This is a genomic window from Streptomyces sp. DSM 120436 (assembly GCF_055778765.1).
On sequence record NZ_JBSKBS010000002.1, the window covers coordinates 390,779 to 447,063 of the forward strand.

Sequence of the window (56,285 nt, forward strand, 5' to 3'; positions counted from 1 at the left end):
CCCGCGTCCCCCACGACGCGGTGCGGGACGTGGGTGTAGGCCCAGGCCGACTCGGTGCCCTCCGGGGAGCGGGACGGGTCGGAGGTGGTCATCTGGCCGAACAGGGAGAACGGGCGGTCGGGGATCCGGCCGGTGGCGAGCTGGGCGGCGAAGCGGGTGAGTTCGTCGAGCCCGTCGGCGAGGTGGACGGTGCCGGCTCCGGCGGCGTCCTCGCACTGCCACGGGACGGGTCCGTCCAGCGCCCAGTCGACCTTGAAGGTGGCGAAGTCCCACTGGAAGCGCTCCAGGTCGGACAGCAGTTGCCGCGGCAGGTCCTCGGGGGCGACGAGTTCGCCGTAGAGGGAGGGCACGGCCACGTCGGCGAGGACGGCGCGCCGGGCGGGGACGGTCTCCCCGTCGGCGAGGCGCACCGCGACCGCGCGTCCGTCGCGCACGACGACCCGCCGCGCGTGCCGTCCGCACTGCACCACTCCCCCGCGCGCCTCCAGGCGCCGCACGAGGGCGTCGGTGAGCGCGCCCGCGCCGCCGGCCGGCACGGGGAAGCCGTAGGTCTGTCCGAGCATGGACATCAGCCAGCCGAAGCCGCCGCTGCCGGCGGCCTCGGGCGCGAGGTCGGCGTGGAGGGCGTTGCCCGCCAGCAGCAGTCCTCCGCCCTCGCCGCGGAACTCCTCCTCCGCCATGCGGCGCACCGGCAGCACCAGGGTGCGCGCCATGCGCAGCCCTCCGGTGCCGCGCAGCCGCGCGGCGAGCCGGAGGCCGGAGCGGACCGGCGGGAACGGCGTGAACAGGGCGTCCAGCAGGTCGGGGCGCAGGCGCTCCCAGATGGCGTGCAGCCGGCGCCAGGCGTCGCCGTCGCCGGGCGCGAAGGCGTCGAGGGAGTCCGCGGTGACGTCGACGCTGCGGTCCAGGACCGCGCAGCGGCCGTCGCTCAGCGGGTGGGCGACGACGTGCGGGGCGTGGCTCCAGCGCAGCCCGTGGTGCTCCAGGCCCAGTCCGGACACCACCGGGGAGGCGGCGGCGAGCGGGTAGAAGGAACTGAACAGGTCGCTGGCGAAGTCGGGGTGGACGCCGTGGTCGTGGCGCACGGCGCCGCCGGGCTCGGGCTGTTCCTCCAAGACCTTCACGCTCCAGCCGGCGTCGGCGAGCAGGTTCGCCGCGACCAGGCCGTTGGGCCCGGCGCCGATGACGACGGCGTCAGCCACGGGCGCCTCCCGTCCCGGGCTCCGACGGCACGATCTGGCCGAGTGGCCGGCGTTCCTCCGCCTCGGCGGCCTCCGTCTCGACGAGGTGCGCCAGCCGGGCGAGCATGGCCCGGTGGCGGAGCTGGATGAGCGCCTCGACGGCCACGTTGTGCACGAGGCCGCCCGCACCGCGCAGGGGGTGTTCGTCCACCTTGACGAGGCACTGGTCGCCCCAGGGCTGCACCTCGATGGCGATGCGCGCGGTGCCCAGCGGCCCGGCCTTGGCCTCCAGTTCCAGTACCTTGCCGGGGACGCAGCGCCGGACGACGGTCTCGTTGTGCAGCTTCAGCGGGCCGATGCGCACCTCGTAGCCGATCGCGGAACCGAGCTGCGGCCAGTGACCGCGCACCGGCTTCGACGAGGACGCGCCCACCACCCAGTCCGCGTAGCGGGTGCCGTCCTCCAGCACGGCCCACACGGACCGCGGGTCCGTGCGGATCAAGCGATGACGAAGCGCCACTGTTGCCTCCTGTGTCCCTGAGCGTCACCGGTCAGCTCTGAGTGCCCCGCCTGACCGGCGTCAACCAGGAGGACCGCCGGACGGGTCAGGCCGCGGGGCGGGTGGGGGCCAGCGCCCAGCGGATGACGGCGGTGACGGCGGTGCCGAGCGGGCGGACGCACAGGTCCTCGGCGGGCACGCGGGGCACCCGCAGCGCGCGGGACGCCCAGGGCGGCAGCAGGGACACGGCGTTCGCGGCGAGGACGCCGTACGGCAGCCGGGCGAGCAGCGGGACGGGCGGGTCGAGCAGCAGGAACCGCGCGGTGGCCAGGGCGTCCGGGGTGGCGTGCAGCTCGTCGCGGTAGGCGGCGAGCCGCTCGGCGAGCTGGGCGCGGTCCGCGGGCGGGTCGGGGACACCGAGGGCGGTGGCGATGCGCGCCATGTCGGCGACGTACGCGTCGCAGCCCGCGTCGTCCAGCGGGCGGACGCCGTAGCGCTGGTGGGCGCGCAGGAACATGTCGACCTCGGCGACGTGCACCCAGCACAGCAGGTGCGGGTCGGACGCCCGGTACTCCCGGCCGTCGGGCGCGGTGCCGTGGACCGTCCCGTGGACGGCGCGCACCCGGTCGACGGCCTGCTGGGCGCTGTCGGCGGTGCCGTACGTGGTGACGGCGAGGAAGGTGCTGGTGCGCTGGAGCCGCCCCCAGGGGTCGCCGCGGAAGCCGGAGTGGGCGGCGACGGCGGCCATGGCGAGCGGGTGGAGCGACTGGAGCAGCAGGGCGGACAGGCCGCCGATGAACATCGAGGCGTCGCCGTGCACCCGGCGGACCGGCCGCTCGGGGCCGAACCAGCGCGGGCCCGGGGTGCCGTGGATGCGGGCGCGGTTGTCGGGCCCGTCCGGTCCGGCCACCCGCGAGAAGATGGCGTGGCCGATGCGGTCGCGCAGTACCGAGGCGGGTTCGGCGATCCGTTTCATGCCCGTCGCGCCTCCTCCCGTCGGTGAGGGCCGGCCGGTGTCCTACGGTTACCTCTGCCCCGGTCGGCGCCTCCGTACCCGCGTGCGGGGCGGACCGGTCAGGGGACGTCGCCCCGCCACTCGTACACCCGGTCGCCGGCCGCGCGGGGCGCGTAGACCGCGCGGCCGCCGGGGCCGTAGCGGCCTATCTCGGTGGGCAGGCCCACGCCGTGCCGCCGCTCCGCCGGGCCGTGACCGGTGACGTCCAGCAGCAGGCCGTCCAGCGGGCCGCCGGACAGCTCCGCGTACACCCGTCCCTCGCGCGGACCCGGATCGTCGTGGTCCGCCCCGTACACCCTGCCGCGCATGAACTCCGTCTCGTCCATACCGGCAGGGTGGCATCCGGCACTGACAGCGGCCCGCTACGCCGGCTCCTCGCGGGGGACCGCCGCCCACGGCGCGGCCGCGCGTCCCTGGCTCCAGGCGAGCAGCCCGTCGCCGTCGACGCAGACGATGCCGCACTGCTCGGCGTACTCCAGGGCCGGCACGGTGAACTCGCCGGTGGTGACGACGACGGCGACGTCGGCCTCGTGGACCGTGAAGCAGGTGCCGCCGAAGCGCTGGAGGTCCTGCGAGCCGACCTTGTTGTCCTCGCCGTAGCGCTTGCACTGGACGACGAGGCGGCGGCCGTCGGGGGTCAGCCCGGTCACGTCGGCCCCCAGGTCGCCCGCGCCGCCCACCACCCGCACCCGCGTGCAGCCGTCCCGGGCGCACAGCTCCGCGGTGGCGGCCTCGAACTCGTCGGGCGTGAGCGCCTCGTGGTCGATCCCCTGGGCCACGGGCAGCGGTGAGGTGACCTCCTCGGGCGGGCCGGCCTGGGCGGGGACGGCGAGCGGGGCCGGCGCCGGGGCGTCCAGGGCGTCGAGGGCGGTGGAGGTGCCCCGGGCCAGCGCGTCCCCGGCGTGCCGGGCGATCCGCGCCGCCGACAGCCGTCGCCTGCGGCGGCCGCGGGCCAGCGCGACGGCGACGACCAGGCAGAGCAGCACGACGGCCCACACCGGGCGCCGCTGCACCACCCCGGCCAGTGCCCGCACCGCCAGGCCCCCGATGACCAGCGCCGCGGCGAGCAGTCCGAAGAACACGGCGGTGGAGCGCAGGTCGAAGCGCCGGCCGGGGCGCGACGCACGGGTACGACGCTCGGGCATGGTCACCGTGGTGACTCCTCTCTCTGACGGGCCGGACGCCGGCGTCCCCGGTGGCCGGGGCACGCCGGAGATCACGTAGGCCGTCTGCCCCCGATCGGCGCGCTCACCGGATGCGGGGACGGACGGCCTGTTTCGGTGCGGGGAGGGAAAGAGGCGACCCGTGGGGGAAGTCACGATGGCCGGGGAGGCACGGCCGGACGGAGGAGACGGACGGTGGACTGGCGGGTCTTCGCTCAGCGCATGGCGTCGATGGCCCGGGATCTGCTCGCGGAGCACACGCTCGACGCGACGCTGGAGCAGATCTCGCGCTCGGCCGTGGAGCTCGTGGACGGCTGCGACGCCTCGGGCATCCTCGTCCTGGGCGAGGGAGGGGTGCGCTCGCTGGCGCCGACGGAGGAGTTCGTGTCCGTCAGCGACCGGCTGCAGGGGGAGCTGTGCGAGGGGCCGTGCTTCGACGCGGCCCGGCCCGACCGCCCGGAGCGGGTCTTCCGCGTCCCCGACCTGACGGAGCCCCCGGAGCGCTGGCCGCGCTTCGTGCCCCGGTGCCGGGAGCTGGGGGTGGGCAGCATGATGGGGTTCCTGCTGTACACGCGGGAGGAGGAGCTGGGCGCGCTCAACATGTACTCCCGCAAGCCGGGGATGTTCACCGAGGACAGCGAGGCCGCGGGCTGGCTGCTGGCGTCGCACGCGGCGGTCGCCTTCGCCACCGCCCGCACCGGCGAGCAGCTGCAGGAGGCCCTCGCCACCCGGCACCTGATCGGTGAGGCGATGGGCATCCTGATGGGCCGGCACCGCCTCGCGGAGGACCAGGCGTTCGACCTGCTGCGCACCCGGTCGCAGCGCACCAACACCAAGCTGCGGGACGTGGCGCGGCAGGTCTGCGAGTCGGGCGGCGCGGAGCTCTGACCGCCCGGCTCGTCGCACGGCGCGCGCTCAGCGGGCGGCGTCGGTCCAGGTGTGGGCGACGTCGATCACGAGACGCCCGTCGAACTGCAGCACGCGGAACGGCAGCCGTCCGCGCACCCCGAGGCCGATCTGGGTGTCGCCCTCGAAGCTGCCGGCGAACCGCGCGTCCCGGAAGGTGCGGTATCCGGTCAGGTCGACGCCCGGCAGGGTGCCTCCGGCGCGCGCGGGCAAGGTGGCCGCGCCGGTCTCGGGGTCGTACGCCGGTGCGGCGACGCGCACCTCGAGGACCGCGCCGCCGGAGACGGGGATGTGCCGTCCCGATCCGTCCTGGTGGAGCCGGTCGACGTAGCGGACGAAGTGGCCGAGGTCGCCGCGCGCGGCGCCGGGCACGTCGACGACCATGCGGTCGTAGCAGTCGTGCCGGCCGGTGCGCACGTCCCGGACGGAGGCGGTCGTGGCGGCGGTGGCCGCCTTGTCGCCGCTGCCCCAGCCGGTGGAGCAGGCCGTCGCCGCGGCCGGCGCCGCCGGCGGGGCGGCCACGGCCGGGGCCGCCGCCGTCACCAGCGTGGCGCCGAGCAGCACGACTGTCGCGCAGATCGTTCTTGGTTGAAGCATTTTCGGCCCCCTGGGACGACAACGTTCTGGTATCCGGTGAGACGACCGGGATGCCCTGATGGTTGCGGTCCGTGCGGCCGGTCGCCGTACCGGCGCGCATGGCACATGCTGGTGGGGAGCGGACGATCGTCCCGTTTCGTGTGCACCGGGAGGGCGTCACATGGGTGGTGCAGCCGCCGCACCGCGCGGGAAGCGGCCGGCGGGCCCGCCCGTACCCGACGCGGGGAGGAGCCGGACCGGTCCTCCCGGGGCGCGTGTCGAGGACGCGCTCGCGGACGCCGTGGTGGCGGCCGTGCGGGACACCGGGGGGTACGGCGGGGCGGTGTACCTGCGGTCGCCCGACCAGAGGTCGCTGGTGCTCTGCGTGGTGTCCGGCGTGCCCCGCGCGCTGCTGAAGCCGTGGTGGCGGATCCCGGTGAGCGGCGCGCTGCCGATGTGCGAGGCGTTCCGCAGCGGCGAGACCCAGTATCTGCCCGACGACCGGGCGACGATGCTGCGCTTCCCGCAGTTCACGGCCGCGCTGCCGTACTCGTTCGCGCACGCCCACCACCCGGTGCGGGTCGGCGGCGAGACGGTGGGCGTCCTCGCGGTGCTGCACTCCTCCGCCCCTGAGCCGGCCGGGGAGGAGCAGGTGCGCGAGGGGCTGCGCCGGGCCGGGCGGGACATGGAGGAGCGTCTCGCCGCGTTCGCCCGCCGCCTGCCCGGCCGTACGGACGCGGACGCGCCGGCGTACAGCATCGAGTACGACGACCAGCCGGTCAGCGTGCGGCTGCCGACGCCGCCCGCCCGGGCGGTGGCGGTCGGCATGGTCGAGTGGAACCTGGACAGCGACACCTGGGCCGGGGACGACGACGCGCTGGCGCTGCTGGGCGTGGACCGCGACCGGTTCGGCGGCACCCTGGCCGCGGTCGAGGAGCGGGTGTCACCGGACGACCTGTACGCACTGCGGGCGGCCCGGCGGGAGGCGGAGGACACCGGGCAGATCCGGGGCCGGCACTTCCGGGTGCTGGAGGAGTCGCGGGACGGCGCCGAGGCGGCCCACTACCGGCCGGTGGAGCTGTGGGGGCACGTGGTGCGGGCGGAGGGCGCGGCCCGGCTGCTGGTGGGCGCCCTGGTCGACGTGGCGGGCGGGGTCACCGCCGCGGAGGCGGCCGAGCGGCTGCCCGACGGACTGTTCTCCCTGGACCAGGACGGCAGGGTCATCTACGCCAACCGCCGCTGTCAGGACCTGCTCGGCTGCGATCTGGAGCGGCTGCTCGGCCACTACCCGTGGCGGGTGCTCACCTGGCTGCGCGACCCGGCGTACGAGGACCGCTACCGGGCGGCGATGCTGACGCAGCAGCCGGTGTCGTACCTGGTGCGCGACCCGGACGGGATCTGGCTCGGCTTCGTGCTCTACCCGGGCGTGCACGGGCTGACCGGACGGGTCTTCCGCACGGCCGCCCCGGCGGGCGCCGAGCCGGGCCGGACCCTGACGCCGTCCCCGGCGCCCCCGGCGGACCCGCCGACCGGGCTGGTCGCCACCGCCCGCGCGGGGGCGCTGTACCACGTGGTGCAGATGGCCAGCGTGCTCACCGAGGCCGTCACCGTCCGGGACGTGTGCCGCGCCGTCTCCGAACAGCTGCTGCCGGCCTTCGGGGCGCGGGAGGTCGCCCTCTACGCGGTCCGCGACGGACGGATGTACCTGCTGTGGGAGGACGGCTATCCGCAGCACTTCCTCGACCCGTTCGAGGGCATTCCGCTGGACGCCGACGTGCCCGGGGTGCACACGCTGACCACGCGCCTGCCGCTGTTCTTCGAGTCGCCGGAGGAACTCGTCGGCGCGTACCCGAAGCTGACGCTGGACCCCATGGCCTCCTGGGCGTTCCTGCCGCTGATCGCCTCCGGTCACCCGATCGGCTCCTGCATCCTCGGCTGGAACACCCCGCACCGCTTCACCCCGGAGGAGCGCAGCGCGCTGACCGCGCTGGCCGGCCTGACCGCGCAGGCCATGGAGCGGGCCCGGCTCTACGACGCCGAGTCGGCCGTGGCGCGCGGACTGCAGGAGGGCCTGCTGCCGCACCGGCTGCCCGCCGTCGACCGGCTGCGCACCACCGGCCGCTATCTGCCCGGCACCAAGGGCATGGACATCGGCGGCGACTGGTACGACGTCATCCCGACGGGGCGCGGGGTGGCGCTGGTCATCGGGGACGTGGAGGGGCACAGCGTGGGCGCCGCGGCCGTCATGGGGCAGCTGCGCAGCGCGGTGCACGCCTTCGCCTCGAGCGGGCGGCCGCCGCAGGAGGTCATCACGCACACCAACCGGCTGCTCGCCGAGCTGGAGACGGACCTCTTCGCCACCTGCTGCTACATCGAACTGGACCCGGCGACCGGGCACGCCCGGGCCGTGCGGGCCGGTCATCCCCCGCCGTTGCTGCGCCGCCCCGACGGGAGCGCTGAGACGCTGGAACTGGAGGGCGGGGTGCTGCTGGGGGTGCAGCCGGACGCCGTCTACCCGGTCACCGCGCTCACCCTGGACCCCGGCAGCGTGCTGGCGCTCTACACGGACGGGCTCGTCGAGGTGCCCGGCAGCGACATCGCGACCGGCATCGACACGGTCCGCCGGTGCCTGGCCGACGGCCGGACCGGCTCCGTGGAGGAGCTGGCCGACCGGCTGATCGGCGCGGCCCGCCGCACGGAGGACCGGCCGGACGACGTGGCGCTGCTGCTCACGGCGTACGACCGGGCGGAGACGGCCTGACCGCCCGGGGAGGCGGGCGGAGGCCCTCGGACGCGGTGACGGAGGGCGGCAGGGCCCCGAGGGGTCCCGCCGCCCTCCGTGTGCGGAGCGTCAGGCGTTGCGCCGCACGCTGCGCAGGACGAAGAAGCCGAAGACCACCAGCACTCCGCCGATCGCGGCCGGCCACAGCTGGGCGCCGGTCTCGGCGAGGCTGCCGCCGCCGCCCTGGGCCTGGGTGCTGCCCTCGATCTCGGGGAGGCTGCCGGGCACCTGGGCGGCCTGGGCTGCCTGGCCGCCGTCGCCGCCGTTCCCGGCGTCCGCGCCGTCCCTGGCGTCGTCCTGGCCACCGGCGTCGGCCGGGTCGGAGACCTTCACGTCGGGCTGCTCGGGCGCGGCCGTGACCTCGCCGTCCGCGGGCCTCCCGGTGGCCGCGGGCTGCTCTTGGCCGTCGTCCCCGCCGTCCTTGCCACCGCCCTGACCGGCGTCGTCCTTGCCGCCGCCCTGGTCGCCGCCGTCGTTGCCGCCGCCCTGGTCGCCGCCGCCCTGGTCGCCGCCGTCGTTGCCGCCGCCCTGGTCGCCGCCGTCGTTGCCGCCGTCGTCGCCCTGGCCCGGGGCGCCGGGCGTGGCGGTGGGCTGCTCGCCGCCGCCGTTGTCGCCCCCGTCGCCCCCGTCACCGTCGCCGTTGCCGTTGTCGCCCCCGTCGTCGCCGCCGCCGTCGCCGCCGCCGTTGTCGCCGCCACCGTTGTCGCCGCCGGCGCCGCAGGTGCGGCCCTCGTTGATGCAGTCGACCATCTCGTTCATCAGGTCCTCCTCGAAGACGTTGATGAAGTCGCCGTGGTCGGTGATCGGCTTGTGCAGCTGCTCGGGGAAGGAGTCCACCGCGAACAGCGGAACGGTCTTGCCGCCGTCCTCCAGGCTCGGCGCGTCGACGTCGTACACGATGCGCTGGACGAGCTGCGGAATGGGCCGGAAACCGGCCGGACAGCTGCCCTCGGCGTCCGTGAACGCCATGTGCGTACGGTGGTTGGCGCTGTCGATGTTGCGGCCGTCCCAGCAGCTCTGGAAGGCGAACGTGCGGACCACGTCACTGCCCTCCGGGCACAGCGGGTACTTGTCCTTCAGCTGCCGGTCCTCGAAACCGGTGCAGCTCCAGGAGGCGTTGGCGTTGGCCGGGCCGTTGACGAAGGACTTGGCGTCGCCGGTGATGATGCGCAGCAGCCGGGGCATGGCCGTGACCTTGCCCTTCGGGTTGCCGACGAAGGTCAGCGTGACGTCCTTCGGAGTGACGATCTCACCGACGTTGCCCTCGATGCCGCCGCCCGGGGACTGGGCGTCGCGCTCCTCGGTGCCGTTCTGCAGGCGCAGCACCGGCCAGTAGTAGGAGGACCTGTCGCGCTGGTCCTCGCAGCTGGTCTCCGCCCGCGCCAGCTCCTCGTCGCTGACGAAGGCGTCGGTGGCCTGGTTGCCGATGTAGTCGTGGAAGTGGTGGGCGCCGTTGCTCACGCCGGGGGCGGCGATGACGTTGTCCGAGTTGAACAGGCCGTTCTCGTTGACGCCGCACTCGCTGGTGAAGGTGCCGGTGGAGGCGTTCCCCGACGGCTGCGGGGTGTCGGCATCGGGCTGGACGCTCCCGATGGGGACGTAGTCGCCGGGCACCGGTCCGTTGCCCGCCTGACCTCCGTTGCCGCCGCCCTGCTGCTCGCCGCCGTCCTGGCCCTGACCGTCCTGGCCGCCCTGCTGCTCGCCGCCGTCCTGCTGCTCGCCGTCGTTCTGCCGGCCGTCACCGTTCTGCTGGTCCTGGCCGTCGCCGGGCTGCTCGCCGCCGTCGCCGCCTTCCTCGGGGGCGGGGGCGTTGCCGGAGTCGCGCACGGCGCAGGCGGCGAGGCCGTCGAGGTCCTGCGGCCGTTCGCCGCCGGCCTTCTCGATGGCGGCCCCGATGCGGGCCAGCACCGCGGCGCGCTTGTCCTTCAGCGGTCCCGCGATGGCGTTCTGGGCGAAGCCGGGGTCCTGGCGGATCGCGTCGGCCGACTCGCCGAGCCGCTGGTAGGCCTCGGCGATCTGGGCGTCGAGGCCGGCGAGCTCCTTGTCCACCTCCGCGCGGGCCTGGTCGGGCACCGCGGTCAGCTCGGTGGCCACGTCGGGGCAGTCGATGGTGGCGGCGCCCGACAGCGCCTGCGCGTCCGCCGTCCCGCCGTCCGTCGCGGAAGCGTAGACGTTGGCCGCCATCATGCCGCCGCCGCCCAGGATCAGGGCGAAAGCGGCGAGCGTCGCGCGCTGTTTGGGGCGTCTGCGTGTGTTGCGTGCCAAGGCAGTACTCCTACGCTTCTGTCGCGGGGGGGGCGGGCATTCGATTCCCACGCTCCATACGCGGGCGGACCGCGCCGCGTTCAACCGGCTCACGGTTTCTTCCCGGAATCTCAGCGACCGCAGGCCGCTTGGGACGCGCGGCCCCCGCCGGACGGGGTGCGTCCGGTGGGGGCCGCGGGCGTCGGCGCGCCCTGTCCTCCCCGCTCGGGTCCGCTCAGGTGATGTTCACGTCACTGCACAGGAAGTACGTCTGGTCCGAGTGCGAGGCCTGCCAGATCGTGTAGACGACGTGGTGGCCGCTCAGGCCGGACGTGCTCACCGGGATTGCGTAGTGGTTGCCCGGGGCGTAGGAGCCGGTCCGGGTCACCAGCCGGAGGTCGTCCCAGCGCAGGCGCTGGGTGGTGGGGTCGAAGCCCTGCTTGGTGACGTAGACGAGGAAGTAGTCCGCGCCGTGGCTCGCCTGGTCGTACAGGTCGACGGTGAAGCTGCTGCCCACGTCGGTGGTCTTCCAGGCGCCCGGCGTGTCGAGGGAGCGGTAGCGGCCGTTCTCGGTGTGGCCGCCGCTGCAGAGCCGGCCGTCGGGGACGACCGCCCGGAAGTTGCCGCCCGACCCGTCACGGTAGAGGCCGTTCCAGTTCCACATGGCGTTGGGGTTGTCCTGCCAGGCCTGCCAGCACATCGGGTCCTGCCGGGCCATCGCCGGGTTCTGGAAGTCGCTGCCCCACCGCTGCCAGCAGCCGTAGTTGCGGGACGCGGGGTCCACCACGGAGCCGTGGGCGTGGGCCGTGCCGCTCCAGGGGACCAGGCACAGCAGTGCGGCGACGACGGCGCTCAGGGCGAGGGCGAGCCGGGACCGGCCTCTCGACAGATCACGCGCCATACAATCATGTACATGCCAATTCATGGTTTCTTCCTTCCGTCACGAGGGTCAGGAGGTGCGGACGCGCACATCCGCCGCGTGCGCCCGATGGGAGCGCTCCCAAAGGGCAATCTGCGCCCGGACGACGGAAGGGGCAACCCTTCGTTCTCGCCACTTCCGTCACCCCGTGGCGCGTTCGACGCTTTCGACGGCGAAGGCCCGCGAAGACGTGCGGGAAGCGCCCCTCAGAGCCGGTCGAGGTCCCGTGTGGAGCGGCCGAGACAGACGACCGAGTCGTCCATCGGCACGCCGATCTCCTCGAAGCCCATCCGGTCGTAGAAGGCGCGGGCGGGCTCGTTGGCGGCCGTCATCACGAGGTGCACGGCCGGGACGCCGCGCTCCGCGAGGGCGGTGAGCAGGGTGCGCATCAGCTGCCGCCCGTGACCCCGGCCCTGCCACTCGGGCAGCAGGTCGATGTGCAGATGGGCGGGCCAGGCGGCCAGCTCCGGCACGACCATCCGCTCGGGGTGGTGCAGCAGCCGGGCGATCTCCTCGTCCGGGGTGGCCGGCGGGCCGGCCGGTGCGGGATGGCGCTCGGCCACCCGAGGGAGCCACTCGGCGCGGAACCGCTCGGCGAACCGGGCGGTGTCGGCGGCGCCGACGACATAGCCGACCGCGCTTCCCCGTCCGTCGTCCAGCACGAAGGCCAGCTCCGGCTCCAGGTGGGCGTAGGGGGCGGCGAAGGCGGCCGTGAAGACGGAGGGGTCGGCGTAGTGGGGGCGGCTGTCCTGGCCGTTGTGCGCGGTGCGGACACAGATGTCGTCGAGGGCCTCGCGGTCCTCGGGGCGGTACGGACGGACAGCGGGGGATGTGGTCATGGTGGGTATCCTGCACTCATGGGAGCGCTCCCACAAGGTGTTCCCCGCGTGGTCGCGCCACCCGCGCGCCCGGGCGTGACATGGCGTTACAGGGGCACCCGGTGGCCATGAAGCTGCATATTCCGGGCCGGGACCACCGGTCGGCACACCAGGACGCGCCGGACGAGTCCGCTTCCTCGCGGCAGGCCGGGCAGCCGGCGCAGGAGCCGGGCCCGAACGACGCGGTGGAACGGGCGGCGCCGGACACCCCGACGAAGCTGCCCAAGGGCGCCTGGAAGGCGGCGCTGAAGGGCAGTGTGCGCGAGTTCAAGGACGACGAACTCACCGACCGCGCCGCCGCCCTGACGTACTACGGAGTCCTGGCGCTGTTCCCGGCGCTGCTGGCCCTGGTGTCCGTCCTCGGCCTCACCGGGAAGTCGACGACGGACAAGGTCCTGGAGAACGTCCAGGAGCTCACCGCCCCCGGCGCGGCGCGGGACATCATCACCCAGGCGATCCAGCAGTTGCAGGGCAACGCGGGCATCGGGTCGCTGGTGGCCGTCCTCGGTCTGGTGCTGGCCGTCTGGTCGGCGTCGGGCTACGTGGCGGCGTTCATGCGCTCCTCGAACGCGGTGTACGACATGCCCGAGGGCCGCCCGCTGTGGAAGGTGCTGCCGGTCCGTGTGGGCGTGACGGTCGCCCTGCTGCTGATGGCCACGATCAGCGCGCTGATCGTGGTCTTCACCGGCGGGCTGGCCCGGCAGGCGGGCGATCTGCTCGGGCTGGGCGACACGGCCCTCACGGTGTGGTCGATCGCCAAGTGGCCGGTGCTGGTGCTGCTGGTCACCTTCATGATCGCGCTGCTGTACTGGGCTGCGCCGAACGCCAAGGTGAAGGGGTTCCGGTGGGTCACCCCGGGCAGCTTCGTGGCGCTGCTGATCTGGCTGGCCGCGTCCGCCGGGTTCGCCCTCTACGTCGCCAACTTCGGTTCGTACAACAAGACGTACGGCACGATGGCCGGTGTCATCATCTTCCTGATCTGGCTGTGGATCACCAATCTGGCGATCCTGCTGGGGCTGGAGTTCGACGCGGAGATCGCCCGGCAGCGGGCCATCGCCGGGGGGCACCCGCCGCAGGAGGAGCCGTACACGCAGCCGCGCGACACGCGCGCCTGGGACGAGCAGGACCGGCAGAGGATGGACGGCGCCTGACCCCGCGGGGTCCGGCGGGCGTCAGTCCGCCAGTCCCGCCGCGAGGGTGGCGCCCAGCTCCCAGCAGCGCTCCAGGGCGGCCTTGTCCGGCTCGCCCGTGACGGTCACGGCCCCGGCTGCGCGGCGCCAGCCGAGGCCGGCGGTGACCGACTCGATCGCCCGCACGGCGCCGGTGACGTCGTTGCCGCCGTGCACGTAGTACCCGAAGGGGCGACCGCGGGTGGAGTCCAGGCAGGGGTAGTAGACCTGGTCGAAGAAGTGTTTGAGGGCGCCCGACATGTAGCCGAGGTTGGCGGGTGTGCCCAGGAGGCAGCCGTCGGCGTCCAGGACGTCGGCGGCGGTCGCGGACAGCGCGGCGCGCCGCACCACCCGGACGCCCTCGATCCCCGGGGCGGTCGCGCCGGAGACGACGGCTTCGAACATCGCCTGGCAGTTCGGCGAGGGCGTGTGGTGGACGATCAGCAGGGTCGGCACGTCCACGACCCTGCCGTGCCGGCCGCCGCGTCCGCAAGCCGGACCCGGAGGTGCCGTTGTGACGGCGGCGCACGAGTGGCACGATGCCCGGCATCGGCGACTGGGAAGCGGGGTGTGTCGTGGGCGGCGAGGAACACGGATCACCGGCGGCGGCGTTGTTCGACGCGCTGGGCAGCGACTACGAGAAGGCGTTCGCGTCCTCCTCGGCCCACCGGGCGTCGCTGGCCTGGCTGCTCGCGCGGCTCTCCCCCGGCAGCACGGTGCTGGACGTGGGCAGCGGCACCGGACGGCCCACGGCCGCCACGCTGGCCGGCGCCGGACACCGGGTGCTGGGCGTCGACGTGTCACCCGTGATGGTGGAGATCGCCTCCCGGCAGGTGCCGGAGGCGGAGTTCCGGTGCGAGGACGTCCGGCGGATGCCGCTCCCGGAGGGCTCCTGGGACGCGGTCTGCGTGTACTTCGCGCTGCTGCAGATGGCCCGGGCGGAGCAGCGGGACCTGGTCCACCGGCTGACGGCCGCGCTCAAGCCGGGCGGCCTGCTGGTGCTGGCCACCGTGCCGCTGGACGTGGAGGAGTTCGACGGGGTGTTCATGGGGCGGCCCGCCCGCGTCACCAGCTTCGCGGCGCAGGACGTCATCGCCCTCGTGCGGGAGGCGGGGCTGTCGGTGGAGTGGGAGGAGAGCACGATGTTCACCCCGAGCCACCCGGAGGCCCGCCCGGAGCCGCACCTGTTCCTGCACGGCCGGCGGGCCGGCGCCTGACGCCCCGCCGGCCGTGCCGTCACGGCACGGTCCTGGTCTCCCCCTGTGCGGCCTGGAGGTCCGCGAGGAGTTCGGCCTGGCCGGCGAGGACGCCGGAGAGGATGGTGCGCGCCACCCGCAGCAGCTCCGCCACATGGGGGTCGGTCAGGGAGTAGTAGACCGCCGAGCCCTCCTTGCGTCCGACGACCAGGTTCGCCCGGCGCAGCACGGCGAGCTGCTGGGAGAGGTGCGCGGGCTCGATGCCCACGTGCGGGAGCATCTCCCCCACCGAGTGCTCGCGTTCGCTGAGCAGCTCCAGCACCCTGATCCGGGCGGGATGGCCCAGCGTCTTGAAGAACTCGGCCTTCAGCTGGTACAGCGGCGTGCTCATCGTGCCGTTCCCTTTCCGGCGCGGCGGCGGTACGGCCCGTTCACCCGCTCCTCGGTCCCTCGCCCCGTCCGTGCGTCGCCATCGGCTTCGACAGTTTCCGACATTAGCAACTCGTCAGGTGCCCGCCCCGCGCCGGCCGTCTCCAGCCGGCTCACAGCGGGAGCGTGATCCAGACGCTCTTCCCCGGGCCGTCGGCGTCTTCCCGGACGACCGCGGCGCCGCCCAGCCGTGGGTGAGCTCCAGGACCGTGGCCCGCCCGCCGTGGCCCGCCGCGGGCGGTCCGGTGAGGTCCGGGCGGTGGGGGTGGTGGTCGTGCACGGCGAGCACCAGGCAGCCGGGGCCCGCCGCGTGGACCACCGTGGTCCGCGGTGACACGGCGGCCGCGTGCCGGACGCTGTTGGCGACCGGTTCGCCGAGGATCAGCAGGGCCGGGCCGACCGCCGGGTGCCGTGCGTCGGTCCCCCACTCCGCCAGGGCCCGCTCGGCGGTCTCACGGGCGACGCGCACGGCGCCGGGACCGGTGGGCACGGTGAGCACGTGCCGGTGCGGCAGGGCGGCCGGCGCGGACCCGGACCTCATGGCGCGTCACCGGCGGGCACGGGAGCGGCGGCCGACGCCTCGCCCGTGCACAGCACCCCGTCACGTCGCAGGTGCGCGCGGGCCGCCTCGATCGCCTCGCGGGTGCCGGCGTACTCCCGGCCCTCGTGGCGCAGCAGGTCGAGGACGCCCACGGAGTCGAGGGCGCGGCGGTGGCCGGGGCGGACGCCGGAGACCATGACGACGATGCCGCGCCGCCGCAGTTCGGTCACCGCGTCCTTGAGGACCAGCGCCCCGGTGGCGTCGACGACGCTGACGTGGGACATCCGCAGGATGACCACACGGACCTCGGCCAGTCCGGCGAGCTCCAGCAGGAAGCGGTGGGCGGCGGCGAAGAACAGCGGGCCGTCGAGGCGGTAGGCGACGATGTGCCGTGCGAGCAGGGCGTGCTCCTCGTCCGCGTGGTCGCCCCGGCCGAGCGGCAGCGGGGCGAGCCGGGCCTGCCGGGCGACCGCGCGCAGGGCGAGCACCCCGGCGACGGCCAGGCCGATGATCACCGCCTGGACGAGGTCGAGGACGAGCGTGGCGACGGCGGTGAGGACGAGGATCACCGCGTCGGAGCGGGTGGCCCGGGTCATCGCGCGCAGCGAGCCGACCTCGACCATGCGCACCGCGGTCGCCAGCAGCACCCCGGCGAGGGCGGCCAGCGGGATGCGGGACACGAGCGGGGCGGCCGCGAAGACGATCACGGCGAGCACGGCGGCGTGGGTGAGGGCGGCCAGCCGGGAGGTGGCGCCGGTGCGGACGTTGACGGCGGTGCGGGCGATCGCGCCGGTCGCGGGGACGCCGCCGAACAGCGGGGCGGCGATGTTGGCGAGGCCCTGGCCGAACAGCTCCCGGTCGGGATCGTGCCGCTGCCCGGCGGTCATGCCGTCGGCGACGGAGGCGGACAGCAGAGACTCCAGCGCGGCCAGCGCCGCGACCGCGAGGGCGGGGGCGAGCAGACCGGCCAGGGCGGCGGTGTCCAGGAACGCCAGGGAGGGCGCGGGCAGCCCGGCCGGCAGGTCGCCGATGGGCCGTACGCCGTCGAGCCCCGCGGTCTCGACGACGGCCGTGGCCGCGATCACCGCGAGGACGGAGAAGGGGACGGCCGGCTTCCAGCGCGCGCCGGTCATCATCACGGCCGCGACGGCGACGGCCAGCGCGGGGGCGGTCCAGTGCGGGTCGCGGGCGAAGTCCCGCGCCGCGTGCCAGGCGACCTCCAGGACGCGCTCGCCGTCCGGCTGGGCCACGCCGAGGGCGTGGGGTATCTGCTGGAGCCCGATCACGCAGGCGATGCCGAGGGTGAAGCCCTCCACCACGGGCGCGGGCACGTAGCGCATGCTGCCGCCGGCCCGGAGCAGGGCGAGGCCCACCAGGAGGACGCCCGCCATCAGTCCGACGGTGAGGACGCCGGCGGGTCCGTGGTCCGCGACGATCGGCACCAGCACCACGGTCATCGCCCCGGTGGGGCCGGAGACCTGGAGGCGGGAGCCGCCGAACACGGCCGCGAGGGCACCGGCGACCACGGCGGTGGCGAGTCCGGCCTCCGCGCCGAGGCCGGAGGACACGCCGAAGCCGAGGGCGAGCGGCAGCGCGACGACCGCGACGGTCAGTCCGGCCAGCAGGTCCCGGCGGGGGTGGCGGCGGGCCTGGGCGAGGTCGGCGCGGGTGGGCAGCAGGGAGGTGAGCCGGGACCGGATCCCGGCCGATGGCAGCGGTACGGACACGGCCCCTCTGCTTCGTTCGCGACGGCAGGACGAGGCAAGCATGTAGTGAGTTGCGAAAATTTGCAATTCAGCAGATCGCCACATGGGACCGGGGTGCTGTCCCGGGCACGGCGGGATCAGCCGGTCATCCGTTTGCGCCACATCGGTTCGACCTGGCGCCACTCGGCCTCCCACCGGTCCAGGCGCCGCAGCCGCAGCCGGGCCCGGGCGACCCACCCGGCGAGCAGGACCGTGCCCCCGGCGAGGAAGGAGACCGTGACGCCGGCCATGGCGATCTGGAAGTCCGCCTCGGCGCCCTCGGGCGGCGCGGACACGAGCCGGCCGGACTCGTCGTTGTACACGGTGACCTCGGCGCCCTCCCTGCTGCCGGCGGGCGCCTCGGCCCGTCCGGTGTGGCGGGTGCCGTCGGGGGCGGTCCAGCGCACCTCGGCCCACACGCCGCCGTCGCCGTTCTCGGACACGGGGGCCGCGTCGCGCGCGTCCTCGACCAGCACGGCCGGGACCGGGCGGGTGCGCTCCCGGCGGTCGTCGAGCGACGCGTCCACCGCGCCCGCCGTCGCCAGCCCGGCGAACCCCGAGAGGACCAGGGCGAGGACGGCCGTCGCGATCAGCAGCCAGGCCTCGGCGACGTCGCTGCGGCGGCACAGCGGATTGCGCCGCCAGCGCCACCAGGGCACCGTGGGCCTCGCACCATGCGTCCTCGCCATGGGAGGTCACCTCCTCGCACGGGTGCCGACCGCGCCCCCCTCCAGGGTCGCGCGTCGTCTCCCGGCCCGCACGGGCGGAACGTGTCCTCCCGCGGACCCGTGCGGCAGGGCGGCGGGACGGCCGGGTTCCGCCGCCCCGCCGTGTCCCGCCGTGTCCTGCCGTGTCGTCAGACGGTCGAGGGCACGGCCACGACATCGTGCTGCGGGACGCCGAGGACGACCTTGAGCGCCCCCGTGCCGGCCGCGTCGGCGAAGACGTCGTACGCCTCCTGCATCCGGTCGAGGGGGAAGGTGTGGGAGACCAGGCTGCGGGTGGGCAGCCGGCCGGCCGCGGCCATCCGCAGCAGGGTGGGCGTGGAGTGCGTGTCGACCAGGCCGGTGGTGATGGTGACGTTCTTGATCCAGAGGTCCTCGAGGTGCAGGGTGGCGGGCGCGCCGTGCACGCCGACGTTGGCGACGTGCCCGCCGGGGCGCACCACCCGGGTGCACAGTTCGAAGGTCTCCGGGAGGCCCACCGCCTCGATCACCACGTCCGCGCCGAGTTCCCCGGTGAGGTCCTCGACGAGCTGTTCCGGGCCCTCGCTCGCGTCGGCCACCGCGTCGGCGCCGAACTCCTTCGCCGCCTGGAGCCGGGCCGCCGCCAGGTCCACGGCGACCACCCGTTCCGGCCCGAACAGCCGGGCGGTGGCGATGGCGGCCAGCCCGACCGGTCCCGCGCCGACCACGACGACGGTGTCCCCGGGCCGCACCTTCCCGTTGAGGACGCCCACCTCGTAGGCGGTGGGGAAGATGTCCGCCAGCAGCACCGCGTCCTCGCCTGCGAGGGCGCCGGGCAGCGGGTGCACCGACAGGTCGGCGAACGGGACCCGTACGTACTCGGCCTGGGTGCCGTCGACGAGGTGCCCGAGGATCCAGCCCCCGCCGCCCCGGCACTGCCCGTACATGCCCTCGCGGCAGAAGCGGCAGCGCCCGCACGCGGTCACGCAGGAGACGAGCACCCGGTCGCCGGGCCGTACGGTGCGGACGTCGGCGCCCGTCTCGACGACCTCGCCGACCGCCTCGTGGCCGAGGACGGTCCCCGGGCGCACCTCGGGCACGTCGCCCTTGAGGATGTGCAGGTCCGTCCCGCAGACGGTGACGGCGTCGACGCGGACGATGACGTCGCCGGGCTCCCGGATCTCCGGATCGGGAACCTCCTCCCAGGCGGACTGTCCGGGGCCGTGGAAGACGTAACCCTTCATACCGATCCTCGCCCTTCTCGCTGAGCGGCGGGCCTCGGCGCCGGGCGCACGCGCCCGCCTGCGTCGGCGGAGCCGGGGTGTCCGGAACCGCCCTGCCCTTCCAGTGTGGGCGCCGTTCGCCGGTCGTGCCGACACGGGCGGGCGGGACCGTGCCCGCGGGCTCAGGCGACCGGGCGGGCGATGCCGCTGTGCAGCAGGTGGCGGGTCCGCCGCGCGGAGTCGCCGAGGCGCACGGCGAGGCGGGTGGCGAGGTCGTACAGGCGGCGTACGGCGGCGAGGCGTTCCAGGCGCGGGGCGAGGGCGGACAGGGTGATGGCGAGGGCGACGCCGGCCCAGGCGACCGGGCCCAGCGGGACGCAGCCGAAGAAGTGGCTGACGCCGGGCGTCTGCACCAGGGCGGCGAGCACGGCGGCGGAGCCCAGCGCCGTCACCCACACCAGCGTGCTGTGGCGGCGCCCGGAGAGGGTCTGCACCAGTTGCGCGCCGACCACCCCGCACAGGGCCATGGTGGTGGAGCGGCGCTCGGTGCCGGGGGTGAGCCGTCCGATCAGGTACGCCGTGACCGCGCCCAGGCAGGTCGTGACGCCGCGCCGCCGGATGGAGCGCAGCAGCGGCGCGCCGAGCACGTCGAGGCTCATCGGGCCGGTGGCGGCGCGCTCCGCCGTCGACGGGTCGGCGCTCGGCGTCACCGCCACCGCCATGGCGGGGAACATGTCGGTGAGCAGGTTGACCAGGAGCAGCTGGCGGGTCGACAGCGGGGAGGAGCCGGCGAGCAGGGTGCCGAGCACGCTGAAGCCGACCTCGCCGGCGTTGCCGCCGATGAGGATGCTCACCGCGTCGGCCACGCTGCGCCACAGCGCCCGGCCCTCGGCGAAGGCGTCCACCAGGACGGACAGGTCACCGCCGGTGAGCACGATGTCGGCGGCGTTGCGGGCGGCCGCGGAGCCGCGGGTCTCGATGCCGACGCCCACGTCGGCGGCGCGGATGGCGGCGGCGTCGTTGGCGCCGTCGCCGGCCATCGCCACCACCCGGCCGGCCTGCTGCAGGGCCTCCACGACGTGCAGCTTCTGCTCGGGCGCGACGCGGGCGACGACCCCGGCGCCGTGCAGGGCGCGGACCCTCTCGGTGCGGCCCATGGCGACCAGGTCGTCCCCGGTGACCACCCGCGTCTCCTCGGGCCAGCCCAGTTGCAGCGCGATGGCGCGGGCGGTCTCCGGGTGGTCGCCGGTGAGCATGACGGGCAGGATGCCGGACCCCCGCAGCGCGGTGAGGAGTTCGCGCGAGGTGTCGCGCGGTACGTCCGCCAGGGCGACGAACCCGACGAGCTCCAGGCCGAAGAGGCCGGCCTGGAGCTCCGCCTCCGGGTCGGAGCCCTCGCACGGACGCCGGGCGACGGCCAGGACGCGCAGTCCCTGCCCGGCGAGGGCGTGGGCGGCGCCGGCCGCCTCGTCGGGCAGGTCCGCGCAGGCGGGCAGCACGGTCTCGGGGGCGCCCTTGACGACGAGGTACGCGCCGTCCTCGCCGTCCCGGCCGACGGCCGCCGCGTAGCCGCGGCTGGCCTCGAAGGCCAGCTCGCCGTCGGCCGTCCAGTCCTCGTCCGGCGGTGCGGCGTCCAGCACGGCCTCGTCGGTGGCGTGCGCGGCCTTGCGCCCCTCGGCGGTCTCCTCCTGCGGACAGGCCCGCGCGGCCAGCCGCACGACCGGCAGGGCCCGCTCGTCGTCCGGGGCCGGCAGGGCGCCGTCGACGGTGGCCACCCGCACCAGGCGGAGGCGGTTCTCGGTGAGGGTGCCGGTCTTGTCGAAGCACACGGTGTCGACCCGGCCGAGGGCCTCCAGGGTGCGCGGGGTGCGCACCAGCACGCCCCGGCGGGAGAGGCGGCGGGCGGCGGCCATCTGGGCGACGGTCGCGACCAGCGGCAGCCCCTCGGGCACGGCGGCCACGGCCACCGCGACTCCGCCGCTGACGGCGCGCCGCAGCGGGCTGCCGCGCAGCAGGGACAGGCCGGTCACCAGCGCGCCGCCGGTGAGGGTGACGGGCAGGGCCTTGCGGGTCAGCTCCTGCAGCCGGGCCTGCACGCCGGCGGGGGGCGGGGTGCGGGAGGCGAGGGCGACGGCGCGGCCCGCCTCGGTGCGGTCGCCGGTGTCCACCACCAGCGCCTCGGCCCGGCCGGCCACCACGGTGGTGCCCTCGAAGACCATGCAGGTGCGCCGCGCCACGGGCGCGCCCGGCGTCGGGGCGACGTCCTTGGCCACGGGCAGCGACTCGCCGGTGAGCGACGACTCGTCGACCTCCAGCCCGTCGGCGCTCAGCAGCCGGGCGTCCGCCGGCACGACGTCGCCGGCCGCGAGGTCGATCCGGTCGCCCGGCCGCAGCCGTGAGGCGTCGACGGTGACCGTGCGGTGGCGGGTGACGCGGCGGCGCGCGCGGGGCTGCTGACGGGCGGCCAGCCGGGCGAGGGCCCGTTCGGCGCGCAGCCGCTGCAGGCCTCCCGCGACCGCGTTGAGGTCCATGGCGCCGACCACGAGCAGCGCGTCCACCAGGGAGCCGAGCAGCGCCGACGCGACCGCTCCGGTGGCCAGGACGGGGGTGAGCGGGTCGTCCAGCTCGCGGCGGACCGCACCGGCCGCCTCCCATGTCCAGCGGGCGGGCGCGGCGGCCCTCGTCCCGGCCAGGCGCGCGGTCCGCTGCCTCACGCGGGCGCCGAGCAGGGCGAGTCCGACGGGTTCGGCCTCGGTGCGGGTGTCCCGCAGGAGGCTGTGCGCCTCGTCCGGTTCCAGGGCGTGCCAGGGCACGTGCAGCCGCGGCTCGGGCGGGGTGGCGCGGGCCACGCGGACGGCCGCGGTCCAGCCGGTGAGCAGGGCGCCGACGGCGGCCACGTTCACCGGGGCGTGGCGGGTGAGCCGCTGCCACACGCGGCCGCCGGGGGTGCCCCCGCGGGCCACCAGCAGCCCGGAGAGGGCGGCGCCCGCGCGGGCCAGGGTCTGCGAGCGGCGGCCGACCCGGCGGGCCGCCGGGATGGCGGTGAGCAGCCGCCAGACGTCCGCGAGTCCGCCGGGGGCGAGGGCGTCGGCGCCCCACGGGACTGCCGAGCGGCCGTCGGTGAGGGCGATCGCCACGTCGCCGGCGGGCAGTCCGTCCGCGACGTCCCGGTCTCCGCCCGCGGGCACGCGGGCCACGCTGACGACGATGTGCCCGTCCTGCTGGAGGGCGCGGACGACGTCGCCGAACGGCAGGCCGGCGGGGGCCACCTCGTCGGCGAGGCGGGTGATGTCCTTCAGCTCGGAGCCGCCGGTGACGACGACGTGCAGCCCGGCCCGGCGGGCCGCGTCGAGCACCGCCTCCGCCCGCGGGTGCACGGGGTCGTGGTACGGCGCGGGCTCCTCGTCCCCGTCCGGGGGGAGGCCGCGGAGCGCGTCGGCGTGCAGGACCAGCGAGTCGGCGATCTCCAGCTGGCGCAGCCGGTCCCCGCCGCGCACCAGCACGCCGGTGCGGGCGAGTTGGGCGCCGAGCACGGAGCTGAAGGCGGCGGGGCCGTAGCGCGCGGCCTTGGGCGATCCGGCGAGTACGGCCTCGGCGGCCTCGCCGGTGTCGTGGGTGACGAGGAGGGTGGCGGCGGCCCCGGCCACGCTGCCGGTGCCCGCGCCCGCCGCGTACGCCTGCGCCGGGGTCACGCGCAGGGGCGGGCGGACGCCCTGCGGGGGCGGGACGCTGGTACGCCGTTCGCGGCACACGTCGTCGTGGAGCGCCTCGAAGGCCGCCGCGCGGGCGGTCGCCTCGGTGAGCTGTCCGGTGCGCAGCAGCGCGTCGAGCAGCAGCGACACCGGGGACTGGGCGGCGCCGTGCGCGGCGGCGTTGGCGGCGGCGAGCAGCAGTTCCATGCCGCTGCTTCCGAACCGCTCGCGCAGCCGGGCGCGGAAGCGGGGGTTCTCGCGCAGCAGGGTCACCAGGGCGGTGACGGCCTTGGGGCTGCGCGGCAGGCGCAGCGACCGGCCGGCGAGGGCGCCGGCCACCCCGGCGGCGTCCAGCAGCAGCGCGGCGGCGGCGACCCGGACCTCGCGCGGGTCGCCGGGGTGCGCGGCGCCGTCGTCCGCCTCGGGGGCGGTGTCCTCGGTGAGCCCGAGGCGCGCGGCGGCCGTGACGGCCCGCTCGGCCACGCGGTCGCCGGCCGCGTCGTCCACGGCGGTCACCACGAGCCGGGCCAGCCCCTCGTCCCAGTACGCGGCGACGACGTCGGGGTGGTCGAGCAGCTCGGCGGCGACCCGGCGGGCGAGGGGGCCGGCTGCGGCGTCGGGGTGGCGCAGCGCCAGGTGCACGCGGTGGCCGGCCCGCCAGTGGCGGTCGCGGCCGAGGGCGTTGCGGGCGACGTGCGTCACGCGGCGCGTGGTGACCTGGACGGCGGACACGCCGTGGACCGTCCCGCGGGCCGCCCCGGCGGCGGCTCCGGCCAAGGCCCCGGCGAACGGGGCGACATCGAACAGTGCGAGCATTCCGGATCCCCTGCCCGTGCCTCAGCCGGAGCGCCGGCCGTGTCCCGGCCGCCCGGGAGCGTCGTCGTGCCCGGCCGCCGCGGCCACCTTCCGCAACGCGGACGCGGTCCCTTCGTCCCCCACCTTGGCGGGCTGCACGCGCGGGGCCGGTTCACCGCCGGGGCGGTGCCGGGTGGGGGTGAGCCGGTCACCGGGGCCGGCAGGGGGGAGGGGGTCACCGGGGGCGCGGTGGGCCGCGCGGGCCGCGTCGGCTTCCGCACCCGCCGGGGCGGGGGCCCCGCCCTCACGCGTCGCGGCGGCCCACGCCTCCTCGCCGGCACCCTCACCGTCGCCGGCAGGCGCCTCCGGCGTGTCCCCGGCGGTGGCCTCCCGCTCGTCGCGGGGCCGGGTCAGCCAGGCGACCGCCGCTCCGGTCACGGCGACGGGCCACTCCACCAGGCCGGCGACGCCGAGGACGCCCGCGCCGGTGTAGACGGCGATGCGGCGGCCGCGGGGGGACACCGCGCCGAGGGTGTCGAGGGCGGTGCCGGCCGCCTTGCCGACCTGTCCGGCGCCCGGCAGCCGCCGCAGGTGCGAGGCGACGGCCCGCAAGGGCTGCGGAAGCTCCGACGCACGCGACGTGTCCTGCTCCATGTCGACCTCCACCACCGGACACCCGGGCCCGTTTCGACGGCTCTCACCCCATCGTCGGCCCGGATCGGCCCGCGCGCCGCCCGGGTGCGCCCGAAGCGGTCTCCCCCGCCGCCGGCGCGGGCCCGCGCCCCGTGTCGGAACGGGCGCGCCGGGTACCAGGAACAGGCACACGGACATGCGCCCGCGACGGGCGCCAAGACAGCGGCCGTCCACACGGTCCGGTCGCGAAAGGAGTGGTCATGACGGAGAACGGCGAGGACGTCGTCGGAACGCGGCGCCCGGGGACACCGGATCTCCGTCTGGCCTCCGACGCCCCCGAAGAGGCGCCGCCGCTCGACCCGCGGGCCGAGCCGCCGCTCGCGGGCGCCGACGGCTCCGGCCTCCCCCGCGACCGCAACCAGGCCATCCTGGAGGCGGCCAAGCAGGTCGGCGCGGTGCTGAAGCGGGGCGGGCACCTCTTCGCGCTGGCGGGCAGCGTCGCCGTGCACGCCCACGGCGGCAGCGGCAACCTCCAGCACGACGTGGACTTCTGCGTCCGCCCGGAGGACGCGGCCCCGGTCGCGGCCACGCTGCGGGACGCCGGGCTGACCGTCTACAGCCCGCCCGAGGACTGGCTGATCAAGGCGACCTGTTTCGGGCAGGACGTCGACGTCATCTTCGAGCTGGCGCACCGCCCGGTCTCCGAGGAGATGCTGCGCCGCGCGCAGGAGCTGCCCGTCGACTCGGTCCGGATGCCGGTCCTCGCGCCGACCGACCTGCTCACCGGCCTGCTCGCCGCGTTCTCCGAGCACCACTGCGACTTCGGCGCCGTCCTGCCCATCGCCCGCGCCCTGCGCGAGAAGGTCGACTGGGAGCAGGTGCGGCGCGACTGCGGCGACGCGCCCATGCCCGCCGCCTTCTTCTTCCTGCTGGAACGCCTGAACGTCATCCGACCCGCCCGTGGAGGGAACCCATGAACACCCACGACGCCGGTCCGGCGGGCGGCGCCCCGCCCGCGGGCCCCGAGTACCGCGTCGCCCACCTCCAGGACCGTCTCGCCTCCGGCGAGCTGGGCGAGCTCGGCGTGCGGGCCCAGGTCCGCGGCGGGGCCGTCCTGGTCACCGGGACCGTGCCCTCGGCCCGCTGCCGGGACGAGGTCCTGGACGTCGTGCGCGAGGAGCTCGCCGGGCTCGACGTGCACTGCGACATCGTCGTGAGCGAACCCTCGTCCCCCGACCACGCGGAGGAGCTGTCATGATCCGGGTCGCCGCCGTCGGGGACATCCACATGGGTCCCGACACCCGGGGCGTGCTGCGCCCCGCCTTCGACACCCTGCCCGACTGCGCCGACCTGCTGCTGCTGGCCGGCGACCTCACCCGGCACGGCACGACGGACGAGGCACGGGTGGTCGCCGACGAGATCCGCGGCCTGGGGGTGCCGGTGGTCGCGGTGCTGGGCAACCACGACCACCACGACGACCGGCAGGACGAGGTGTCCGGCCTGCTGCGGGACGCGGGCGCGCACGTCCTGGAGGGCGAGGCGGCGGTCCTGCGGATCGGGGACGCGCGGGTCGGGGTGGCCGGCACCAAGGGGTTCGGCGGCGGATTCGTCGGGGCGAGCGCCGGGGAGTTCGGCGAGCCGGTGATGAAGGAGTTCGTCCGGGTCTCCCGCCGCTGCGCCGACGGTCTGCGGGCCGCGCTGGAGCAACTGGCGCAGGAGGACTGCGACGTGCGGATCGCCCTCACCCACTACTCCCCCGTGCCGGAGACGCTGGCCGGTGAGCCGCCGGAGATCTACCCGTTCCTGGGCAGCTACCTGCTGGCCGAGGCGATCGACACCGCCGGGGCCGACCTCGCCGTGCACGGGCACGCGCACGCCGGCAGCGAGCACGGCATGACCACCGGCGGCGTGAAGGTGCGCAACGTCGCCCAGCCGGTCATCGGACGGGCCTTCCACGTCTACCACCTGCCGCTGCGCGAGCGGGTCGGCGCCGAAGCCGGCTGATCCGTCCCTCGTCCCCGAAGCGCCGTCGGTTCCCCCGGCGGCGCTTTCCCGTGCGCCGCCGCCCGTACCGCCTGTGGTGTGAACGCCCCGCACGGCACGCCCCTGCCGGGCATTTCGTCTGCTTAGCATGCAGCTCCGTGTCCGCGGCCCGCCGGCCCGCGGCCGCCGTCCGCCCCGCATCCGTACGAGAGGACACCCGATGGCGCTGCCGGGCCGTACCGGACGACCTGCCACCGCGCTCGCCCGCGCCCCGCACGACACCGAACCGCGCACCGCCGCCCGCCAGGTGTCACGCCGTCGCTTCCTGACCGTCACCGCCGCGGCCGCCGCCCTGGCCTTCTCCACCGGCCTCCCCGCGCGCGGCGCGTTCGCCGCGCCCCGCCTCGACGCGGCCCGCGTCACCGAGGACCCGTTCACCCTCGGCGTCGCCTCCGGTGACCCGCTGCCCGACTCGGTGCTGATCTGGACCCGGCTGGCCCCGGCGCCCTTCACCCCGGACGGCGGGCTGGGGCAGCAGCAGGTCGAGGTGGCCTGGGAGGTCGCGCTCGACGCGTCCTTCGTGCTGGTCGTGCGCAGCGGCACCGCCCTGGCCCACCCGGAGTACGCGCACAGCGTCCGCGTGGACGTGCGGGGTCTGGACCCCGCGACCTCCTACCACTACCGCTTCCGCGCCGGCTCCTGGATCAGCCCGGCGGGCCGCACCCGGACCGCCCCCGCCGCCGGCGAGGACGTCTCGCGGCTGCGGCTGGCCGCGGTGGCCTGCCAGGCGTACCACGACGGCTACTACACGGCGCACCGGCACCTGGCCCAGGAGGACGTCGACGTGGTGTTCCACCTCGGCGACTACCTCTACGAGTACGCCGTCGACTCCGCGGGCGGCGCCCGGGGTTACACGGACCGGAGGCTGCCGGCGGTGTTCGACCGGGAGACGACCACCCTCGCGGACTACCGGATGCGGTACGCGCTCTACAAGAGCGACCCGGATCTGCGGGCGGCGCACGCCGCGCACCCGTTCGTCGTCACCTGGGACGACCACGAGACGGAGAACAACTACGCGGCGGACATGGACGAGAACGGCAGCGACCCGGCGCTGTTCCTGGCCCGGCGGGCCGCCGCCTACCGCGCCTACTGGGAGAACCAGCCGCTGCGCGCGGAGCAGCTCCCCGACGGGCCCGACGCCCGCCTCTTCCGCCGGCTGCACTGGGGCACGCTCGCCCAGTTCGACGTCCTCGACACCCGCCAGTACCGTTCCGACCAGGCGTACGGCGACGTCCCGCACGTGCCGGGGCCCGAGTCGGACGACCCGGCGCGCACCCTCACCGGGGACGCCCAGGAGCGCTGGCTGCTCGACGGATGGGCGTCCTCCGGCGCACTGTGGAACGTGATGCCCCAGCAGGTCTGCTTCTCCCAGCGCAAGCTGGACCTGAACGCCCGGGCCAAGCTGTCCATGGACGCCTGGGACGGCTACCGCGCGAACCGCGGCCGGCTCGTCGCCGGGGCGAAGGCGGCCGGCGTCGACAACTGGCTGGTGCTCACCGGCGACGTCCACGTGGCGTACGCCTTCGACATCAAGGACGACTTCGACGACCCCGCCTCCGCCACCGTGGGCACGGAACTCACCTGCACCTCCGTCACCAGCGGCCGCGACGGCGTGGAGCGCCCGGCCGACTGGGACACCTACCTGCGGGCCAACCCGCACCTGCGCTTCTACGACGGCCGGCGCGGCTACCTCCGGGTGGAGCTGAACCGGGAGCACGCCCGCGCCGACTTCCGGACCGTGCCCGCCGTGACGAGGCCCGGCGCGGCCGTCTCCACCGCCGCCTCCTTCGTCACGGAGGCCGGCGCGCCCGGTCTGACGCCCGTGTGACGTCACCCGTCCGCCCCGCCCGCCTACTGCACACGGGGCCCGGCCCCGTCCCGTACGTGCGAATCCCGGTGTGTCCTGACATCCCGTCGGGCGCGCCGGGCAAGGACTCAGTCTCCGCGACGGCACCGCCGCCCGAACGAACGGAGACGTACCGAATGGTCCTCAGACACGCCCGGACCGCGCGCCGCTCGGCGCTCGCGGCGCTCGGCGCCCTCGTCCTCGCCGGACTCCCCCACGTCTCGGCGGCGGACGCCTCCCCCACGACGGGCCCCGCGCCCGGGGCGGCCCAGACCCTCGGCGCCGACCGGCCCTCCCCGCACCTGCTCAGCGCCCTCCAGCGCGATCTGGACCTGGACGCGGAGCAGGCGTCCGCACGCCTGGTCAACGAGGCCGAGGCGGGCACCCGCGCCGGCCGGCTGCGCAACTCCCTGGGCGAGCGGTACGCGGGCGCCTGGCTGCGCGGCGCGACCGCCGACGAGCTGACGGTGGCGACCACCGACGCCGGGGACGTGCCGGCGATCGAGGCCGAGGGCGCCACCGCCCAGGTGGTCGAGCGGCCCCTGGCCGCGCTGCGGGCGGTGAAGGAGAAGCTGGACGCGGCGGCCGGCCGCGTCTCCACGCTCGACACGCCCGTCTGGTACGTCGACGTGGTGCGGAACCGGGTCGTGGTGCAGGCCGTCGACCAGGCGGCGGGCGCCGCCCTCGTCGAGGCCGCGGGGGTGGAGGGCGAGGACGTCGGCATCCGCCTGGCGGCCGAACGGCCCCGGCTGCTCCAGGACATCACCGGCGGCGACGCGTACTACATCGACGACTCGGCCCGCTGCTCCGTCGGCTTCTCCGTCACCGAGGGCGGCCGGGGCGGCTTCGTGACGGCCGGCCACTGCGGCCGGGCGGGCGCGACCACCACCGGCTACGACCGCACCGCGCAGGGCGCCTTCCAGGCGTCGGTGTTCCCCGGCCGGGACATGGCGTGGGTGGCCACGCGGAGCCAGTGGACGCCGACGCCCGACGTGAAGGCGCAGGACGGCCAGGAGGTGCGGGTCACCGGCTCGGCGCAGGCGCTCGTCGGGGCGTCGGTGTGCCGGTCCGGTTCCACCACCGGCTGGCACTGCGGCGTGATCGAGCAGCACGACGCGAGCGTCCGTTACCCGGAGGGCCGGGTCGACGGGCTGACCCGGACGACGGTGTGCGCCGAGCCGGGCGACTCCGGCGGTCCGTACCTCGCGGGCGCGCAGGCGCAGGGGGTCACCTCCGGCGGCTCGGGCGACTGCGTCGGCGGCGGCACGACGTTCTACCAGCCGGTCAACCCGATCCTCTCCGCGTACGGGCTGACCCTGACCACGGCGGCCGCGACGGCCGCGTCCGGGCAGCAGGAGACCGGCGCCCAGGCGTGGACCGCCGGCCGGGTCTACGAGGCGGGTGCCACCGTCACCCGTGACGGGGTGACGTACCAGTGCCTGCAGACCCACCAGGCGCAGGGCGCGTGGGCGCCCGCCGGGACCCCGGCGCTCTGGCAGCGGGTCTGACGCACGGCACGGCGCCGGCGGCGGCCCCTCCGACCGCCGCCGGCACCGTCGTGCCGTGCGGGTTCAGCGCCGTGCGGGTTCAGCGCTCCTCGGCGAGCAGCGCGTACGCGCCGGCCGGGAACGGGTCGCGCGCGGAAGCGGCGGGTGCGGACGGCGGCCCCGAAGTCGGAGCAGCGCCGGCGGGTGCCGGGGCGGTGGCCGGGGTGGTGCCGCGGGGGCCGTTAGACGCCGGCCCGCCCCACTCCCGCAAGGACCACACCGCTGTGCGGGAGGGTCGGGACGCGGTGCAGGGGGATGGCCAGATTCTGGTCCGGAACCGTGTACTCCGTACGGGCCAGCCGCGCCGCGAGGGTCTCCAGCACACCGAGGGTGAGGCCCTCTCCGGGGCAGCGGTGGCCCGTCGCCGGGTCGCCCCCGCCCTGCGGGATCAACGCGTCGTGCTCCACGGCCCGTTCGAGGAAGCGCCGCGGCCGGAAGGCGTACGGGTCGCCCCACAGCGTCTCGTCGTGGTTCTGGCCGTACACGTCGAGCACCACCAGGCCGCCCTCGGGCACCCAGGCGCCCCGCCAGAACAGGTCGCGGGCCGCGAGGCCGCCGAGGAACGGCACGAACGGGTAGAAGCGGCGGACCTCGTGCGCGAACGCCGTCTGGAACGCCGCGTCCCCGGCCGCGAGCGGCGCGCGGTTCTCCGGCCAGCGGTGCAGGGCGTGCGCGGAGAAGACGACGAACCAGGCGAGGGCGGTGGTCGGGCGCAGCACGTTGAGCAGTTCGACGGCGGCCGTCTTCTCGTCGAGCGGCTCCCCGTCCGCGTCGCGGTGCCCGCAGACCCGCCCCAGCACCGAGCCGTCGGGCGCGGTGACCTGTCCGGTGCGGACGTCGCGGACCAGACGGGCCAGCCGCTCCTCCTGGCGGCCGCGGGCGCGCCGGGCCCGCAGGTGGCGCGGTCCGGCGGTGGCGAAGCCGTCCACCATCGCGGTCATGTCCCGTGCGGTCGCCCCCGCCCCGGCGTCGTCCAGCGGTACGCCAGCCCAGCGGTGGACGCCGCGGGTGAGCACCGTGGCCGCCTCGTCGAACAGCACGATCGACGCGCGCCGGCTCCACTGCGGCACGGCCTCGTCCCAGGCGGCGGAGACGTGCTCGGCGAGTCCGGCCACGGCGGCGGGCTCCAGCAGCGGGAGGAACAGCTCCTTGCGGGCGCGGTGGGCGGCGCCGTCGAGGGTGTGCACGGCCTCGTGGCCGAAGAGGGTGCCGAGGACGGGTTCGGGGATGGCGCGGTGCCGGTGCACGTTCCGTTCGTCGTAGAAGAAGCGGACCGCCTCCGGTCCCCGCAGGGCGAGGGCGGGGCGGCCCATGATGCGGGTGCGGACCACGGAGCCGGACGCGTCACGCATCCGGTTGGGGAGCCAGGCGTAGCCCTCGGCGAGGAGCGGCAGGGTGCGGTCGAGCAGGGGGCGGCTGAGTACGTCCATGACAGCCGGGTGCCCGCAGTGTCCGCCCGGACACTCCGCGGCACGGGCGTCACAGCTCTCCGGGCGTGGCGCAGACCACGCCGGAATCGAGACCCGGGTCACGTCGGCGGGTGCGGGACGGGGACTACGGTGCTGGCGTCCTCATCCCTCTCCCCAGGCTCGGACGGACCCGCAGTGCCAGCCCACCTCTCCCCCGTGACAGCGGCCACCGCGCAGTGGCTGACCCGTTCCTTCCCCGCGCCCGGCGGCGCGCTGTCCGACGCCCTGTGCGAGATCCAGGCCCGTCAGGCGGTCACCGTCGCGGCCCGCCTCCGCTACCCCACGGCGATGGACGCGGAGCTGGTGGCTCTCGCGGGTCCCGGAGGCGCGGCCCGCCTCGACGGCATCACCGGCGCGGAGGGTCTCGACGTGGAGCCGTGGCGCACCTGGGTCGACGAGGTCGTGGCGAGCTGGGCGGCGTGCCTGCTGTCCGACCCGGCCCTGGCGGCCCGGGCGGTCGCCGCGCTCCCCCGGGGCTCGGGCGAGTACCGCCGCCTCCTCTCCCCCGACCCGACGGACACCAGGGCGGCGGCCTTCCTCCGCCATCCGGACCTCCTGCTGCCGGTGGCCCGTCTCCACCGCGCCTCCCTGCTGACCCGCCTGGGCCGGGAATCCACGCTGGCGGCGTGACCGTTCCCGCCGCCTCCGGGCGCATCCCGGCCGGTCCCCCGCGTCGCCCGAGGCCGAAGTCCCACGACGGCGCGCCACCGGAGTCGGCACAGCCGCCCGAAGACGGCGCGCCTTCCGGCCCCGCGTCCCCGCGGCGGCCGCGCGTCGCCCGGCGCGGCCGCCGCGGGTCCGGCGGACCGTCGCCGGACCGGTGCGGGGGCGCGGGCCGTGACCCCGCCGACCCCGCTCCCTCCGCGCGCCCGCCGGGCCGGCGCCCCCGCCGGTGCCGGCCCGGTCACCCTGCGTGATTCACTCGACCGCACCAGGCGACCGTGCCGACGCCCTCCGTGCGGGTGAGGGTGTGAGGCATGAGCAGTCCCATATCCCGGAAGTGGGAGCACGCCGTCGTGACCGGCGGCGCCGGGTTCGTCGGCTCCCATCTGTGCAAGGCCCTGCTCGACGCGGGCGCGGCCGTGACCTGCGTGGACGACCTGAGCACCGGCCGCCCCGAGAACATCGCCCCGCTGCTCGACCGGCCGGGGTTCACCCTCGTGCGGGCCGACGTGTCGAAGGCGCTGCCGGTGAGCCGGCGCCCCGACCTGGTCCTGCACTTCGCGTCCCCCGCGTCCCCCGCGGACTACCTGCGGCTGCCGCTGCACACCATGGAGACGGGCAGCCTCGGCACCCGCAACGCCCTGACCCTCGCCCATGAGTCGGAGGCCCGGTTCGTGCTGGCGTCGACGTCCGAGGTGTACGGCGACCCGCGGCAGCACCCGCAGGACGAGCGGTACTGGGGCAACGTCAACCCGGTCGGCCCCCGCAGCGTGTACGACGAGGCCAAGCGCTTCGGCGAGGCGCTGACCACCGCGCACGCGGAGACCTACGGGACGGACACCTGCATCGTGCGGCTGTTCAACACGTACGGCCCCGGCATGCGCGGCCACGACGGCCGGGCGGTGCCCACCTTCGTGCGCCAGGCGCTGGCCGGCGAGCCGCTCACCGTGACCGGGGACGGCCGGCAGACCCGCTCGCTGTGCTACGTCGACGACACCGTGGCCGGCATCCTCGCGGCGGCCGCCCACGGCCTGCGCGGCCCCGTCAACATCGGCAACCCCGCCGAGATCAGCATGCTCGCCCTGGCCCGCCTGGTGGTGGCCCTCGCCGGCTCCTCCTCCGAGGTGCGCTACATCGAGCGTCCGGTGGACGACCCTGCCGTGCGCTGCCCCGACATCACGCTGGCCCGCGACAAGCTCGGCTGGGAACCCCGGGTGAGCGCCGAGGAGGGCCTGCGCCGCACGATCGACTGGTTCCGCGCCGAAGCGGCCCGCGGCTGAGCGGCCCGCCCCCGCCGGCCCCCAGGACCAGGCGGCCGCCCCGGCCGCAGCTCCGACGCGAAAGGTCCGTCCACCATGCGCATCCTCGGCATCAACGCCCTGTTCCACGACCCCGCGGCCGCCCTGGTGATCGACGGCCGTACCGTCGCCGCCGCGGAGGAGGAGCGGTTCTCCCGGCGCAAGCACGGCAAGCGGCCGCTGCCCTTCTCCGCCTGGGAGCTGCCCGAGAAGGCCGCCGCCTGGTGCCTGAAGCGGGCCGGGCTGCGTCCCCAGGACCTCGACGCGGTCGCGTACTCCTTCGACCCCGCGCTCGCCCGCCCCGCCGACGCGATGGGCCTCGACGACCCCTGGGACCATCTGCGCCTCACCTACGCGCGGGAGGCCCCGAACTTCCTGCGGGCCGCGCTGCCCGGCCTCGACCCGGAGACCGTGCGTTTCGTCCCGCACCACATGGCGCACGCCGCGTCCGGCGCGTACGCCGCCCCCGACGCCGGCGGCAGCTCCGTCCTGGTGCTGGACGGCCGCGGCGAACGCGCCTCCCACCTGGCCGCGCGCCGCGTCGGCGACCGGCTCGAACCGCTGCGCGCCCAGGACCTCCCGCACTCGCTCGGCCTGGTCTACGAGGAGCTCACCGAGCACCTCGGCTTCCTGCGCTCGTCCGACGAGTTCAAGGTGATGGCCCTCGCCTCCCACGGCACCCCGCGCATGCTGCCCGAGCTGCGCCGGTACGTGTATCCGACCGGCGACGGCGGCTTCCGCGCCACCGGGGTGCCCTGGGCGGAGCTGTGCCCACCGCGCGGCCCGGACGAGCCGTGGACGCAAGGCCACGCCGATGTCGCCGCGAGCGCGCAGGCCGTGCTGGAGGAGACGCTGCTGGACCTGGTGCGCTGGCTGCACGGCCGGACCCGCGACCCGGTGCTCACCCTCGCCGGGGGCGTGGCGCTGAACTGCGTCGCCAACTCCCGCATCGCCCGCGAGGGTCCGTTCTCCCGGGTGTGGGTGCAGCCCGCGGCCGGTGACGCGGGGACCGCGCTCGGCGGCGCGCTGCTGCTGTCCGCCGGCGCCGGGGACGCGCCCGAGCCGATGACCGGCGCCGACCTGGGCCGGGACTGGTCCGACGCGGAGCTGGGCGCGTGGCTGAAGACGGCCGCCGTGCCCTGCGAGAAGCCCGAGGACATCGCCGTCACCGTGGCCCGGACGCTGGCCGACAACGGCATCGTGGCCTGGTTCCAGGGGCGCAGCGAGTACGGCCCGCGGGCGCTGGGCCACCGTTCGCTGCTCGCCCATCCCGGGCACGCGGGAAACCTGGAGCGGCTCAACGACGTGAAGGGCCGCGAGCAGTTCCGGCCGGTCGCGCCGATGGTGCTGGCCGACCGGGCGGCCGAGATCTTCGACGGGCCGCTGCCCAGCCCGTACATGCTGTTCGTGCACGACGTGGCGCCCGCCTGGCGGGACCGCGTGCCCGCCGTGGTGCACGTCGACGGCACCGCCCGCATCCAGACGGTCGACCCGGCGCGCGAGCCGCTGCTGGCGCGGATGCTGCGCGAGTTCGAGCGGCTGACCGGGCTGCCCGTCGTCGTCAACACCAGCCTCAACACGGCGGGCCGGCCCATGGTGGACGACCCGCGCGACGCCCTGGAGTGCTTCGGATCCTCCCCGGTGGACCTGCTGGCCATCGGCCCGTACGCGGTGCGGCGCGGCGCGCTCTTCCGCACCAGTGACACGGACGAGGTGGCGCGATGACCGGGCCGGCCGCTCCCGCCGGGGAGTACGCGGTGGTGGTGCCGACCCTGGGCCGCCCGTCGCTGGCGGCGTGCCTGGGGGCGCTGGCCGGGGCGGAGGGGCCCCGCCCGGCGCGGGTCGTGCTGGTGGACGACCGCCGGGACCCGGCCGTACCGCTCACCGCGTCCGTGCCGCCGGCCCTGCGCTCCCGCACCGTCGTGGTGCCCGGCGGCGCGCGCGGCCCGGCCGCCGCCCGCAACGCCGGGTGGCGGGCGGCCGGGGACGCGCCGTGGATCGTCTTCCTCGACGACGACGTGGTGCCCGGCCCCGCCTGGGCCGACGACCTCGCGCTGGACCTGGCCGGGGCGAGCGTCGCGACCGCCGGGATCGCCGCGCGCGTCGAGGTGCCGCTGCCCGCGGACCGGGCGCCCACCGACTGGGAGCGCAATGTCGCGGGGCTGGCCGGGGCCTGCTGGATCACCGCCGACATGGCGTACCGGCGCAAGGCGCTGGAGGCCGTCGGCGGCTTCGACGAACGGTTCCGCCGCGCCTTCCGGGAGGACGCGGACCTGGCGCTGCGGATGCTCGACGCCGGCTGGACGCTGGCGGAGGGACGTCGTACGACCACGCATCCGGTGCGGCCGGCGGGCCGGTGGGTCTCGGTGCGGCTCCAGGCGGGCAACGCGGACGACGTGCTGATGACCCGGCTGCACGGACGCGACTGGTGGCGCCGGGCCGGCGCGCCCCGGGGCCGGCTGCCGGCGCACCTGGCGGTGACCTCGGCCGGGCTCGCGGCGGCGGTCTGCGCGCTGACCGGACGCCCGCGCGCCGCGTCGGCGTGCGCCGCCGGGTGGCTCGCCGGGACCGCCGAGTTCGCCACGGCCCGGATACGCCCGGGTCCGCGCACCCGGGACGAGGTCGTCACTATGGTCCTCACCAGCGCGCTCGTCCCGCCGGCGGCGGCCTGGCACTGGCTGCGCGGGCAGGTCCTGCACCGCGCCGCGCCCGCCCACCGCCGGGCCTCCCCCCGGTCCCCCGCGCCCGCGGCGCCGGCCGGCGAACGGCTGCCGACATGACCCGCCGGCCGTCCCCGCCCCCGGCCCGCGCCGGTCCCGGCGGGCGGCGCGGCACGCTCCCGGCCGCAGCCGCGGCCGGAACCCGATCCGCGGACGGCGGTGTCCGCACCCCGGCCGCGACCGATCACGGAGGTGAGCCCATGACCGCGGACGTCGCCCCTGTCCCCCCGGGCGTGCTGTCGATCGCGCTCGTCTCGGAACACGCGAGCCCTCTCGCCGCGCTCGGCGGGGTGGACGCCGGCGGCCAGAACGTCCACGTCGCCGCCCTGGCCGCAGCGCTCGCCGACCGCGGGCACCGGGTCACGGTGCACACCCGCCGGGACGCGCCCGACCTGCCGGACCGGGTGCGGCTGGGCGAGCGCGTGGAGGTGCACCACGTCGGCGCCGGGCCCGCCGAGCCCGTGCCCAAGGACCGGCTGCTGCCGTACATGGACGAGTTCGCGCGCCGGCTGGTCCGGGAGTGGCGGGCCCGCACCCCGGACGTGGTGCACTCCCACTACTGGATGTCGGGGCTGGCCTCGCTGGGCGCGACCCGGGAGCTGGGCCTGCCGCTGCTGCACACCTTCCACGCGCTGGGCACGGTGAAGCGGCGTCACCAGGGGGACGCCGACACCAGCCCGCCGGAGCGGATCGGCTGCGAGATCGCGGTGGGAACCGGCTGCGACCGGATCGTCGCCACCTGCCGTGACGAGGTCGCCGAGCTGGTCCGGATGGGCGTGCCCGCGGACCGGATCGGCGTCGTGCCGTGCGGTGTCGACACCGAGCGGTTCACCCCGGTGGGCGCCCGCTGGGCGCGCGGCCCGTACCGCCACCGGCTGGTGCAGCTGGGGCGGCTGGTGCCGCGCAAGGGCGCGGCCGTGTCGGTGGCGGCGCTGGCCCTGCTGCCCGGGACCGAGCTGCTGGTGGCCGGCGGGCCCCCGGCGGAGCGGCTGGACGACGACCCGGAGGTGCGCCGGCTGCGCGCGATCGCACGCGACGCCGGGGTCGCCGACCGGGTGCGGTTCCTGGGCGGGGTGGACGCCGGGCGGGTGCCCGCGCTGCTGCGCTCCGCCGACGTGGTGCTCTGCCCCGCCGACTACGAGCCCTTCGGGATCGTCCCGCTGGAGGCCATGGCCTGTGGCCGGCCCGTGGTGGCCAGCGCGGTCGGCGGCCAGCTCGACACGGTCGCCGACCCGGCCACCGGACGGCTGGTGCCGCCGGGCGACCACGAGGCGCTGGCCGGGGCCGTGGCGGGCCTGCTCGCCGACCCGGCCGGCCGCGAGGCCTGCGGGGTGGCCGGCCGCCGCCGGGTGCTCAGCCGTTACGGGTGGGCGCGGGTCGCCGCGGCCACGGAGACGGCGTACTGCGAGGTCCTCGACACCGAGCCGGCCGTGACCGGGGCCGGCTGAGCCGCCGGCCGGACCGGCCCGCCGACGTCCGACGTTGGAAGGAGGTGCGGGCGTTGTCGCCGTCCCCGGAGGGCGGCGCGCCCGACACGCCATGACCGAACACCCCGCGCTCGACGCCGCCCGGCTGCACTGCCGGTCCCTCCAGGACGCCCTCGACGGGCTCCGCCGGCACGGCCTGCCCCGGATCGCCGACTGGGGCGGCCGGCTCGCCGCCGTCCTCACCGGCGGCGGCCGGCTGCTGGCCGCCGGGAACGGCGGCAGCGCCGCCCAGGCCCAGCACCTCACCGCCGAGCTGGTCGGCCGCTACCGCGGCGAGCGGCCCGCCTACTCGGCGCTCGCCCTGCACGCGGAGACCTCCAGCGTCACCGCCATCGGCAACGACTACGGCTTCGACCACGTCTACGCCCGCCAGGTCGCCGCACACGGACGCCCCGGCGACGTGCTGATGCTGCTGTCCACCTCGGGGCGCAGCGCCAATCTGATCGCCGCCGCGGCGGCGGCCCGGCGGGCCGGTCTCGAGGTGTGGGCGCTGACCGGGCCCGGCCCCAACCCGCTGATGGAGGCGGCCGACGAGACGCTGTGCGTGGCGGCGGCCGCCACCGCGACCGTGCAGGAGGCCCACCTGGTCGCCGTGCACCTGCTCTGCGAGTGTTTCGACGCCGCCGTGGCCGCGCCCCCGGCGCGGACCGTGGCGACCGTTCCCGGGAGGTTGACATGACCGGTCCCAAGCCGCTGGTGGTGGTGGGCGACGTCCTGCTCGACGAGGACATCGAGGGGGTCGCGACCCGGCTGGCCCCGGACGCGCCCGTCCCGGTCGTCGACGTCACCGGGGACCGCAGGCACCCGGGCGGCGCCGGGCTGGCCGCCGCGCTCGCCGCGCGCGGCGGGCGGGACGTGGTCCTGGTGACCGCGCTCGGCGACGACCCGGCGAGCGAGGCCGTACGGCAGCAGCTCAGCGGGCGGGTGCGGCTGCTGGAGCTGCCGCTGCACGGCACGCTGCCGGTGAAGACGCGCGTCCTGGCGGACGGGCGGCCGCTGGTGCGCATCGACCGGGGCGGCGGGACGCCCGGCGAACCGGACGAGGCGGTGCGGGAGGCGCTCGCGGACGCGCACGCCGTCCTCGTCGCCGACTACGGCCGGCACACCGCCGGCGCGGTCCGCCCCCACCTGGAGGAAGCCGCCCGGTGCACCCCGCTGGTGTGGGACCCGCACCCGCGCGGCGAGGACCCGGTGCCGGGGGCGCGGCTGGTCACGCCCAACGCGGGCGAGGCGGTCGCGCTGTGCGCGGGCACGCCCGGCGTGGCGGGCGCGTCGCTGGGCGCCTTCGCCGAGCGCGGCACGGAACTCGCGGAACGCTGGCGGGCGGCGGGCGTCGCCGTGACGCTCGGCGAGCGCGGGGTGCTGCTGACCCGGCCGGGCGGCGGCACGCCCATGCTGATCCCGGCGCCGTTCCACGCGGACGGCGACCCGTGCGGCGCGGGCGACTGCTTCGCCGCGACGACGGTCGCCGCGCTGGCGGACGGGCTGCTCCCGGAGGAGGCGCTGCAGCGGGCGGTCGCCGAGGCCGCCGCGTTCGTGGCGGCGGGCGGCGCGGGCAACCCGGACCTGTGGCACACGCCGGTCGTCCCGGCGCCCGCCGAGGACCCGGCCGCCGACGCGTTCGAGCTGGCGCGGGCGGTACGGGCGCGCGGCGGGACCGTGGTGGCCACGGGCGGCTGCTTCGACCTGGTGCACGCCGGTCACGTGGGGCTGCTGGAGAGCGCCCGGCGGATCGGCGACTGCCTGATCGTCTGCCTGAACTCCGACGCCTCCGTCACCCGCCGCAAGGGCCCCGGCCGCCCCCTCACCCCGGCCGCGGACCGCGCGAAGGTGCTGGCCGCACTGGGCAGCGTGGACGCGGTGGTGGTCTTCGAGGAGGACACCCCCGAGGAGGTCCTGGGGCGTCTGCGCCCCGACGTGTGGGTGAAGGGCGGCGATTACTCCGTCCAGGACCTCCCGGAGGCGGAGGTCCTGCGCACCTGGGGCGGCCAGGCGGTGGTCCTGCCGTACCTGGACGGCCGCTCGACCACGCTGCTCGCGCGGCGGGCCGCCGATGCGGTGGCGGTGGCTCTGAAGCCGACGGAGGGGTGACGCCCGGCAGGGGCGCGGGGAACCGCGCCCCTGTGGGGCGTCCGGGGAGGGGTCCGGGATCACGCCGCCGTTCGCAGGGCCGGCTGGGGCACCGTGTCCCTCGAGGGGAGGGCGACCGGGGCCGCGACCGTGCGGCGGCGGTGCAGGACCTGGCCGCAGGTGATCGACGCGGCGATGATCAGGCCACCGGTGACCAGGGCGCCGCGCGGGCCGGCCAGTTCCATGAGGAGGCCGAGGGCCGGCGGGCCGCCCAGGCTCCACACCGTGCCGATGCTGCCCCACACGCCCAGCACGCGTCCGCGCAGGTGGGCGGGCGGGTCGGTCTGCAGGACGGCCGTGCCCGCCGTGTCGGAGACGGACTCCACGACGGCCATGGGGAGCACCAGCACCAGAAGTACCGTCAGTGAGGGCGACAGCCCCGCCACCACCTGCAGCAGCGCCCCGGTCGCCGCGAGCGCGCCGACCAGCCGTACGGAGGGGCGGCACAGCCGTGCCCCCAGCACCGCGCCGACGATGCCGCCGGCCGCGAGGACGGTGGACACCGTGCCGAAGGCGCCCGCCCCGCCCGCGAGCGGGCCGGTGACGAGGACGGCGAGGGTGAGGCCGTAGTTGCGGCCGAAGACCGCGCTGACGCCGGTGACCCCGGCGAGCGCGAGCAGCCGCGGGCGGCGCGCGAAGAAGGCCAGCCCCTCCCGGACGCTCATGCCGGACTTCGCGCGCCGGGCGGCGCGTCCGGTGACCTGCCGTACCGCGCCCGCAGCCGGGCGCAGGAACGGGATGACCGCCGTCACGAACAGGAAGGAGAAACCGTTGGCGAAGTAGGCCGCGGCGGTGCCGAGGAAGCCGACCGTCACGCCGGCCAGGGCCGCGCCCGCGAGCCGGCCCGCGTTGAAGACCAGCGCGCCCACGCCGATGGCGGAGGGCACGTCCTCGGCGGGGACGAGGTCGTTGCCGAGCAGGGCGCAGGCCGGGTTGTCGACGGTGGCGACCATGCCGGTGACGGCGGCCAGCACCATCAGGGTGGTCATGTCGAGCCGGTCCAGCGCCACCAGGGTGGCCGTGGTGAAGGCGATGACGGCGAGCGCGGCCTGGCTGACGGCGGCGGTCAGCTTGCGCGGCCAGCGGTCGACGGCCGCGCCGCCGAGGACGCTCATCAGCAGGGCGGGGGCCGCCTGGACGGACATGGACAGGCCGGTGGCCGCGGCGGAACCGGTGATCTGGAGGACCAGCAGGTTCTGCACGGTCAGCTGCATCCACGTGCCGGCGTTGGACACGAAGTTCGCGACGGACCACCAGCGCATGCTGCGGTGACGCAGGGAACGCCAGGGCGACCTGGACCCGGCCGGGGCGGGGGTGGGTGAGGAAGACACGGTGCGCTACTCGGGGAGGAGCCCGTCGGGGCTCGGATGAGTGGGCGCGGGAAGAAGGACGCCGGCTGCGCTGCGCGGCGTTTCCCGTCGCCGGGATCGGGCGCGCACCATCGTGGCAGAAGGGACCCCCGAGTCATGTCCGGGCAGCGGGCGCCGTGCGGGCGTGGAGGGATCAAACACGCGCACTCGCGCGGCACTTGGCCGCGCGAGTGCGGTTGCTCACAGGATGGTTTCAGGAGTCGGGGTGCGGGAAGCGGGTCCGCTCCCGGTCAGCCGGGCAGCTTGGCGCGGGCGCGTCCCGCCGCCGCGCCGGGGCCGACGCCGGCCTTGAAGGCCCGCCGGGCGACGCGGGCCTCGCGGCGCAGGTCGTGGGCGGCGTGCCGGCCGCGCCACAGCAGCGAGGGCGCGGACCCGGTGTCGTCCGCCGCGATCAGCAGCCCGCCCAGCATGGAGAGGTTCTTCAGGAAGTGGATCCGCTGCTGGGACTTCGTGTCGGGGTCCTCCTCCTCCCAGAAGCGGTGCGCGGCGAGCGTGGTGGGCACCAGGGTGAGGGCGATCGCGAGGGCGGCCGGACGGGACAGCCGTCCGGTGGCCAGCAGCAGGCCCCCGACCACCTGGACGGCGCCGTTGAGGCGTACGGAGTCCTCGGTGCGGTCCGGCAGCAGGGGGACGCGGCCGGTGACGGGCTTGACCACGGGCTCGGCCACGGGGGCGACCCTCTGAGGGTGGCGTACGGAGTCCAGTCCGCCCGCGATGAACATCGAAGCCAGCATCGGCCGGCCGAGGACGCGCAACAGGCTCATTCCTACTCCTGGAGTGTGGAGGGTGCGGTGCGCCGGGTTCCCCGCCGGGCGGGGAGCATGCGACGGACCGTCACCAGAACCGGGTGGTGAGGGCGGGCCGGCGGACCGCCTCGACGGCGTCGCGCAGGCTGAGGGCGACGCCGATGACGGCGCGCAGCACCGAGGGCCGGACACTCTGCGCGGTCTCGGTGGCCAGGACCAGCAGGCAGCCCGCCGCCTGTTCGACCACGGAGACCGGGAGGGTGCAGTCGCCCTCGGCGGCCGCGCGGAACGCCTTCAGCGGGACCCCCGCTCCGTCGACCGTCCGCCGGGCGGCCTGCTCCAGGTACGGGACGGCTTGTTCGCAGAGGGTGGCGGGCAGGGTGAGGGTGTGCTGGAACGATGAACTGGTCATGTTCACAGTGGTCCCCCCGCGTGACGCGCCCGCACCGGGCGGAGCGGGTTTTTCACCGTCCCGCGTGAGCGCCCGCCGCCCGCTCCGGGCCCGTGCGCCGGGCGAATCGTGAAGCCGAGGAGACCGTGGGCCGAGAAGACCGTGAGCCGAGGAGGCCGCCGATGACCGTGTCGTCCCCCGTGTCCGGCGAGGAGGGGCCCGGCGCCGTGGCGGCGCGGCTGACCGGGCGGGCGGTGGCCGGGGTGCGGCCGCTGTCCGGCTCGCTCGCCGAGGCCGTCCTGGACGACGGCCGGACGGTGGTCGTGAAGCGCGCGGAGGACGCGGAGGCGGCGCGCGCCGAGGCGGCCGGGCTGCGCTGGCTGGCCGGGGCGGGCGCGCCCCCGGTGCCGCGGCTGCACGGCCGGGAGGGGGCGTGGCTGGTGCTCGACCGGGTGGCGGAGGGACGGCCCGGCCGGGAGGCGGCGCTGCGGTTCGGGCGTGAGCTGGCGGGTCTGCACGCGGCCGGCGCCCCCGCGTTCGGGTCGCCGCCGCCGGGCGGGCCGGTGGAGGCGTTCATCGGGCTCGCCCCCCTGCGCAACGTCACCGGCGACGACTGGCCCGGCTGGTACGCGGAGCACCGGGTGCTGCCGTATCTGCGCCGGGCGGTGGACGCGGGCACGATGGACGCCGGGGAGGCGGCGGTGGTCGAGCGGGTGTGCGCGCGGCTGCCGGACCTCGCGGGACCCGCCGAGCCGCCCGCGCGGCTGCACGGCGACCTGTGGAACGGCAACGTGCTGTGGGGTGCGGACGGCAGGGTCCATCTGATCGATCCGGCCGCGCACGGCGGGCACCGGGAGACCGACCTGGCGATGCTGGCGCTGTTCGGATGCCCCCTGCTGGACGTCGTCCTGGAGGGCTGCCAGGAAGTGGCGCCGCTCGCCGAGGGCTGGCGGGCACGCGTCGGCGTGCACCAGCTGTTCCCGCTGCTGGTGCACGCCGTGCTGTTCGGCCGGGGCTACGCCGAGCAGGCGCTCGGCGCGGCCCGGTCCGCGCTGTCCCTGTGACCCCTCAGCGGGTGACCACGTGCCGCTCGTTGGGGACGCAGTGGGTCATGGTGAGCCCCTCCACGTCGCGCGGCGGGTTGTCGCCCAGGCTGGCGAGCCGTTTGCGGTCCTCCTCGGTGAGGGTCTGGCTGGCCAGCGGCTCCAGGTGGGCGACGTCCTCCGGCATGATGCCGAGGCCCTCGCCGACCCGGCGGCCCAGGTCGTTCTCCACCAGCAGGAAGTGCCACACCATGCGCTCCTGCACCGGGCGGTCGCACTGGGAGAGCAGGTCGACGAAGTTCTTCACCAGGTCGTCGCGCTCCCAGTCCTCCATCAGCAGGTAGCGCTGGCCGGCCTGCATGTAGTCGTTGGTGCGCTCGATCCTCGCGCGGGTGAGCCGGCCGCGGATCTCGGGACCCTGCACGTCGTGCGTCGGGTACTGGGCCTCGCGCAGCCCGCCGGTGATCGACGGCTCGTAGTTCACGTGCGGGTTCTCCCCGCCGCCGTCCTGGTAGTAGGCCATGAGGCCGTCGCGCTGGTTGGTGCGCACCTCGGCGTTCTTCGCCTGGTTGACCGGGAGCTGGAGGTAGTTCGGGCCGACCCGGTAGCGCTGGGTGTCGCTGTAGGAGAAGGTCCGGCCGACGAGCATCTTGTCGTCGGAGAAGTCCAGGCCGTCGACGAGGACGCCGGTGCCGAAGGAGATCTGCTCGTTCTCGGCGAAGAAGTTGTCCGGCATCCGGTTGAGCACCATCCGGCCCACGGGCTTCGGCGGGAACTCCTGCTCGGGCCAGGTCTTGGTGTCGTCCAGCGGGTCGAAGTCCAGCTCCGGGTGCTCGTGGTCGTCCATCATCTGGACGAGCAGCTCCCACTCGGGGTGATCGCCGCGCTCGACGGCCTCGTAGAGGTCCTTGGTGGCGTGGCCGAGGCCCTGCGCCTGGACGTTCGCCGCGTCCTCCTCGGTCATGGAGCGCACGCCCTGCTTGGGCATCCAGTGGTACTTGACCAGCTTGGTCTCGCCCTCGGCGTTGACCCACTTGTAGGTGTTCACGCCGAAGCCCTGCATGTGGCGGTAGTCCGCCGGGATGCCGCGCGGGCTGAACAGGTTGACCAGCATGTGCATGCACTCGGGCGTCTGCGACATGAAGTCGAAGATGCGGCGCGGCTGCTGCTCGAAGGTCACCGGGTCGGGCTTGAGGGCGTGGATGACGTCGGGGAACTTGATGGCGTCCCGGATGAAGAAGACCCCCAGGTTGTTGCCGACGAGGTCCCAGTTGCCGTCCTCGGTGTAGAACTTCACGGCGAAGCCGCGCGGGTCGCGGGCCGCCTCGGAGGAGTCACGGCCGCCGATGACGGTGGAGAAGCGGACGGCGAGGTCGGTGCGCTTGCCCTCCTCCTGGAAGAGCTTGGCGCGGGTGTAGCGGGAGATCGGCTCGTCGCCCCACTTGCCGTACGCCTCGAAGTAGCCGTACGCGGTGACGCCGCGGGCGTGCACGACGCGCTCGGGGATGCGCTCCCGGTCGAAGTGGCTGATCTTCTCGAGGAACTGGTAGTTCTCCAGCGTGGCCGGGCCCCGGGAGCCGACGGTGCGCTGGTTCTGGTTGTCGTAGACCGGGTGGCCCTGCCGGTTGGTGAGTACCTTGCGGTCGTCGCCGGGAGCGGGGCCCTGGCTCGAAACGTCCGTCATGATCGTTCGGCTCCTTGCGCTGCTGCTCTTGGCCGGTGGCGCGCCGGGGCGTGGCGGGCCCCGGGCCGTCGGCCGGTTTTCGGCGGGCGGCCCGGGTACCCGGTGCCGCGACGTCATGCACGCGTACGCGGCCCGTTCGCGGAAAAGACCGGGCGAGCGGGCGCCCGGCCGCGCTCACGTCCCGCCGGCGGCGTGCGTACGAGGGCCATGCTGCCCCCGATCGGGACGATCGGCGACCGGAGGGACGCGGAGCGTGACGACTCGGGTGGTGCGGCTGACCGCCCGGCCGCGCCGGACGGCTCGCGCGGTGCGACCGGCTGTCCGGCCGCGCCGGGGGACTTCCGCGGAACGGACGCGTGCGAGGCCCGGTCCACCGCGTCCCTGTGCGGCGGACCGGGCCTCGCGGCGCGCGGTGCTCAGCCGCCGTTCAGGCGGGCGCGCAGCAGTTCCTTACCGAGTTCGGCGCCCTTGCGGCTGTCCGCCTGGGCCTTGCGGAACAGGTCGGCGACCTCGGTGTCCCCCTCCCGCTCCGCGTCCTGGATGTAGCCCTCCAGCCGCAGCGCGTTGCTGAGGCACGCCTCGACGTACCAGACGAGGTTGTAGTCCTTGTCCTTCGTGCCGGTGACGCCGCCGGTCTCCGTCTCGCTGGTCATGCGGGTCTCCCCTCGCGGTGCTCGTCCACCGCCCGCCCCGGACCGCCGTGCGGGGGGCGGGCTCACAGCGGCGGCCGGGTACCCGGCCCGGAGGCGGGCACACCAGGAGGCGGGGGCCGACCGGTCCCCCGTTCCGGTCGCGCCCCCGCCATGGCCCGAAACTATGCACGTCGGGGCTTGTCTGTGTACCGCGCCGGTGCCCGCTGTGCGGGTCCGCGGGACTCACCTGTGCACAGGTGAGTCCGAATCGCCCGGTTCACTCCCCCGCGAGGAGCGGCTGCTCCAGGTCGCCGACCGCCAGATGGGCCAGGACGACCTCGTAGAGATCGCTTCCGGCGGCCAGCAGCTGCCGTTCCAGGACCGGTTCGGCGCTGCGTACGTGCTCGCGCACGGTCTGGGCGTGCACGCCGAGCGTCTGCGCGGCCCGCTCGGCGTTGGCCCCGGCGGCGATCCAGGCGCGCAGGGTGCGGCGCACCTCGCGCGGGTCGCCGTCGAGGCGGCCCAGCAGTTCCCGTGCCCAGGCGGAGACGGCCGGTCCGGACAGCAGCTCGGCCAGGCGCCGCGCGCCCGCCCGGGAGTCGGCCGGCCCCTGACCGTCCAGCAGGTCGATCCGGGTGTGCAGCGCCAGGTGCACCACGGCCCGCACGGTCACGTCGTCGAAGTCGACGCCGAGCATGGACTCCACGCGGTCCATGCGGGCGCGCACGGTGTTGCGGCTGACGCCGAGGATCCTGGCGGTGGCGACGGCGGTGAACTCCAGGCCGAGCCGGGTGGTGGCGAGCAGCTCGGCGCGGGTGTGGTGGGGCAGCGCGTCGAGCGGGCGCAGCACCCGCGCCGCCCAGGCGCGCAGGGCCGCGGGGTCCGTCAGCCGCTCGGGGTGGGTGCGCTCGGCGTACACGGCCGTCCGGTCCGGCCGGAACCGGGCCACCGCCAGCGCGCTGACGGCCTGTCCGTAGGCGGTGGCGGTGCGCGCCAGGCTCTGCCGGACGCTGCCGCCGACGAAGGTGCCGGGATGGCGCTCGACCAGGGACCGCAGGTCGCCGGCGGTGACCTCGCGCGGGCTGAGGACGATCACATGGCCGTCCACGGCCGGGCAGCGCACCACCAGCGCCTCCTCCCGGGTGCGGTCGACGCACTCGGCGGCCAGCCGGTCGCGTACGGCGGGGTCGGCCTCCAGGACGTAGACGCGGGCGGTCTCGGCGTCGAGCAGGCCCGGCCAGAGGCCGGCGGCGACCCGGCGCGCGGAGACGGTGTCCTCGACCATCAGCAGTTGGAGGATCGCCAGCCGCAGGTCGGCGGTGGCCCGCCGGAGCCGGACGCCGGCCGCCCGCGTCTCGTGGGCGGTGAGCAGCAGTTCGATCACCTGGGCGGTGTGCGTGACCATGTCCGAGGCGTCCCGGTCGAAGGGCGTCGCGCGGGAGACCGCCAGTACGCAGGCGCCCGAGGGATGTCCGACCCGCACCAGACGCAGATGGCGTCCGTCCCCGTCCCACGCGGCGGACGCGATCCGGCCGGAGGCGACGTCCGCGGCGAGGGACTCGTCCAGCGGCAGCGGGGTCCCGGCGAGCAGGTCACCGGCGCCGTCGCGGAGGGCCGCCTCCGCCCGCACCGCGCGGGCCAGCCAGCCCACGACCCGGCGGACGTCACGCCCGGCCGGCCGCAGGTGCTCGAGCAGTTCACGCGCCCAGCCCGGACGCTCGGCCGTCCCCGCCGCCGCACCTCGCACCGCGTCCTCTCGGCCTGTCACCTCGGCCTTCCCTTCGTCTCCTCGCCGTCTCGGCCCGGACGGGGGACGTTACCCCACGGGCGGGCGCGGCCCGTCCCGGCGCGACGGGCCCGGCCCTCCCCCGCGGGCGACGCGGGGCCGGTGTGCCGCGGCGCGGGGCGCGGGCGGCATAAGCTCGGTGAATGGCCAAGTACTTCGACGTCCACCCCGACAACCCTCAGCCGCGCACCATCGGCCAGATCGCCGCCGCCGTCCGCGACGACGCACTGATCGCGTACCCCACGGACTCCTGCTACGCGCTCGGCTGCCGCCTGGGCAGCCGGACCGGCATCGACCGGATCCGCACCATCCGCAAGCTGGACGACCGGCACCACTTCACCCTGGTGTGCCGCGACTTCGCGCAGCTCGGCCAGTTCGTACGGATCGACAACGACGTCTTCCGCGCGGTGAAGGCGTCGACCCCGGGCCGCTACACGTTCATCCTGCCCGCGACGAAGGAGGTGCCGCGCATGCTGCAGCACCCCAGGAAGAAGACCGTCGGCGTGCGCATCCCGGACCATGTGGTCACCCAGGCGCTGCTGGCGGAGCTGGGCGAGCCGTTGCTGTCCAGCACCCTGCTGCTGCCCGGCGAGGACGAGCCGATGACCCAGGGCTGGGAGATCAAGGACCGGCTCGACCACGTGGTGGACGCGGTGCTCGACTCCGGCGACTGCGGCACCGAGCCGACCACGGTGATCGACTTCTCCGGCGGCGAGGCGGAGATCGTGCGGGCGGGCGCGGGCGACGTCTCGCGCTTCGAGTGACGGGAGAGGACCCGGAGGCGACGGGGCGGAGGGGACCGAGGTCCGCGTCCCTCGAACCGCGCCTTCCGGCCCGTCGCACCAACTCTGCGGCAGCGGAACGGGATTGACCCCGAGCGGCGGTGGCACCCGCACACCGTCCGTGCGGGGCGCCGTTGTTACGGTGCACGCGTGTCCGAATCCTCACGCGACACCGCGGCGGGCGCCGGCTGGGGCGTCTTTGCCCGCGGTGAGTACCTGCGGCTGATGCCGCGCCAGGCCGAGAAGATCTCCTGGCTGGACCCGAGGCATCTGTGGGCCGCCCGCAACGGCGTCCTGGCCTCCTGGTTCGGCGACCCGACCGGGGAGGTCCGCTCCCGCTGGGCGGCTCGTCGGGCGGCGGCCGGGGCGCCCGCCGACCGCCTGATCCGGCGCGACGACCCGGACCGCTTCTCGTTCCTGGTGATCGGCGACACCGGTGAGGGCGGCGAGCCCCAGTACGCGGTCGTGCCCGGTCTGTTGAAGGAGGGCCGGGACACCGCCTTCGCCGTGCTCGCCAGCGACGTCGTCTACCCGGTGGGCAGCGCCGACGACTACGGCCCCAAGTTCTTCCGGCCGTACCAGGACTACCAGGCGCCGATCTACGCGATACCCGGCAACCACGACTGGTACGAGGACCTGGCCGGCTTCATGCGGGTCTTCTGCGACGACACCGGGCCGCTGCCGCCCGGCCCCGCGCCACGTCCCCTCAGCCGCGCCCGGCTGCGGTCCCTGCTGTGGCACCGGCCCCGCCCCGGTGACGGGGAACGCCTGGACGAGGCGCGGACGTTGCGCTCCTCACCCGCCCAGCGGGCCGTGCAGCCCGGCCCGTACTGGGCGATCGACGCCGGGCCGATACGCATCGTCGGCATCGACACCGGCCTGCTCGGCACGGTCGACGCCGAGCAGGCCGCGTGGCTGCGCGAGGTGTCCCGCGGCCCGCGCCCGAAGGTCCTCGTGACCGGCTCGCCCCTGTACGTGGACGGCGAGCACCGCCCGTGCCCGGTCGAGGGCGGCGGCACCGTCGACGACATCGTCCGCGACCCGGCCCACCGGTACGTGGTCGCGATAGGCGGGGACATCCACAACTACCAGCGCTACCCGGTGCGTCTGGACGACGGCCGCACCCTGCAGTACGTGGTGGCGGGTGGCGGCGGGGCGTTCACGCACGCCACCCACACCATCCCCCGGGTGGACGTCGCCGGGGTGACCGAGGCGGACTTCCGCTGCTATCCGCTGCGCGGCGACTCCCTCGCCTTCTACAGCGCGCTCTACGGGCGGCGGACGCGGCTGCGCCGGTTCTTCTCGCTGACCGAGGCGGAGGCGGCGGCGGTGATCGCCGAGCGCCTCGGCATCGGCCCCACCCGCGCGCCGGGCGCCCCGGCCCGGGTGACCCGCCGGACGCGGCTGGTCGCGGGACTGCTCGGCACCGGACGGCGGCCGGACCGGGGCAAGCGGTTCCGGCTCCCGGTGCGCAAGGCGTACCAGTCGCTGTTCTCGCCCGGTTCGGCCACCTACAGCCCGCCGTTCTTCAAGTCCTTCCTGCGGATCGACGTGACCCCGGAGGCGCTCCGGCTGCGGTGCGTCGCGGCGACCGGGCAGCGGGCGCAGGAGGTCGCCCCTCCCGTGGAGGACGAGGTGACCGTTCCGCTGACGTAGGGACGACTACCAGCGGCCCGGCGCGGTGCCGGTGAGCGGCCGGGAGGGCGTGCCGTCCACGCCGGCCGGGACGTCGCCGGCGAGCATCACGCGGTGCATGATCCGCGGGTGGCCGAGGTGGGCCGTGTCCGCGGGGGCGAGGTGGATGGTGGCCCGGTTGTCCCAGAACGCCACGGTGCCCGGCTCCCAGCGCAGCCGCACGGTGTACTCGGGCCGGGTGGCCTGCTCCAGCAGCATGTCCAGGACCGCCCGGCTCTCGGGGCGGGACAGGCCGGTGATCTGCTCGACGTAGTAGCCGTTGACGAACAGGACGCGCTCCCCCGTCTCGGGGTGGACGCGCACCAGCGGGTGCTCGGTGGCGGTCTGGTGGTCCAGCAGGTGGCGCACATAGGCGTCGTCGCCGGGCCGGGGCTGGTAACCCACGCCCAGCCGGTGCTCGGCGCGCAGCCGGTCGGCGAACTCCCGCACCGGGGCGGACAGCCCGGCGTAGGCGGCGGCCAGGTTCGCCCAGGTGGTGTCGCCGCCGTAGGGCGGGACGGTCTCGGCGCGCAGGAGGGTGGCGGCGGGCGGGTCGACGCGGGCGCCGTGGTCGCAGTGCCAGCCGCGCAGCAGGGTGTGGCGGCGGCGCCGCAGCCACTCGTCGTGGTCCATGCCGAAGCGGCCGCCGAGCTCCAGGCGGTCGGCGGTCGTCTCGATCTCGGGGAAGTCCGCCGGGGAGGCCGAGCCCCGGCGGGGCAGGACGACCGGTTCGCCGAACCGGCGGGCCAGCGCCACGTGCCCGGCGTGGTCGAGACGCTGGCCGCGGAAGAAGACCACCTTCCAGCGCAGCACCGCCGCCCTGATCAGGGCGACCGTCTCCTCGTCGAGGCCCCCGGCGAGGTCCACCCCCGTGATGTCGGCCCCGATGTGCCCGGCCACGGGGTGCACCGCCGGCTTCCCCGGGTGCTCCCGGTCGGTCCCGGCGCGGCTGTCCGTCGTCATGCGTCCCCACTCCGTCGCTCGTACCGGCCGGCCCCGGACGGACCGGCTCCCGGGACGATCGTGGCAGCGGAGGCGGGCCCTGGCGACAGGGCGCCGGGCGGCGCGCCGGGCCCGTCCGGTTGATCACCGCCCCCGCCGTGACCGACGCTGGGAGGACGACACCGCGACCGGAGGGCCCCTCCCGTGACGAGCATCCCGCAGCACACCCTCAACGACGGCACCACGCTCCCCGCCCTGGGCCTGGGCACCTGGCCGATGGACGACGCCGAGGCGGAGCGGGCGGTGACGTCGGCCCTCGAGGCCGGCTACCGCCTGATCGACACGGCCGCCAACTACCGCAACGAGACCGGCGTGGGGCGGGCCGTGGCGGGCGCCGGCGTCCCGCGCGAGGAGATCGTCGTGACGACGAAGCTCCCCGGCCGTCACCACGGCTACGAGGAGACCCTCGCCTCCTTCGAGGAGTCCCGTGCCCGCCTCGGCCTGGAGTACGTCGACCTGTACCTGATCCACTGGCCGCTCCCCCGCGTCGACCGGTACGTCGACTCCTGGAAGGCGATGATCAAGCTCCGGGAGGACGGTCTGGTCCGCTCCGTCGGCGTCTCCAACTTCACCCCCGCCCACATCGAACGGCTGGAGAGGGAGACCGGGGTGCTGCCCTCGGTCAACCAGATCGAGCTGCACCCGTTCTTCCCGCAGGAGGAGCTGCGCGCCCACCACGCGGACAAGGGCGTGCTCACCGAGAGCTGGAGCCCGCTGGGCCGCGGTTCGCGGCTGCTGGACGACCTCGCGGTGGCCGCCGTCGCCGACGCGCACGGCGTCACCCCGGCGCAGGCGGTGCTGCGCTGGCACGTCCAGCTCGGCGCGCTGCCGGTGCCGAAGTCGTCCGACCCCGCGCGGCAGCGCGCCAACCTGGACGTGTTCGGCTTCGAGCTGGACGACGCCCAGATGCGGACCGTCTCGGACCGGGCGCACCGGCGGATCGGCGGTGACCCGGAGGTGCACGAGGAGTTCTGACCGGGTACCGCCGGTCCGCCCGTACGGACGGACCGGCGGAAGAAAGCGGCGCGTACGCCCTGACCCGCTTCCGCGGCGGGGACGACGGCGAGGAGGCGTGGCTGCCGGCGCGGGCGGCCGGGGGCGGGTCCGGTGGCCGGGGCGCGCCCGGTCCCGTACGGGCGCGCCCCGGCCGTACGGGCCGCACGCTCGCGCAGGTCGCCGAGGAGGACGGCTGTGCCGTGGCGTTCGGCGGGTCAGCGGCGCGGGAGGGCCTGTTCCGCCCAGATGGTCTTGCCGCCGTCCGTCTGCCGGCTCCCCCAGCGCTGGGTGAGCTGGGCCACCAGCAGCAGTCCCCGGCCGCCCTCGTCGAAGGCGTGCGCCCGGCGCAGATGGGGTGAGGTGGGGCTGGCGTCGGTGACCTCGCAGATGAGGGTGCGGTCGCGGATCAGCCGCAGCCGGATCGGGGGCTGCCCGTAGCGGATGGCGTTGGTGACCAGCTCGCTGACCACGAGTTCGGTGATGAAGGCGATGTCGTCCAGCTCCCAGGCGGACAGCAGGTCGATCACCCACTGCCGCACGGCCGGCACCTCGCCGGGGTCCGGGGAGACGTCCCGTGCGGCGACCTGTCCGGCGCCCAGGGCGCGGGTGCGGGCGAGCAGCAGGGCGACGTCGTCGCCGGGCTCCTCGGGCAGCACCGCCTTGAGCACGACGTCGCACAGGGCGTCCAGCGACTCGGCGGGCACCGTGAGGACGCGGCACAGTTCCCGGACGGCGTGGTCGATGTCGCGGTCCCGGCCCTCGACGAGCCCGTCGGTGTAGAAGGCGACGACGCAGCCCTCCGGCAGCTCCAGCTCGGTCGCCTCGAACGGCAGCCCGCCCACGCCCAGGGGCGGCCCCGGGTTCAGCGGCACGAGCCGGCAGGTGCCGTCGGGCATCAGCAGGGCGGGCGCGGGGTGTCCGGCGGCGGCCACCGTCAGATGGCGGGAGACCGGGTCGTAGACGGCGTACAGGCAGGTGGCGCCGAGTTCCGGCACGTCCTCCCGGTCGTCGGCGGCGAGGTGGGCGACCAGGTCGTCCAGGTGGGTGAGCAGTTCCTCGGGCGGCAGGTCGACGTCCGCGAGGGTGCGCACGGCCGTGCAGAGCCGGCCCATGGTGGCCGTGGAGGGGATGCCGTGTCCGACGACGTCCCCGACGACCAGGGCGACCCGGGTGCCGGACAGCGGGATGACGTCGAACCAGTCGCCGCCGATGCCGGCCGCGGACGCGGAGGGCAGGTAGCGGTGGGCGACCTCGACGGCGGCCTGCCCGGGCAGCACCCTGGGCAGCAGGCTGTGCTGCAGGGTCAGCGCGGTGGCGCGTTCCCGGGTGAAGCGTCGGGCGTTGTCGATGCTGACGGCGGCCCGGCCGGCGATCTCCTCGGCCAGCAGGGCGTCGTCGGCGGCGAACCCGTCGCGGCGGACGTTGCGGACGGCGAGCGCCACGCCGAGCGTGGTGCCGCGGGCGCGCAGCGGCACGGCGAGCTCCGCGTGGATACCGGGGGGCCTCGTGGTGCGCGTGCGCAGCGCCTCGGCGCCGCGTTCGGCCATCCACCGGTCGAAGTCCGGTTCGCCGGTCCGGGCGATGACCGCTCTGCCCTCGCGCAGCGCCCGGGCGGGCGGTGAGTAGGGCGGGTGGACGTCGGCGCGGCCGAGGGGGACGACGGTGTCGGGCGCGCCCGGTCCCGACGAGGCGTGCGCCGCACGGCGCAGGACGACCTCGGCGTCGCCCCTGAGCGGGGGCGCCTCCGCGTCGAGCACCCAGTCGAGCAGGTCGACGGCGGCGAAGTCGGCGAAGTCCGGCACCAGGAGTTCCACGAGTTCCTCGGCGGTGCGGATCACGTCGAGGGTGGTGCCGAGGGCCGTGCTGGCCTCGTCGAGCAGCGCCAGCCGGCGGCGGGCGCGGTGCTGTTCGGTGCTGTCCAGGCCGGCCAGCGCGGTGGCGACCAGCCGGCCGGCGGCGTCGCGCACGGGCCACATCTCCACGTCCCACGCCCGCTGGTCCGGGTCGGCGGTGGCCTGGCTGTAGGTCTCGTCGCGCAGGGGACGGCCGGTCTCGGCGACCGTGCGCATGTGCCGTTCGATGTTGCGGGTGCCTTCCTCCACTCCGGCGACGCCGAGGAAGGGCCGGCCGAGCAGGTCCCGCTCGGACTCGCCCATCTCCTCGCAGGCGGCGGTGTTGAGCCGGATGAAGCGGTGTTCGGTGTCGAGCACCGAGATCGGCAGGGACGACTGTTCGAAGACCTGGCCGGCCAGTGTCGTCTCCTCCGCTCCGGCGGGCACGGCGGTGACCACGTACCCGGCGTCCGCGTCCCCGGGGCCACGGACGGGACACACCGTCAGCCGGAGCGTCACCGGGTGTCCGTCGCGGTGACGCACCGTGACGATCCCCGCAGGCGCAGGGGGACGGCCGGGCGGGTCGTGCCGGCCGTCCGGCTCCTCGGCGAGCAGGTCCCGTACGGGGCGTCCCACGGCCTCGCCGGCGGAGAACCCGGTCAGCCGCCGGGCTCCCTCGCTCCACCCCGTCACGACGCCGCGGGCATCGACGACCAGCGCGGCGGAGGCGTCGTCCATTGGTCCAGCATCGACCCGCGGCCGCCTCCTCTCAACCGCGGGGGCGCGTCCGGGGCAGGGGCGGTGTCAGTCCCGGTGGGCGCGCAGGGCGGCGAGCGCCTTGTCCGCGTGCGCGTTCATGCGCAGTTCGCTGCGTACGACCTCCAGGACGGTCCGGTCCTGGCCGATGACGAAGGTGGCCCGCTTGGCGGGGGCCACGGAGATGCCCCGCTTGACGCCGAACAGCTCGCGGATCGCCCCGTCGGCATCGGACAGCAGGGGCATGCCGAGGGTGTGCCGGCCGGCGAACTCGGCCTGCCGTTCGACCGGGTCCGCGCTGACGCCGACCGGGCGGGCGCCCGCCTCGGCGAACTCGGCGGCGAGGTCGCGGAAGCGGCAGGCCTGCGCGGTGCAGCCGGGGCTCAGGGCGGCGGGGTAGAAGAACAGCACCACCGGGCCCTCGGCGAGCAGCTCGGACAGCCGGCGGACGGTGCCGGTCTCGTCCGGGGCGGCGAAGTCCTCGACCTTGTCGCCCTTCTCCACGCGCGCGCTCATGCCCTGCCCTCCGCGCCCTTGGCGACGCCGCGGGCCCACAGCACCAGCGGCACCTGCAGCGGCAGCCGGCCGTACGCGACGGCCCGCTGCGGGGCGGGGCGGTGGCGCCAGTCGACGGCCATCTTCACGTTGGCGGGGAACACCCCGGCGAAGAACGCCGCCGTCGCGAGGGCGGCGGCCTTGCGGGTGCGGGGCAGCGCCACTCCGGCGGCCAGCGCCAGCTCGGCGGCGCCACTGGCGTACGTCCAGGAGCGGGGCGAGCCGGGCAGGGAGCGCGGGACGATGGGATCGAACCTCCGGGGCGCGGCGAAGTGCGCGGTGCCCGCGGCGGCCAGCAGGCCGGCGAGCAGCAGGGGCGAACGTGCGGACCGTGACACGGTTCCTCCTCCGATGACTGCCGCGCACGGTACCGGACGGTAGGGCAGCGGCGGCGCGGGAGGGCCGGGGTTCAGTCCGTGGCCGTCGACCGCTCGTCCGGGTTCTCCGCGTGGGTGAGGAGGCCGTCGGCCCTGCGGTGGAAGAGGGCCGAGGACGCGGCGGCCGGCCTCCCCGACGCCCCGGGGTGATCCGGGAGCGGCCCCGTCACACCCGGGCCGCACTCCCTCGCCCCATACCCCCTCTTGGCATGGGCACGTCTGACCGGGATGCTGTGAACTCCCCAGCTCCCCACAGCCGTCGGGCCGCGCCTGGCCACGAGGAGGACGCAGTGTCGCCGAGCACGCCCCGTACGCACGCCAGGAGATGGCTGACCGGCCTGGCCGGCGCCGCCGCCCTGGTCCTCGCCTTCCCCGCCACGGCCTTCGCGGCTCCCCCGCCCGCGCTCCCCGCGAACGCCGACGCCCTGGAGCGGACCTACCAGCCGGCCTACGACTACGACACCGACGGCTGCTACTCGTCCCCGGCGATCGGCCCCGACGGCTCGGTCAACACGGGTCTGAGACCGACCGGCGCCCTGAGCGGCGGCTGCCGTGACGCGTCCGACCTGGACAACACCAACAGCTACGCGCGCGCCGCGTGCGACAGCGGCTGGTGCGCCGTGGTCTACGCGCTGTACTTCGAGAAGGACCAGGCGCTGCCGGGCGTCGGCCTCGGCGGGCACCGCCACGACTGGGAGCACGTCGTGGTGTGGGTGCGGAACGACACCGTGCAGTACGTGGCGACGTCCCGGCACGGCTCGTTCACCATCCACCCCCGCTCGTCGGTCCGCTTCGAGGGCACCCACCCGAAGGTCGTCTACCACAAGGACGGCATCGGCACCCACTGCTTCCGCCCGGCGGGCGCGGGCGACGAACCGCCGGAGAACCACCGGGGCACCTGGCAGTACCCGCCGCTGGTCGGCTGGAACGGCTATCCGCCGGGGCTGCGCGAGAAGCTCGCCGCCCATGACTTCGGCAGTGCCCACTTCGGCCTCAAGGACGGCAGCTTCACCTCGCACCTCGCCGCGGCCAAGCCGTCCGGCATCCCCTTCGACCCGAACGGATGGCGGTGATGGGCGAGTCGACGCCCGGGGGCGCGGCGCCGCGTCCCCGGCACCGGGGGGCGACCGGGGTCCGTCGTGACGCCATGGCCGTCCCGGAGCCGATCCGCATCGCCTCCCGCG

The 56,285-nt window shown here is 75.8% G+C and carries 48 protein-coding genes and 3 pseudogenes (2 of these 51 running past the window's edge); 23 read left to right on the plus strand and 28 right to left on the minus strand.

The annotated features are described in order from the left end of the window. The 5 genes from ACWH4W_RS23635 to ACWH4W_RS23655 all read right to left on the minus strand — a co-directional run. A protein-coding gene (locus tag ACWH4W_RS23635; protein WP_473077863.1) for a phytoene desaturase family protein crosses the window boundary here: on the minus strand, window positions 1–1,202 show its 5' portion. It extends 442 nt beyond the left edge of the window; the window shows 1,202 of its 1,644 coding nt (coding positions 1–1,202); the start codon lies at window positions 1,200–1,202; the stop codon falls past the left edge of the window. Continuing rightward, window positions 1,195–1,701: an SRPBCC family protein gene (locus tag ACWH4W_RS23640; RefSeq protein WP_473077864.1), complete on the minus strand. Its 507-nt coding sequence runs from the start codon at window positions 1,699–1,701 to the stop codon at window positions 1,195–1,197. The genes ACWH4W_RS23635 and ACWH4W_RS23640 overlap by 8 nt, the downstream gene beginning before the upstream one ends. Window positions 1,702–1,786: 85 nt before the next feature. Then, window positions 1,787–2,656: an oxygenase MpaB family protein gene (locus tag ACWH4W_RS23645; protein WP_473077865.1), complete on the minus strand. Its 870-nt coding sequence runs from the start codon at window positions 2,654–2,656 to the stop codon at window positions 1,787–1,789. Between the two features lie 98 nt (window positions 2,657–2,754). Next, a complete protein-coding gene (locus ACWH4W_RS23650; protein WP_106415685.1) occupies window positions 2,755–3,021 on the minus strand; it encodes a hypothetical protein in 267 nt (88 codons plus the stop codon). A gap of 36 nt (window positions 3,022–3,057) precedes the next feature. Next, on the minus strand, window positions 3,058–3,846 hold the full coding sequence (locus ACWH4W_RS23655) for a restriction endonuclease (protein WP_473077866.1): 789 nt from the start codon (window positions 3,844–3,846) through the stop codon (window positions 3,058–3,060). A 207-nt stretch (window positions 3,847–4,053) separates the two neighbouring features. On the opposite strand from ACWH4W_RS23655, the gene ACWH4W_RS23660 reads away from it, so the two are divergent. Next, window positions 4,054–4,746: a GAF and ANTAR domain-containing protein gene (locus tag ACWH4W_RS23660; protein WP_473077867.1), complete on the plus strand. Its 693-nt coding sequence runs from the start codon at window positions 4,054–4,056 to the stop codon at window positions 4,744–4,746. 27 nt (window positions 4,747–4,773) lie between these two features. Here ACWH4W_RS23660 and ACWH4W_RS23665 read toward each other — a convergent pair whose 3' ends face one another. Continuing rightward, window positions 4,774–5,361, minus strand: coding sequence for an AMIN-like domain-containing (lipo)protein (locus ACWH4W_RS23665; protein ID WP_473077868.1), 588 nt, complete (start codon window positions 5,359–5,361; stop codon window positions 4,774–4,776). A 160-nt stretch (window positions 5,362–5,521) separates the two neighbouring features. On the opposite strand from ACWH4W_RS23665, the gene ACWH4W_RS23670 reads away from it, so the two are divergent. Next, on the plus strand, window positions 5,522–8,101 hold the full coding sequence (locus tag ACWH4W_RS23670; protein ID WP_473077869.1) for a SpoIIE family protein phosphatase: 2,580 nt from the start codon (window positions 5,522–5,524) through the stop codon (window positions 8,099–8,101). 90 nt (window positions 8,102–8,191) lie between these two features. On the opposite strand, the gene ACWH4W_RS23675 is transcribed toward ACWH4W_RS23670, so the two are convergent. The 3 genes from ACWH4W_RS23675 to ACWH4W_RS23685 all read right to left on the minus strand — a co-directional run bounded on the left by ACWH4W_RS23675 (window position 8,192) and on the right by ACWH4W_RS23685 (window position 12,124). After that, window positions 8,192–10,306, minus strand: a complete 2,115-nt coding sequence (locus ACWH4W_RS23675) for a DUF1996 domain-containing protein (RefSeq protein ID WP_473079245.1) — start codon at window positions 10,304–10,306, stop codon at window positions 8,192–8,194. Between the two features lie 295 nt (window positions 10,307–10,601). Then, on the minus strand, window positions 10,602–11,267 hold the full coding sequence (locus ACWH4W_RS23680; protein ID WP_473077870.1) for a lytic polysaccharide monooxygenase auxiliary activity family 9 protein: 666 nt from the start codon (window positions 11,265–11,267) through the stop codon (window positions 10,602–10,604). A gap of 224 nt (window positions 11,268–11,491) precedes the next feature. Beyond that, entirely contained in the window at window positions 11,492–12,124 is a 633-nt protein-coding gene (locus ACWH4W_RS23685; RefSeq protein WP_473077871.1) for a GNAT family N-acetyltransferase, read from the minus strand. A gap of 107 nt (window positions 12,125–12,231) precedes the next feature. Between ACWH4W_RS23685 and ACWH4W_RS23690 the strand changes: the two genes are divergently transcribed. Then, window positions 12,232–13,314: a YihY/virulence factor BrkB family protein gene (locus tag ACWH4W_RS23690; protein ID WP_473077872.1), complete on the plus strand. Its 1,083-nt coding sequence runs from the start codon at window positions 12,232–12,234 to the stop codon at window positions 13,312–13,314. Between the two features lie 21 nt (window positions 13,315–13,335). Here ACWH4W_RS23690 and ACWH4W_RS23695 read toward each other — a convergent pair whose 3' ends face one another. Continuing rightward, complete coding sequence (locus tag ACWH4W_RS23695; protein ID WP_473079246.1) at window positions 13,336–13,788, minus strand: flavodoxin family protein; 453 nt, start codon at window positions 13,786–13,788, stop codon at window positions 13,336–13,338. Window positions 13,789–13,871: 83 nt separating this feature from the next. Between ACWH4W_RS23695 and ACWH4W_RS23700 the strand changes: the two genes are divergently transcribed. Continuing rightward, window positions 13,872–14,549 (plus strand): class I SAM-dependent methyltransferase, encoded by a 678-nt coding sequence (locus ACWH4W_RS23700; RefSeq protein WP_473077873.1) that lies wholly within the window; start codon window positions 13,872–13,874, stop codon window positions 14,547–14,549. A gap of 19 nt (window positions 14,550–14,568) precedes the next feature. Here the strand turns inward: ACWH4W_RS23700 and ACWH4W_RS23705 are convergent, their stop codons facing one another. From ACWH4W_RS23705 to ACWH4W_RS23735, 7 genes and pseudogenes are all read right to left on the minus strand, one after another. Next, the gene (locus ACWH4W_RS23705; RefSeq protein ID WP_473077874.1) at window positions 14,569–14,919 is read right to left on the minus strand and encodes an ArsR/SmtB family transcription factor; all 351 of its coding nucleotides are present in this window, start codon (window positions 14,917–14,919) and stop codon (window positions 14,569–14,571) included. Window positions 14,920–15,070: 151 nt separating this feature from the next. After that, a pseudogene (locus tag ACWH4W_RS23710) lies at window positions 15,071–15,498 on the minus strand (ATP-binding protein). Beyond that, window positions 15,495–17,225, minus strand: coding sequence for a SulP family inorganic anion transporter (locus ACWH4W_RS23715; RefSeq protein ID WP_473077875.1), 1,731 nt, complete (start codon window positions 17,223–17,225; stop codon window positions 15,495–15,497). The pseudogene ACWH4W_RS23710 and the gene ACWH4W_RS23715 overlap by 4 nt, the downstream one beginning before the upstream one ends. 116 nt (window positions 17,226–17,341) lie before the next feature. Continuing rightward, entirely contained in the window at window positions 17,342–17,932 is a 591-nt protein-coding gene (locus tag ACWH4W_RS23720; RefSeq protein ID WP_473077876.1) for an Rv1733c family protein, read from the minus strand. A 167-nt stretch (window positions 17,933–18,099) separates the two neighbouring features. Then, window positions 18,100–19,173, minus strand: a complete 1,074-nt coding sequence (locus tag ACWH4W_RS23725) for an alcohol dehydrogenase catalytic domain-containing protein (protein WP_473077877.1) — start codon at window positions 19,171–19,173, stop codon at window positions 18,100–18,102. A 161-nt stretch (window positions 19,174–19,334) separates the two neighbouring features. Beyond that, on the minus strand, window positions 19,335–23,660 hold the full coding sequence (locus ACWH4W_RS23730) for a cation-translocating P-type ATPase (RefSeq protein WP_473077878.1): 4,326 nt from the start codon (window positions 23,658–23,660) through the stop codon (window positions 19,335–19,337). Window positions 23,661–23,681: 21 nt separating this feature from the next. Continuing rightward, the gene (locus ACWH4W_RS23735) at window positions 23,682–24,293 is read right to left on the minus strand and encodes a hypothetical protein (RefSeq protein WP_473077879.1); all 612 of its coding nucleotides are present in this window, start codon (window positions 24,291–24,293) and stop codon (window positions 23,682–23,684) included. Window positions 24,294–24,532: 239 nt separating this feature from the next. On the opposite strand from ACWH4W_RS23735, the gene ACWH4W_RS23740 reads away from it, so the two are divergent. The 5 genes from ACWH4W_RS23740 to ACWH4W_RS23760 all read left to right on the plus strand — a co-directional run bounded on the left by ACWH4W_RS23740 (window position 24,533) and on the right by ACWH4W_RS23760 (window position 29,669). Next, window positions 24,533–25,249 (plus strand): nucleotidyltransferase family protein, encoded by a 717-nt coding sequence (locus ACWH4W_RS23740; protein WP_473077880.1) that lies wholly within the window; start codon window positions 24,533–24,535, stop codon window positions 25,247–25,249. Next, complete coding sequence (locus ACWH4W_RS23745) at window positions 25,246–25,530, plus strand: BON domain-containing protein (RefSeq protein ID WP_473077881.1); 285 nt, start codon at window positions 25,246–25,248, stop codon at window positions 25,528–25,530. Before ACWH4W_RS23740 ends, ACWH4W_RS23745 begins: the two co-directional genes overlap by 4 nt. Continuing rightward, on the plus strand, window positions 25,527–26,276 hold the full coding sequence (locus tag ACWH4W_RS23750) for a metallophosphoesterase family protein (protein WP_473077882.1): 750 nt from the start codon (window positions 25,527–25,529) through the stop codon (window positions 26,274–26,276). Before ACWH4W_RS23745 ends, ACWH4W_RS23750 begins: the two co-directional genes overlap by 4 nt. 199 nt (window positions 26,277–26,475) lie before the next feature. Further along, window positions 26,476–28,143, plus strand: coding sequence for an alkaline phosphatase D family protein (locus ACWH4W_RS23755; RefSeq protein WP_473079247.1), 1,668 nt, complete (start codon window positions 26,476–26,478; stop codon window positions 28,141–28,143). Between the two features lie 155 nt (window positions 28,144–28,298). Next, window positions 28,299–29,669, plus strand: a complete 1,371-nt coding sequence (locus ACWH4W_RS23760) for a trypsin-like serine protease (protein ID WP_473077883.1) — start codon at window positions 28,299–28,301, stop codon at window positions 29,667–29,669. Between the two features lie 221 nt (window positions 29,670–29,890). On the opposite strand, the gene ACWH4W_RS23765 is transcribed toward ACWH4W_RS23760, so the two are convergent. Next, window positions 29,891–31,138 (minus strand): cytochrome P450, encoded by a 1,248-nt coding sequence (locus ACWH4W_RS23765; protein ID WP_473077884.1) that lies wholly within the window; start codon window positions 31,136–31,138, stop codon window positions 29,891–29,893. A 174-nt stretch (window positions 31,139–31,312) separates the two neighbouring features. Here ACWH4W_RS23765 and ACWH4W_RS23770 point away from each other — a divergent pair, with 174 nt between their 5' ends. From ACWH4W_RS23770 to rfaE2, 7 genes are all read left to right on the plus strand, one after another. Next, a complete protein-coding gene (locus ACWH4W_RS23770; RefSeq protein ID WP_473077885.1) occupies window positions 31,313–31,807 on the plus strand; it encodes a hypothetical protein in 495 nt (164 codons plus the stop codon). Between the two features lie 347 nt (window positions 31,808–32,154). Continuing rightward, the gene (locus tag ACWH4W_RS23775) at window positions 32,155–33,120 is read left to right on the plus strand and encodes an NAD-dependent epimerase/dehydratase family protein (RefSeq protein WP_473077886.1); all 966 of its coding nucleotides are present in this window, start codon (window positions 32,155–32,157) and stop codon (window positions 33,118–33,120) included. A gap of 75 nt (window positions 33,121–33,195) precedes the next feature. Next, window positions 33,196–34,863: a carbamoyltransferase family protein gene (locus ACWH4W_RS23780; RefSeq protein ID WP_473077887.1), complete on the plus strand. Its 1,668-nt coding sequence runs from the start codon at window positions 33,196–33,198 to the stop codon at window positions 34,861–34,863. Beyond that, on the plus strand, window positions 34,860–35,918 hold the full coding sequence (locus ACWH4W_RS23785; protein WP_473077888.1) for a glycosyltransferase family 2 protein: 1,059 nt from the start codon (window positions 34,860–34,862) through the stop codon (window positions 35,916–35,918). The genes ACWH4W_RS23780 and ACWH4W_RS23785 overlap by 4 nt, the downstream gene beginning before the upstream one ends. Before the next feature lie 140 nt (window positions 35,919–36,058). Beyond that, window positions 36,059–37,306, plus strand: coding sequence for a glycosyltransferase (locus ACWH4W_RS23790; RefSeq protein WP_473077889.1), 1,248 nt, complete (start codon window positions 36,059–36,061; stop codon window positions 37,304–37,306). A 91-nt stretch (window positions 37,307–37,397) separates the two neighbouring features. Continuing rightward, complete coding sequence (locus ACWH4W_RS23795; RefSeq protein ID WP_473077890.1) at window positions 37,398–38,024, plus strand: D-sedoheptulose-7-phosphate isomerase; 627 nt, start codon at window positions 37,398–37,400, stop codon at window positions 38,022–38,024. Beyond that, window positions 38,021–39,436: a D-glycero-beta-D-manno-heptose 1-phosphate adenylyltransferase gene (gene rfaE2, locus ACWH4W_RS23800; protein WP_473077891.1), complete on the plus strand. Its 1,416-nt coding sequence runs from the start codon at window positions 38,021–38,023 to the stop codon at window positions 39,434–39,436. Before ACWH4W_RS23795 ends, rfaE2 begins: the two co-directional genes overlap by 4 nt. Before the next feature lie 59 nt (window positions 39,437–39,495). Here rfaE2 and ACWH4W_RS23805 read toward each other — a convergent pair whose 3' ends face one another. The 3 genes from ACWH4W_RS23805 to ACWH4W_RS23815 form a co-directional block, all read right to left on the minus strand. Then, window positions 39,496–40,737 (minus strand): MFS transporter, encoded by a 1,242-nt coding sequence (locus ACWH4W_RS23805; RefSeq protein ID WP_473079248.1) that lies wholly within the window; start codon window positions 40,735–40,737, stop codon window positions 39,496–39,498. A gap of 338 nt (window positions 40,738–41,075) precedes the next feature. Further along, entirely contained in the window at window positions 41,076–41,609 is a 534-nt protein-coding gene (locus tag ACWH4W_RS23810; protein ID WP_473077892.1) for a DoxX family protein, read from the minus strand. A gap of 70 nt (window positions 41,610–41,679) precedes the next feature. Continuing rightward, window positions 41,680–42,003 (minus strand): hypothetical protein, encoded by a 324-nt coding sequence (locus ACWH4W_RS23815; protein WP_473077893.1) that lies wholly within the window; start codon window positions 42,001–42,003, stop codon window positions 41,680–41,682. 161 nt (window positions 42,004–42,164) lie between these two features. On the opposite strand from ACWH4W_RS23815, the gene ACWH4W_RS23820 reads away from it, so the two are divergent. Next, on the plus strand, window positions 42,165–43,046 hold the full coding sequence (locus tag ACWH4W_RS23820) for a fructosamine kinase family protein (protein WP_473077894.1): 882 nt from the start codon (window positions 42,165–42,167) through the stop codon (window positions 43,044–43,046). A 4-nt stretch (window positions 43,047–43,050) separates the two neighbouring features. Here ACWH4W_RS23820 and ACWH4W_RS23825 read toward each other — a convergent pair whose 3' ends face one another. The 3 genes from ACWH4W_RS23825 to ACWH4W_RS23835 form a co-directional block, all read right to left on the minus strand. Beyond that, window positions 43,051–44,709: a catalase gene (locus ACWH4W_RS23825; RefSeq protein ID WP_473077895.1), complete on the minus strand. Its 1,659-nt coding sequence runs from the start codon at window positions 44,707–44,709 to the stop codon at window positions 43,051–43,053. A gap of 416 nt (window positions 44,710–45,125) precedes the next feature. Continuing rightward, complete coding sequence (locus ACWH4W_RS23830; protein ID WP_473077896.1) at window positions 45,126–45,362, minus strand: hypothetical protein; 237 nt, start codon at window positions 45,360–45,362, stop codon at window positions 45,126–45,128. Window positions 45,363–45,618: 256 nt separating this feature from the next. Continuing rightward, complete coding sequence (locus ACWH4W_RS23835) at window positions 45,619–47,109, minus strand: PucR family transcriptional regulator (protein ID WP_473077897.1); 1,491 nt, start codon at window positions 47,107–47,109, stop codon at window positions 45,619–45,621. A 161-nt stretch (window positions 47,110–47,270) separates the two neighbouring features. On the opposite strand from ACWH4W_RS23835, the gene ACWH4W_RS23840 reads away from it, so the two are divergent. Beyond that, the gene (locus tag ACWH4W_RS23840; protein ID WP_473077898.1) at window positions 47,271–47,891 is read left to right on the plus strand and encodes an L-threonylcarbamoyladenylate synthase; all 621 of its coding nucleotides are present in this window, start codon (window positions 47,271–47,273) and stop codon (window positions 47,889–47,891) included. Window positions 47,892–48,059: 168 nt separating this feature from the next. Then, on the plus strand, window positions 48,060–49,565 hold the full coding sequence (locus ACWH4W_RS23845) for a metallophosphoesterase family protein (RefSeq protein ID WP_473077899.1): 1,506 nt from the start codon (window positions 48,060–48,062) through the stop codon (window positions 49,563–49,565). A 6-nt stretch (window positions 49,566–49,571) separates the two neighbouring features. Here ACWH4W_RS23845 and ACWH4W_RS23850 read toward each other — a convergent pair whose 3' ends face one another. After that, window positions 49,572–50,546, minus strand: a complete 975-nt coding sequence (locus tag ACWH4W_RS23850) for a TauD/TfdA dioxygenase family protein (RefSeq protein WP_473077900.1) — start codon at window positions 50,544–50,546, stop codon at window positions 49,572–49,574. Window positions 50,547–50,729: 183 nt separating this feature from the next. On the opposite strand from ACWH4W_RS23850, the gene ACWH4W_RS23855 reads away from it, so the two are divergent. Continuing rightward, on the plus strand, window positions 50,730–51,560 hold the full coding sequence (locus tag ACWH4W_RS23855; protein ID WP_473077901.1) for an aldo/keto reductase: 831 nt from the start codon (window positions 50,730–50,732) through the stop codon (window positions 51,558–51,560). A 47-nt stretch (window positions 51,561–51,607) separates the two neighbouring features. Then, window positions 51,608–51,775 (plus strand): annotated as a pseudogene (locus ACWH4W_RS23860) (DNA polymerase ligase N-terminal domain-containing protein); the annotation flags it as partial. A gap of 21 nt (window positions 51,776–51,796) precedes the next feature. Here ACWH4W_RS23860 and ACWH4W_RS23865 read toward each other — a convergent pair. The 3 genes from ACWH4W_RS23865 to ACWH4W_RS23875 form a co-directional block, all read right to left on the minus strand. Then, entirely contained in the window at window positions 51,797–54,151 is a 2,355-nt protein-coding gene (locus ACWH4W_RS23865) for a SpoIIE family protein phosphatase (protein ID WP_473077902.1), read from the minus strand. Window positions 54,152–54,217: 66 nt separating this feature from the next. Further along, entirely contained in the window at window positions 54,218–54,685 is a 468-nt protein-coding gene (locus tag ACWH4W_RS23870; protein WP_473077903.1) for a peroxiredoxin, read from the minus strand. Then, entirely contained in the window at window positions 54,682–55,062 is a 381-nt protein-coding gene (locus ACWH4W_RS23875; protein WP_473077904.1) for a DoxX family protein, read from the minus strand. Before ACWH4W_RS23875 ends, ACWH4W_RS23870 begins: the two co-directional genes overlap by 4 nt. A 329-nt stretch (window positions 55,063–55,391) precedes the next feature. Between ACWH4W_RS23875 and ACWH4W_RS23880 the strand changes: the two genes are divergently transcribed. Together ACWH4W_RS23880 and hemC are read left to right on the plus strand one after the other, a co-directional pair. After that, window positions 55,392–56,174, plus strand: coding sequence for an NPP1 family protein (locus ACWH4W_RS23880; protein ID WP_473077905.1), 783 nt, complete (start codon window positions 55,392–55,394; stop codon window positions 56,172–56,174). Between the two features lie 74 nt (window positions 56,175–56,248). Continuing rightward, window positions 56,249–56,285 (plus strand): annotated as a pseudogene (gene hemC / locus ACWH4W_RS23885) (hydroxymethylbilane synthase) (its annotated part continues 878 nt past the right edge of the window); the annotation flags it as partial.

Coding starts and splice junctions, on each gene's coding strand:
- ACWH4W_RS23690 (WP_473077872.1), top strand. CDS start 12,232: ATGAAGCTGCATATTCCGGGCCGGGACCACCGGTCGGCACACCAGGAC.
- ACWH4W_RS23805 (WP_473079248.1), bottom strand. CDS start 40,737: ATGCGCTGGTGGTCCGTCGCGAACTTCGTGTCCAACGCCGGCACGTGG.
- ACWH4W_RS23790 (WP_473077889.1), top strand. CDS start 36,059: ATGACCGCGGACGTCGCCCCTGTCCCCCCGGGCGTGCTGTCGATCGCG.
- rfaE2 (WP_473077891.1), top strand. CDS start 38,021: ATGACCGGTCCCAAGCCGCTGGTGGTGGTGGGCGACGTCCTGCTCGAC.
- ACWH4W_RS23645 (WP_473077865.1), bottom strand. CDS start 2,656: ATGAAACGGATCGCCGAACCCGCCTCGGTACTGCGCGACCGCATCGGC.
- ACWH4W_RS23735 (WP_473077879.1), bottom strand. CDS start 24,293: ATGGAGCAGGACACGTCGCGTGCGTCGGAGCTTCCGCAGCCCTTGCGG.
- ACWH4W_RS23680 (WP_473077870.1), bottom strand. CDS start 11,267: ATGGCGCGTGATCTGTCGAGAGGCCGGTCCCGGCTCGCCCTCGCCCTG.
- ACWH4W_RS23840 (WP_473077898.1), top strand. CDS start 47,271: ATGGCCAAGTACTTCGACGTCCACCCCGACAACCCTCAGCCGCGCACC.
- ACWH4W_RS23830 (WP_473077896.1), bottom strand. CDS start 45,362: ATGACCAGCGAGACGGAGACCGGCGGCGTCACCGGCACGAAGGACAAG.
- ACWH4W_RS23810 (WP_473077892.1), bottom strand. CDS start 41,609: ATGAGCCTGTTGCGCGTCCTCGGCCGGCCGATGCTGGCTTCGATGTTC.
- ACWH4W_RS23795 (WP_473077890.1), top strand. CDS start 37,398: ATGACCGAACACCCCGCGCTCGACGCCGCCCGGCTGCACTGCCGGTCC.
- ACWH4W_RS23725 (WP_473077877.1), bottom strand. CDS start 19,173: ATGAAGGGTTACGTCTTCCACGGCCCCGGACAGTCCGCCTGGGAGGAG.
- ACWH4W_RS23780 (WP_473077887.1), top strand. CDS start 33,196: ATGCGCATCCTCGGCATCAACGCCCTGTTCCACGACCCCGCGGCCGCC.
- ACWH4W_RS23870 (WP_473077903.1), bottom strand. CDS start 54,685: ATGAGCGCGCGCGTGGAGAAGGGCGACAAGGTCGAGGACTTCGCCGCC.
- ACWH4W_RS23675 (WP_473079245.1), bottom strand. CDS start 10,306: ATGGCGGCCAACGTCTACGCTTCCGCGACGGACGGCGGGACGGCGGAC.
- ACWH4W_RS23670 (WP_473077869.1), top strand. CDS start 5,522: ATGGGTGGTGCAGCCGCCGCACCGCGCGGGAAGCGGCCGGCGGGCCCG.
- ACWH4W_RS23650 (WP_106415685.1), bottom strand. CDS start 3,021: ATGGACGAGACGGAGTTCATGCGCGGCAGGGTGTACGGGGCGGACCAC.
- ACWH4W_RS23685 (WP_473077871.1), bottom strand. CDS start 12,124: ATGACCACATCCCCCGCTGTCCGTCCGTACCGCCCCGAGGACCGCGAG.
- ACWH4W_RS23850 (WP_473077900.1), bottom strand. CDS start 50,546: ATGACGACGGACAGCCGCGCCGGGACCGACCGGGAGCACCCGGGGAAG.
- ACWH4W_RS23745 (WP_473077881.1), top strand. CDS start 25,246: ATGAACACCCACGACGCCGGTCCGGCGGGCGGCGCCCCGCCCGCGGGC.
- ACWH4W_RS23775 (WP_473077886.1), top strand. CDS start 32,155: ATGAGCAGTCCCATATCCCGGAAGTGGGAGCACGCCGTCGTGACCGGC.
- ACWH4W_RS23865 (WP_473077902.1), bottom strand. CDS start 54,151: ATGGACGACGCCTCCGCCGCGCTGGTCGTCGATGCCCGCGGCGTCGTG.
- ACWH4W_RS23740 (WP_473077880.1), top strand. CDS start 24,533: ATGACGGAGAACGGCGAGGACGTCGTCGGAACGCGGCGCCCGGGGACA.
- ACWH4W_RS23755 (WP_473079247.1), top strand. CDS start 26,476: ATGGCGCTGCCGGGCCGTACCGGACGACCTGCCACCGCGCTCGCCCGC.
- ACWH4W_RS23730 (WP_473077878.1), bottom strand. CDS start 23,660: ATGCTCGCACTGTTCGATGTCGCCCCGTTCGCCGGGGCCTTGGCCGGA.
- ACWH4W_RS23825 (WP_473077895.1), bottom strand. CDS start 44,709: ATGACGGACGTTTCGAGCCAGGGCCCCGCTCCCGGCGACGACCGCAAG.
- ACWH4W_RS23665 (WP_473077868.1), bottom strand. CDS start 5,361: ATGCTTCAACCAAGAACGATCTGCGCGACAGTCGTGCTGCTCGGCGCC.
- ACWH4W_RS23700 (WP_473077873.1), top strand. CDS start 13,872: ATGCCCGGCATCGGCGACTGGGAAGCGGGGTGTGTCGTGGGCGGCGAG.
- ACWH4W_RS23760 (WP_473077883.1), top strand. CDS start 28,299: ATGGTCCTCAGACACGCCCGGACCGCGCGCCGCTCGGCGCTCGCGGCG.
- ACWH4W_RS23705 (WP_473077874.1), bottom strand. CDS start 14,919: ATGAGCACGCCGCTGTACCAGCTGAAGGCCGAGTTCTTCAAGACGCTG.
- ACWH4W_RS23820 (WP_473077894.1), top strand. CDS start 42,165: ATGACCGTGTCGTCCCCCGTGTCCGGCGAGGAGGGGCCCGGCGCCGTG.
- ACWH4W_RS23785 (WP_473077888.1), top strand. CDS start 34,860: ATGACCGGGCCGGCCGCTCCCGCCGGGGAGTACGCGGTGGTGGTGCCG.
- ACWH4W_RS23815 (WP_473077893.1), bottom strand. CDS start 42,003: ATGACCAGTTCATCGTTCCAGCACACCCTCACCCTGCCCGCCACCCTC.
- ACWH4W_RS23750 (WP_473077882.1), top strand. CDS start 25,527: ATGATCCGGGTCGCCGCCGTCGGGGACATCCACATGGGTCCCGACACC.
- ACWH4W_RS23720 (WP_473077876.1), bottom strand. CDS start 17,932: ATGGCGAGGACGCATGGTGCGAGGCCCACGGTGCCCTGGTGGCGCTGG.
- ACWH4W_RS23765 (WP_473077884.1), bottom strand. CDS start 31,138: ATGGACGTACTCAGCCGCCCCCTGCTCGACCGCACCCTGCCGCTCCTC.